Raw genomic sequence first — 57671 nt, 5'->3', positions numbered from 1 at the left:
AAATAATCAAATACTTAGATTTTGGAGTGCTTTTAAAAGCATTAGTGATTTTTTTAGTGTACAATAAATACAATGTTTCAAGTAATAAAAATGGAACACAAATATAAAAAGGTGTAGATAGGCTAAGGGCAGTAGCAATGATCATCAACTGTTCCTTAGAAAAACGTTCTTTTAATGAATGAATAAATTGCATAGTTGACCTCCAAGTACTGTTACTATATCATAATTAAAGGATCGATACAAATAAGAGGAGTTATATGAAAAAGTATTTATATGTTTTTAATTATCCTCCTGAGGATAAAGAGTTATGTGCTCTAGAGTTTAGAGCTTTATTTAAAGATAAATTCAAAAGTAAATATTATTTGAGTAATTTAAACTATAGTGTTGATAAAAGTGTCTTTGTGAAAGCTAAAATCGATATTTGGCAGATTAATAATGATTTTGATCAACTTATTAAACAAATAAAAAATTTACATAAGGAATATCAAAATTTTAAAGTGATTTATTTGAAAAATCAAATCACACATGTTGATTATCAAGAAAGTTTACAAAAATGTAAAGATATCTCATGGGCAATTGAAGGTAGTGTCAATATGTCCAAACCTGATCATACGATTGCAATTACAAAATTGGCAAGCAGCTGGATATGTGGTTATTATCATCATGGTGTTCCCTCATGGAAAAAACATGATGATAAGCCAAATACTTTTTCGAATTCACTAGATATTCGTTTAGCGAGAACGTTAGTTAATATTGCTGCTGGCAATCAAGATCAGGTGAGAATCGTTGATCCGTGTTGTGGTATGGGGACTGTAGTTCTAGAGGGATTAGCTTTAGGTTTAGATATTGAAGGTTTTGATATTTCTCGGGAAATATCTTGGCTGGCAAGAAAAAATTTAAAATATTTTGGATATGACGAATATTTAATAAACAAAGTAAGCATACATGATTTAAATAAACATTATGATGTAGCTATAATGGATATTCCTTATAACTTATATACTCCGATCACGTATGAAGAACAATGTAAACTGATTCAATCTGCCCGAAAAATCTGTGATAAGATGGTTATTGTAACTTATGAAGATATGAGTCAGGAAATTAATCAAGCTGGTTTTTTAATTATTGATGGCTGTATCAGAAAAAAGACTGAGTATGTAAAATTTGGACGCTATATTTATGTTTGTATTTAATATTAGATATATTATAATTTTTTTGTATTTATGAAGAGATGGGGTATAATAAATCAAGATTAGGGGGTTAGATAATGAAATTAATGAGATATGTAAAAGAATATCGACTTCCAGCTATTATTGGATTTGTTTTTAAGATTGCTGAAGCAGCACTGGAATTAATGGTGCCTTTAGTAATGGCAGATATTATTGATGTTGGAATTAAAAATAATGATAAAAATTATATTTTAATAAGAGGTCTAATCTTGGTAGGATTGGCTGTGGCTGGTTATTTATTTGCATTAGTATGTCAATATTATGCATCAGTCACATCTCAAAGTGTGGGCACTAAATTACGTGAAGATATGTATCATCAGGTAAATTGTTATGATCATCATAACCTTGATAAATTAAATGCGCCGACTTTAGTGACTCGTTTAGTCAATGATGTTGTCCAGATACAGTTAGCGATAGCAATGACAATAAGATTAACGTCACGTGCTCCATTTATTATGATTGGTTCATTAGTTTTAGCTTTTTTAATCAGCGGTCCATTAGCTTCTATTTTTATTGTGGGAGCAGTTATTTTGGCAATAGTAATGTTGATGATAACTATAATTTCAATGCCATATTTTAACCGTGTCCAACAAAAATTAGACCAAATAAGCTTAATAGTTAGAGAAAATCTAGAAGGAATAAGAGTTATTCGTGCGTTTACCTGCCAAAATAAAGAAATTCACAAATTTAATTTTGAAACTAAAAGTCAAAAAGACATTCAAGTAAAAGTAGGAAGGATTCAGGCTTTATTAAATCCTTTTACATATTTGATTGTTAATATTGCAATTGTATTAATAGTATATTTTGGTGGTGTTGAAGTAAATATTGGTGGTTTATCACAAGGTGAAATTATTGCACTGGTAAATTATATGAATTCAATATTATTAGCACTGATCGTTTTTGCAAACGTATTATCAATTTATAATAAAGCCGGAGCTAGCTATACTAGAATTTTTGAAGTTCTTGAAACTAAACCAGAAGTTAGTAGTGACGGTCAAGAAAAAAGCTGGATAAAGAATGATAATTGTATTGAGTTCAAAAATGTAAGTTTTGCTTATGATAAAAAGAATGTTTTAAATAGTTTGAACTTTACCATTAAAGCTGGAGAAACAATTGGAATTATTGGTGGAACAGGAGCTGGTAAAAGTTCATTGGTGAATTTAATGGCACGTTTTTATGATCCTTCTAAGGGAGAAATTTTACTTAATGGAAGATCGATAAAAGACTATGACCTTCAAGCATTACGTAGTTTTATTGGTTTTGTACCACAATATGCTGCTTTGATTTCTGGAACGATAAGAGATAATCTTCGTTTAGGAAATCATGAAGCAACAGATGATGAATTGGTTCGTGCTTTAACGATTGCTCAGGGTAAAGAGATGATTGAAGATAAAATTGATGGTTTAGATACAATGATTGAACAAGGAGGAAAAAATCTCTCGGGAGGACAAAAACAGCGATTGACTATCGCTCGAGCTTTGGTCAAAAATCCGCAAATTTTAATTTTAGATGATAGCTCAAGTGCTCTTGATTATGCTACTGATTTTAAATTGCGACAAGAGTTAAAAAAATTGGATATGACAAAAATAATTATTTCGCAACGAACCGCCTCAGTAGAACAGGCTGATAAAATAATTGTTTTATATCATGGAGAGTTGGTTGGTTTCGACAATCATGAAAAGCTATTGCAAAATTGTAAAATATATCAAGAAATTTATGATTCGCAACATAGTAGGGATGGTGGTAATCGTGGATAAAAAAACAATTAAAAGATTATTAACATATTGCCAGCCATATCGTTTGATTTTGCTAGGAATTCTTGTTTTATCATTTTTTAGTGTCTGTTTATCATTGATTACACCTGTATTATTAGGTTGGGCAATCGATTTATTAATAGGAATAAATCAGGTGGATTTTGATGCTTTATTAAAGCAATTAATGATTATTGTAATTGTAATCGTAGCTGGAGCTTTAGTGCAATGGGTTTTAGGGCAGTTGACAAATAAGATTACATATAGTATTACAAATGATCTTCGAGATCGTGTATTTGAAAAAATTCACTTATTGCCTTTAAAATATATTGACAGTCATCCCCATGGTGATATTATGGGGCGAGTAATCAATGATATCGATTTAATTGGAACTGGACTGTTACAAAGTTTTACTAGTTTATTTACTGGTATTGCGACGATTATTGGTACGATCATAATCATGTGTTTAATTAATATCTCGATTGCCTCTGTCGTAATCATTTTAACCCCACTGTCATTATTAGTAGCTTCATTAATTGTAAAAAGGACACACATATATTTTAAAGAACAATTAGAACTTCGGGGTGAAATGAATGGTTATATTGAAGAAATGATAGGGAATCAGCGAATTATCAAAGCTTTTAATTACGAGAAAACAAATGAAGAAAGATTTAAAGAAATAAATCAGCGGATGCATATTAGTGGTGTTAAGTCACAGTTTTATGGGGCATTGATCAACCCAACGACACGTTTCGTAAATAGTCTAGTATATGGAGCAGTTGGGGTGTTTGGAGCGATAAGTGTTTTAAATGGCCATTTTAGTGTTGGTTTATTATCAAGCTTTTTAACATATGCTAACCAATATACTAAACCATTTAATGAGATTTCTTCAGTTATGACAGAGATGCAAACAGCTTTGGCCGCTAGTCAAAGAGTATTTAGTTTGTTGGATGAGACAATAGAAACTCCTGTAACTGATCCTCAAGTAATAAATAGTGTTCAAGGTAATGTAACTTTAAAAAATGTCTTTTTTAGTTATGATCCAAATGTAACATTGATTGAAAATCTAAATTTAGAAGCTAAACCGGGACAGACGATTGCTATTGTAGGGAAGACAGGTTGTGGTAAGACAACATTGATAAATTTATTAATGCGTTTTTATGATTTAAATAGTGGTTCGATTAGTATTGATGGTATAAATACGATGGATATGGAAAGAGACTATTTTCGAAAATTATATGGGATGGTATTACAGGAATCATGGATTTTTAAGGGAAGTATAAAAGCAAACATAACTTATGGTAAAAATGATGCTACTGATGATGAAATTATTGTTGCAGCTAAAAAGGCTCGAGTGCATAAGTTTATTATGAATTTACCAGATGGTTATGACACAATAATTGATGAAAATGGGGGTAATCTTTCTCAAGGGCAAAAGCAATTAATTTGCATTGCTCGAATCATGTTGACAAAACCACCGATGTTAATACTTGATGAGGCTACGAGTTCGATTGATACTAGAACTGAATTACAGATTCAGGAAGCTTTTGATATCATGATGGAAGGAAGAACAACTTTTATTGTTGCGCATCGTTTATCAACGATAAAAAATGCAGATATTATTTTAGTTATGGATAAAGGAAGAATTTTAGAACAAGGAACACATCAAGAGTTATTGAGAAAAAAGGAATATTATTATAATTTATATAATAGTCAATTTAATTTAGGAAAGTGATAAGATGTCTATTTTATCACTTTTTAAGTTCGAAAATAATATATTTTAGTAATAAATTATTATGTTGACAAACAAAAATTATGAGCGTATTCTAATAAATGTTATAAAATAGTATGAAGGGGGAATATTGATGAATGGATTATTATTATTATTAATTTCTATGGTAGCGTTATTAGCAGCCTATTTTGGATATGGACGTTATCTTGAAAGAACTTGGGGTGTAGATTCAAAAGCAAAAACACCAGCTGTAAAAAATGATGATGGGGTAGACTTTGTTCCTAGTAGTAAGTGGGAAGTATTTGCTCATCAATTTTCATCGATTGCTGGAGCGGGACCTGTAACAGGACCAGTCATGGCATTAATGTTTGGTTGGGTACCAACTGTATTATGGATTCTTGTTGGGGGAATTTTCTTTGGTGCTGTTCAGGATTTTGGAGCATTATATGCATCTGTTAAGTCTAATGGAAAGTCAATGGGTGGAATAATTGAAGAATATATTGGAAAAACAGGTAAGAAATTATTCTTTTTGTTTTGCTGGTTATTTACATTATTAGTTATCGCTGCTTTTGCAGATATGGTAGCTGGAACGTTTAATGGTTTTTCGGCAGTTGATGGTTCAAAATTACAACCTAATGCTGCTGCAGCATCAATTTCAATGTTATATATCGTTGTGGCAATTGTTTTTGGATTCTTTTTGAAGAAATATCATGTAAGTGGTAAAGTACAAGCATTGATTGGAATTGGATTAATTATTTTAATGTTGATTGGTGGAATTGCATGTCCAATTTATTTAAGTAAAAATACATGGATCTATATTGTCTTTATTTATATTTTCTTTGCATCAGTTACACCAATGTGGTTATTAAAACAACCACGAGATTATTTAACTACATTTTTATTTGTAGGGATGATTGCTGCTGCAGTAATTGGCGTTATTTTTTATAATCCAACTATTTCACTTCCTGCATTTACAGGATTTAAGAGTGAATCAGGTAGTTATTTATTTCCAACATTATTTATTACAATAGCATGTGGAGCAGTTTCTGGTTTTCACTCATTAGTATCATCTGAAACAAGCAGTAAACAAATAAAGAATGAAAAAGATATGTTACAAGTAGGTTATGGTTCAATGTTATTAGAATCATTACTTGCTATTTTGGTAGTAGTGGTTGTTGGATCTTTGACTCAATTAGTAAGTGATGGAGTATTAACAGATCAATTAGCTTCATTGGTTACTGCTGAAGGAGCAACACCTTTTACTAAATTTTCAGTAGGAGTCACAGCTTTTGTTTCAAAACTTGGGTTACCTCAAGAATGGGGTATTTGCATTATGACAATGTTTGTATCAGCTTTAGCACTTACATCATTAGATGCGGTTGCAAGAATTGGACGTTTGTCATTTCAAGAATTATTTGAAGTTTCAAATTCACAAGAAGCTTCAAGTATAAATAAATTACTTACAAATAAGTATTTTGCTACGATTTTAACACTTTTCTGTGGCTATTTATTGTCACTTGGTGGTTACAATAATATTTGGCCATTATTTGGTTCTGCAAACCAATTATTAGCAGCAATGGTATTAATTTCGTTATCAGTATTTTTAAAGGTTACTGGTCGTAAAGGCTTTATGTTATATATTCCAATGTGTATAATGTTAGTTGTTACATTAAGTTCATTAGGTATTTCAGTATATAATATTATTAATACATGGATGACTACCGGAACGATTGATTTTTTAACATCAGGATTGCAATTGATTTTTGCAATTTTGTTAATTGCTTTAGGAGTTTTAGTAGCGTTCTTTGATTTTAAAAAATTATTTGAAACAAAGAAAGTAGTTTAATTATTTTTAAAAGTTTATAAATAACAAATAGTGTTAAACATTATTTGTTGTTTTTTTAAGAATTGACGTAAGCGCTTACAAATGATATCATGATTAAAGATGAAGTGTTTGTATAAAGGAGGGAAAACAACAGATAAAAAGGCAATAAATCAGGGAAAATACAATAAAGTTAATACGAATAAAAGGAGGATATTTATGGGAAGAAAGATTTGGAAAAAAATAGGAGTTTGTTTATTAGTAATGGTAATGACAGTTACAGGATTACAGACTTTTAAATTACCAGTTGCAGCAGTTGGAAAAACAAATCTTGAGCAATCTGATTATGTGGAGGGAACAATAAAACGAGCTCCAGCTACTGCTAATTTAGAAGAAAATGGAAATCTTGGCTGGATTCATTGTAATGTAAAAACACAATCTCAATGGGCAGGATCAGCTATAAATCAGATTAGAGATGTTAAATTAGAAGGTAATCTTGCTCAAATTATGAATGATACGGATACAAATTTTGTTTATTCCGGTTCGTCCAGTGATAATCATAAAGGACAGGTTATCAATGGTCTAGGAGGAATGACATCTTTTATTTTGCCAGCCAGTCTTGAAAAAAGATATGTATCGGTATTTACTGGATCATGGGCATCACAAGTCGAATTGACTGTTTATATCAATGATAAAATACAATATTCTAATATTCATGGTAAAACAGCGACAACGAGTGGCGCTGAAAGTTATTTAACGCAATTTTCTTATTATACAGACAGTGAATCAGATGAAGTAAAAGTAGTGATCAAGACAATAGAAGTATTTGATACTACGTATGGTAACCAAAGTATTCAGGGAATCGCTTTATCAGATAAAGAACAGGATTATGGATCTTCTTTAAGTGAAGGATTAGTACAAGGTGAATTGATAAAAGCACCAGAATATGTGAATTTATCAAAGCAGGGAGATATTGATTGGATTCATATGGATTCAGCACAATTTGGCAGTTTTAATCGCAAAAATGTCTTAGATGCAGGAATTACAGAAATGACTTTAATTGGTAATTGCGATTATGTTACCACTAATGTAGAGACAAATTTTGTTTATAGTGATGGAATGTCTGATTTAATGTCTCCTGAAACAAATAAAAAAGGACTGGTATTTACAGGAACAAATAATGGTTTTTCTTTTAAAGTTCCAGGAAGTGTTGAAAACAGATGTTTAGATGTTTATACAGGGGCATGGGCAGCGGATATTAAAGTCACTGTAGAAATCAATGGTGAAGAAGCTTATACAGAAATTTTTGGAAGTAATGATACTACACCAGGAAGTCCTGCTAAATATCAAACTTTGAAAATTGATTATCATACTGATAGTGTTGATGATACAGTAAAAGTTATTATAAAAGTAAATCATACATACGATAATAACTGGGGTAATATGAACATTGGCGGTATTACATTGGGAACTCGTCGCATAGAAGATGATGGTAGTATTATTGGTGGTATAATGAAAACTGCACCTTCAGCAGTAAATCTTAGCGAAGAAGGAAATATTGACTGGTTATATCTTAATGATTCTGTATTAAGTGAGTATAATCGTAAAGATGTAGAAACTCATTTGATAAGTGATGTTACTTTGATTGGGAAAGCTCAAGGAATACCAATTAGCGAAAAAACAAAAACAGCTTTTTCATATAATGACGGGATAAGTCCTGTAGAAGAAAATAATGGTCATAAAGCTTATGTGTTTCAAGGTGAAGGAAGTGGAATAGAATTTAAACTTCCTGGAAGTAAAGAAATGAAATATATAAATTTTTATGCTGGAGCATGGGCTGCTGATGTAAAATTAGAAGTTTTGGTAAATGATACTGTACAATATAGTAGTTCTTTTGGAAGCTCAAGTACTATACCTGATACAACCAATTATCAAGTAGCTAGAATTCAATATAAAACATCTCAATTAAATGATGAAGTAAAAATACGGGCTACTGTTACAAAAGGATACGATCCTACTTGGTCAAATATGAATGTTAGTGTGATTACAGTATCTGATGAAGCACCAGTAAATATAGATGAGACAATTAAAACAGATAATTGGATAATTAATCATAGTGGTGGTGAGATTTCTGAATTAAAAACTAAAATTGCTAATGAAATGTATAATATTCCAGTTCGTCAAGATCAGTATAGTGGTTTTGTTTGGACTCTTAATGGCGAAAAAGTTATTCTTTCGTCTGTTGATGAAGATGATCAAGGAAATATGATTTACACTGGGACTTATAAAAATAATGGGAAGAATCTAACATTTACAATAGGTTATAGTGTAAATGAACTTGATCAAATGGTAGTTAGTGCTGCGATAAAAAACAATTTAGATAAAGAATCTAAAATAGATCAGGCAAGTATTCAGCTAGGATTTAATACATATCTTGAAAAATATCCAGATTACAATGATCAATTATTCCCTACTTTGCTAAGATGTGAAAAAACACATGCCTGGGGATATTTATCAACACCATCAGGTAGATTAATGACAATTGCAACTGATAATCCTGTTGCTTCTTATACTTTAGATTATCAAAGTGGTGCTCATCGTATTTATTCAGCATCTTTAGATGTTCTTCAATCTGGTAAACTTCCTGAAAGACATCCTCAGGATTTAGATAAATTAGCACCTGGTGAAGAGAAAACATGGAATATTTATTTGAAGCCTGTAACAACGTTAAATGCAATTGAAGATGTAAAAGAAGTAATAGCCAAAAATACTGATTTACCAATGTTTGATGCTGATCGGTATACCTTAGCACAAGGAGAACAAAGTCAAATTACGATTTTATCAAAATCAGCAATCAAAAATAATAAACTGACGATAGAAGATCCAGAAGGTAATATTTCAAAATTAGATATTGAAAAGGAATCTGATGGTAATTATAAAACTGTTTTTGAAGCTACTGATAACTTAGAAGGTGTTTATAAAATAACAGCTGAAAATGCTGAGGGTTATATAGCAGAAATGAATTTGAGCATTCGTAAAGATTGGTCATGGTATATAAAAAAAGCAAGAGAAGCAGCTGTAGAAGCACCGCAAAAAGGTACTTCACATGGTGAATCTTATTATGGAATGTATTCGGCTTATATAGCTAAAAAATATTTTCCAGATGCAGTATGGGATAATCAGATTGATGAAAAATTTGAAGAAATATATCCTTTAATGTATGATGCTGATACTGGTTTACCAACTTCATGGCAAAATCGAATTCAAAATCATTCAACAACATTGGGAATATTTGTAGATCAATATCAAAGTTCTGGAAATATTGAATCATTGAAAAAAGCTGAGGGATTGGCAGATTATTTAATGACAAAACAAAAAGCAGATGGTGGTTATTATAATGGCAGCACTGATTATACCTCAGTTATTTATCCGGCTAAATCAATTATGGAATTAGTTCATGTTGAAAAAGACTTAATGGAAGATAATACTCTTAGTGAAAGTGATAGAGAATATTATAGAGAACGTTATGATTTACATATGGCTTCTCTTACAAAGGCAATGGATAAGTTAGTGCGGGTTGATGGAAATTTTGATACTGAAGGGCAAGCGACTTTTGAAGATGGCGCTAATTCATGCTCTATTACGCAATTGAGTGAATTTGCTCTTATGTTCCCAGCTGGTAGTAAAGAGAGACAAAAATATGCTGAAGCAGCAGAAAAATATATGGATCGTCATACATCACATCAACAAAGTATTATTCCAGACTCAAGAATGAATGGTGGAACATTAAGATTTTGGGAAGCACAATATGATGTAGAAATGGGATTAACATCTACAGCACCAAATATGATGAATTCACCTCATGGCTGGAGTGCATGGAATATATATGGTTTATTTAATCTTTATGAATTAACTGGAAATGTAGAATATTTAGAACGGGGTATGAATGCCATGGGGTCATGTGCACAGTTGATGGGCTATGATGGGATATTAAACTGGGCATTTATCGCTGATCCTCAAAGAGATACAAATTATTTTGTGAAAGATGAAGAAGCATCTATCGATGATAAGATCGTAGGAAAACATATTAGAAAAACAATTGGCGAAGAATATGTACCAATGATCAGTTATTGGTGGAAAGCACCAAAAAATACATGGGTACCAGGCTACACTGCTATGGGAGGAAGCGTTGTTCAAGGAGCTGCCTGCGATAACGATGTTCACGAAGTGTTTAAAGCGATGGGTGAAGTAGCTTTAACAAAAGCATATGTTGTAGAAAAAGCCGATGGAACTTTTGAAGCTTATAATGCAGCAGTTGATGTAACAGATGATTTAATTACTATTACTCCTTTTGAAGACGTAGTTTCAAACGTAAGTGTAAAACTTTTAAATGATAAAAAAGTAACTGTTAATTTTTATAATGGTATTATAGAAGAAAAGGTTTTAGCTGGTAATCCAGTCTGGATCGTAACTGAAGAAAATGCAGTTGATACAAGTACGCTTGATAAAGATAGCAGTTTGAAAGATTTAGAGGTAACTAGTGGCAAATTAGATAAAGAATTTGATAAGACAGTCTATGATTATTCTGTGGATATTGGAGCACAAGCTGGACAAATTGGCATTAAACCAGTATCATCTAGTTCAAAAGCTATAGTATATGTTGATGGCAATAAAGTAGAGAATGGGGATACTTATATAGTAAAATTAGATAGTGCATTGATGGAGAAAAACGTTAAAATTGTTGTGAAATCAGAAATGCAGGCTAATTCTACAACTTATACAGTTAAAGTAACAAGTATGAGTAATTGTAAGATACTTTCAACAGAAGGACAAAAAGCAATTGCTAAAAGTCAGCATTCGACAAGTGGAAGTGAAGGGCCGGCAGCGAATGTGTTAGATAATAATATAAGTAGTATTTGGCATACAAATTACAGTGGCGGGATAGTTGATATAAAAGATCGCTGGATTGAAATTCAACTAGCTAATGAAGAAACAGTATGTGGAGTACGTTATTTACCACGACGAAGTGGCGATAATGGAAAGTTTTTGAAATATGAAATCTACATTAGTAATGATAATGGAGAGACTTATGAAAAAGTTCACCAAGGAGAGTGGGATAAATCAAATGATTGGAAAGTAGCTGTTTTTGATAAAGTAAAAGCAACAAATGTAAGAATTGTTCCAATAGAAACTTCAGGAGAGTTTGGAAGTGCAGCCGAAATACGAATAGTTGGTATTAATGAGGAAATAAATAAAGCACTTTTAATTGAAACGATTGAAGCAGCAAAAACAATTGATTTGAATAACTATCAAGATGGTGTTGAAAAAGATAATTTCATAACAATTTTAGCTAATGCTAATATATTGTTGGAAGCAGCAAGTACACAATCAGAAATTGATGAAGCGGTAGCTGCACTAAATGATGCTATTAAGGTATTGATTCCTAAAACTGTTGATAAAACAGCATTAGAAATCGCTGTAGAAGTTGCAAATAATGTAAGTGAAGAACAATTAGAAAAAGTTGTACCAGTAGTAGCAACCAAATTTAATGCAGCTTTAGCCCAGGCTCAAGAAGTTTTAGCTAATAATAGTGCTAGTCAAGCACAAGTTGATAACGCATTTGCTCGTTTAGCTAATGCAATTCAAATGTTAGAATTTATTAAAGGTGATAAAGCAGAATTACAGGCATTTGTAAATGGTATAAGTGATTTAGATGTAAATATGTATACAGAAGTTACATGGAATGCATTTGCACCAGGATTAGAAAATGCAAACAATGTATTGGCAGATGAAAATGCAATGCAGGATGAAGTAAATGAAGCATATGATGCAATTGTAAGAGCATACTTAGATTTAAGATTAAAACCAAGCAAGGACTTACTAAACAGCTTAATAAGTAGAGCTCAAAGTTTAAATGAAGCTAACTACAGTATGGTATCATGGCAAGTGGTAGAAGAAGCATTGGCAAATGCACAAGCAACATTAGCAAATGAAAATGCAACCGAAGAAGAAGTGGCTACAGCCGTAGAAGAAATGGAAAGTGCCTTAGCTGGATTATTAGTAACAAATCCAGAAAATAATGCAGTAAAAGCCGGAGATACAATGGCAAGTATCAAGACTGGAGATAGTGCGAGCTTAGGATATTCATTAGCAGGATTAACAGTAGCTTTAATGATATTAGTTGCAAACAAGAAAAGAAGAGCGCATAAATAAAAAAGCATGAATTTAATTTCATGCTTTTTCAATCTTGAACTAATTTGATTTATTGTTTTATCTGTTCAAAGCAGTAACCATATCTTCTGTGATCGAATCAATCATTTGTAATGAAGTTACAATTAATTCAATATCGATTTTTTCACAAATATCTACCACTGCAGCCCAAACAATTGGATTTCGAACAAAAAGACGACTAGGCTTTCCGGTTTTTAAAATATAGTCTACTAAAAATGATAAGATTAAATTAATTTCATCATCTTCAGGTTCAAGCAAATGAGTTCCAAGAATCATTTGTGATTCTTCATCAAGAACAATAAATAATAACGAATTTATTGGACGTGGATAATTCTTATCAGAGATGGAAATATTCAAATATGTTAAATCCATAATAAGACCATGATTGTTGTCAGATGCCGAATGGATTTGTTGTAAAATATCTTCATCATCTATTTCAATTGGAGTAAATTTATCAAATGCTTCTGGTAAACATAAAGGTTCATAGAACCATTGTCCATTACTTTGATAAGCATTAATAATTTCTTCCTCATTAAATTTAACGTCAATTTCATGATTTATATAGACTGTTACAATTTCAATCAACTTTTTGATTACTTTAATGAAAGTCTGTGCTTGTTCATCACTGATGTGATATGGGAAATATCTTTTCTTATAAGATATAAAATATGGCCAATTACCACGTCCGCGAAATTTTAATCCTAATTCTTTAATAATCTTTTTTTGTTGAGTAGGAACTTCTTCGCGATCTCCCATATAAAAAGTTAAACACGTTTGATCGTACATTAGATATTTTGTTACCGATTTGTCGACAGCTTCAACAGTAATAGATGTTAAATCACTATAACCCTCATCACCTGTGTAGATTGAAATCCCAATACAGTCATTCATCTGTCCCATAATGGAGCAGTAAAAACTATCTTCATTTTCAAAACTTATTTTGATCCAGTCATTACTCCCAATATACGTCCATGGTTTTATTTTGTTCCACTCTTGGATAACTGTATATAATTCTTGCCAAACATTTAAATTATTTTTCATTTATATTACCTCGCTTTACCTCGCTATAGTTCTATTGTACCTCATATTATTATAAAATAGCTACAAAAATGGCAATTAAAATTGCACAAATTACATCGCTTATATAATGAACCCCACATAAGATTCTAGAAAAACTAACGATAAAGGCTAAAATAAGCATTATGATGCCTAAAGGCAGATATACATTTAAACAGGCTAAAGCAATAGCAAATGCACTAACAGTATGACGACTAGGAAAAGATTCACCAGCTTTATGTGTTAATAGGGGCTCGATATTCATAGCTTCATAAGGGCGTTTACGATTTATGATCTTTCTAAAAATAGTAACAATAACAAAAGAGGCTAAAGGTTTTATTATCGTTGTAAATAATAGTGTGTTTTTTGTTATAAATAAATAAATTAAAATACTAGGATAAATGATAAAAGTAATGATCGGTATATATTTAGTAAAGCTAATAATTGTATTTTCTAAAATTGGGTGATTACGAATTTGTTGTAGCATATTTTGATAAAATAGTTCCATGATAACTCCTTATCTTTTTAAAATTAAAATAGTTGCGCCGGCATTCATAGTTAGAATTTTACGAAGTATTTTTTTATGATTATATTGTTTTCTTACATAGTGTTGTAAAATCTTACTTGAATAGCCATGAATGACTGTAACTTCATCGATCAAAGGATTAAGACTGTTTAAATAATTATCTAATTTAATTTTGGCTTCATTAATTGTGCAGCCGTGAATATCAATTTGATCAAACATTATTTTCCTCTTTTCTTACTTGATATAACAGTGATCGTTATATCAAGTATATATTAAAAAATAGAAAATAAAAAGAAAATAATTACAATAAGTTATTTTTAGACATTGCAGGAAAGATGATGAAATTTTATAATAAAATAAACAAACTTGCTTTTTCACAATAGATTAAGTAGAATATAAGGGCATATGAATGGAGTGATATAGATGGCATTAACAGCAGGAATTGTTGGATTACCCAATGTTGGTAAATCTACATTATTTAATGCAATAACAAATGCACAAGTAGAAGCTGCAAATTATCCGTTTGCAACAATTGATCCTAATGTAGGAGTAGTTGAGGTACCAGATTATCGATTAGATAAATTAACAGAAATGATCAATCCTAAAAAAACGGTTCCCACAACATTTGGATTTACAGATATTGCTGGTCTTGTAAAAGGGGCTAGTAGAGGTGAAGGCTTAGGAAATAAGTTTTTAGGGAATATCAGAGAAACTGACGCTATCTGCGAGGTAGTAAGATGTTTTAGGGATAAAGATGTAACCCATGTAGATGGTGATGTGGATCCTATCAGAGATATTGAAACTATTAATTTAGAACTTATTTTTGCAGATTTGGAAACGGTTGAAAGAAGAATTGGCCGTTTAGGTAAAAAGGCACAGTCAGGAGATAAAGATGCAAAAATTGAAATTGCGATTTTAGAAAAATTAAAAGCAGCGCTTGAAGCAAATAAATCAGCTAGAACAATTGATTTTTCAAAAGAAGAAATGGCAATTGTAAAACAATATACTTTGCTTACGATGAAACCGATTATCTATGTAGCGAATCTAGGAGAAGAAGATTTAGAGGATCCAACAAGTAATCCTCACTACAATAAAGTAGTTGAATTTGCATCTAGTGAAGGTGCTGATGTTGTACCAATCTGTGCTAAGATTGAAAGTGAATTAGTAGGAATGGAGAAGGAAGATAAAGATCTGTTTTTACAAGATTTAGGAATAGAAGAAAGCGGCTTAGATAAACTAATTAAAGAAGCTTATAAGTTATTAGGTTTAAGAACATTTTTTACAGCAGGTGTACAAGAAGTAAGAGCATGGACTTTTAAAGAAGGAATGTGTGCTCCAGAGATGGCAGGAATCATTCATAGTGATTTTCAAAGAGGATTTATAAAAGCAGAAACTTATAGTTTTGAAGATTTGGTTGAATATGGCAGTGAACATGCATTAAAAGAAGCTGGTAAGATTCGACAGGAAGGAAAACAATATGTTGGTCAAGATGGTGATATCATGTTGTTTAAGTTTAATGTATAATGAGTAAAGAAAAAAAGAGTTTTATTGAGAGAATAAAGCCAACCGGAGTTAAGGATTTAATTAGAAAAATTGTTTTATTAATATGTGTTTGTGTTTTTTGTTATAGTGCTTATAATCTAGCATCAATTTTACTAGAATATAAACAGATGGATGATAGTAATAAAAAAATCGAAGAGACATATGTAACAGAAGAAACAACAGAACAAGGATCATATAAAAAAATTGATTTTGATGCTCTTTTAAAAAGAAATCCTGATGTTAAAGGGTGGATCGATATCCCAGATACAAAAGTTAGTTATCCAATTTTACAAGGAGAGACTAATGATACTTATATTCATAGTGATATTGATAAAAAAGAGTTTAGAGCTGGTTCCATTTTTATCGCAAGTGAAAATGAAAATCCATTTGTGGATTTAAACACAGTTATTTATGGTCATAATATGAAAAATGGTTCGATGTTTAATAATATTAAATCATATACTGATCAAGATTTTGCAAATGAACATCCATATATTTATATTTATTTACCAGATGGTACGGTAAGCAGATATAAGGTAGTGGCAGCACATATTATTCCTGAAAAAAGTGTTCTATATAATACTTCGGTAACTGATATTCAGTCCTTTTATCAGGAAATGTTAAAAACAAGCAGTATTAATGTTGATTTTGATCAATCTTTATCAAATCCAGTAATTACTTTATCAACTTGTACTTCACAAGGTAGTGAAAGTGGGGAAAGAAATGTTGTTCATGCTGTATTAGATAAAGCAGGAATTGATCCTACAGTTGAACAGATGGATGAGTAAGAGCATAGACGGATTACGTCTATGCTTTTTAGTTTGAAAACTTTATAAAAAATGAGATAGTAAAAACAATCTGTAATTAAAAATTTCAGCTAAATATGGAATATTTTGTTATTATTTGACGAATTTGGATATTTTAGGTATCATAGGGTAAACTAATAAGGAGTTGAGGTAGATAAATGAGAAATAATAAGTTTTTAAGATTTTTAACATCAAAGTATTTTATTTTAGGTATTCAGTTAATTATTTCAATAATCGTTGTTTATTTTATCTTTAAACTTAATTTAATTCCAATGAAATATTTAATTGGAATTATTGGTGGATTATTGATATTATTGTGCGCTTTTTTTGGAATTATTTACAGTGGAGAAAAAAAAGATTCTATAAGTAAAAGAAGCGTGATTACGAAAGTTATTAGTTTATTAATTAGTATCACTTTAGTAATTGGCTGTACGATGATTTCACGGGGTGATAGATTTATCAATAAAGTAAGTGATGCTGTAGGACAACAATATGTAATTTCTGTAATTGCTTTAAAAGATAGTGATATTACTAAAAAAACTTTAAGTGGAAAAAAGTTTGGTGTAACTTATGAAAAAGATTCAACAACTCTAACAACTGCTCTAGCCGATATGGAAGATGAAATAGGTGAACAAGAATATCAAAAGTATGATAATTATATAGAATTAGCGGATGCTTTATATAGTGGAGAAGTCGACTGTATCGTTGCTGGTGAGCAATATCGAAGTATGTTACAAGTTAATCATGAAGCTTTTAATGATGAAACTAAAGTTATCACTTCATATACCTATGATGCTAAATTAGAAGTAACTACAAAGAAAACTGATGTAACAGAAAAGCCGTTTTCAGTTTATGTTACTGGAATTGATGTTTATGGTAGCTTAAAAACTGTATCTCGTAGCGATGTTAATCTAATCGTTACTGTCAACCCTAAAACTAAGCAAATCTTAATGACAAGTATTCCTCGTGATTGTGAAATAGAGTTACATTCAAATGGAAAATTGGACAAACTGACACATACTGGTAATTATGGAACAAGCGAAACAATTAATACAATTCAAGATCTGTTAGATATGAATATTAATTATTTTGTCCGAACAAATTTTAGTGGAATGACTAATATAGTTGATGCTCTAGGGGGTATAACGGTGGAATCGGATGAAGATTTTATCACATTACATGGTAACTATCATATTACTGAAGGAATAAATGAAATGGATGGAGATAAAGCGCTATGTTTTGTAAGAGAGCGTAAACATTTGAAATTAGGTGATTTTGCAAGAGGACGAAACCAACAAAAAGTTTTAAAAGCTTTGATGGATAAGGCTTTATCACCAAAGATCATTACTAATTTTGATAATGTATTAAGTGCTCTTGAAGGTACTTTTGAAACTGATATGTCAAGTGATGAAATTCGCTCATTATTGAATATGCAGCTTAATGATATGGCTGACTGGAATATTATAAATGTTCAAATTGAAGGTGAATACTATGACTGTTATGAGACGTATTCAATGTATGGAACTAAATCTGATGTCATGAAGCCTTTTGAAAGTCATATCGAAAGAGTTCGTGAATTGATTAATAAAGTAGAAGAAGGTAAAGAAATCAAGGATAGTGAATTAAAAGGATTAACACATTAGGAGCTTAAATATTCGAGCTCCTTTTTATTTTATTTTTTTATAATAATGGTATAATAAGATTAATAAATTGGAGATAGAAGAAAATGGTTTTTAATCACAAATACTATAAATTATGTTTTATTATATATATGTTTATCAATACTTTAGCTTTAGGTTATTTTGGTATTGAAATTAATTATTTGTTTTTACCATTATTATTGTGGGCAATTATAATTATTATTCATGATATTTATAAAAAAGAATTTGGAATAAAAAATAATTACAGTATCTTGATGATGATTCAAGGAATTGTATTGTTGATTGCAACACTGAAAAATAGTTATAGCGATTTAAATTCATATGTAATTGCAATCATGCAGTTAGTTATATATTTTTTAGTTTTTAATAATCCTCGATCAATGACGAAAAATGATATTTTTGATGAGGTAAAAGCAATCATTCCTCTTGTCAATATTTTAGTTGGATCAGCATCGATAATTTCAATTGGCATGTATATAGTTCATTATTCGAGCTTAGCTAATGGCTGGACTCTAGGAATGGTTGGAAGTCGTTTGTTCGGTATTTATTTTAATTGTAATCCAGCAGCTTTTTTAGCGTGTATTACAATTGTATTGGCACTAATTGCTGTAAGAGAGAAATTTCGAGGTAAATTTTGGTATCTAATCAATATTGGCATACAAATTGTTTATATTCTTTTGACAAAATGTCGTGTAGCATTAATAATTTTAGTTGTTATAATTATCATGGTCGGCTATTATTTTTTAATTCGACGAAGACCGTATACTTTGTTTAAAAGATTAATGCTAGTATCTGGTTTAGTAGCAGTAATTGTATCAGCAAGTTTATTTGGACAACAGCTTGTAGAAATTGTCCCACAGATGCAAGGAATTGCTTCAAAAGAGACAAGTCGTTTTCAAACGGATAAAATCAAAGAAGCAGTGCATTTATTAATATCTGGTAATGTTGATGATTTTAATAAAGGGTTGACAATAATTGATGAGGTTTCTAACGGACGTATTTCATTGACTAAAACGGCATTAGAAATATGGCGTGATGAGCCTTTGATTGGTATTGGGGCTAATAATTTTAAAAAAATTGGAAGCCGGGAGACAGATGTTATTGAATATTGGGCAGTTCAGGTTGTTCATAGTCATAATGTTTTTCTTGAGGCGTTAGTAACGACAGGTTTAATAGGATTTATTTTGTTTGTAATATTTTTTATTAAATGTGTTTTAATGTGTTTTAATGTGTTGAAAAAAAGTCATGGTAAAGAAATATATTTCATTATTCAGATGTTTGTAATGATTGTTTTAAGTGAATTTATAGGGGGATTGTCTGATTATGGAGTGTTCTATATATATTCTTTATCGGCAACATTAGCCTGGTGCTTTTTAGGATATTTATTTACATATCAAAGTATAATAGAAAATAAAAATGAGTTATTAGAAAAGTTTAGTAATGATTAGGGAGAAAAGGATGCGAGTAGAAAACATTTTATTTCAATTAGATATTAGCTGGAAATCATTTTTAGATCATGTTAAAGATTTAATGGATGATGAAACTTTATGGTGTAAAGAACAAAATGGTCTATAGATTCGATTTTTAGATGGTAAATGGCAGGTGGACCATCCGCAAAATGATAAATATCATGAATCAGCTAGTGTAGCCTGGATGATATGGCATACTATTTATTGGTGGCGGAAGGTTCTGGATCATTCATTTGGTGAGGGTGAATTAAATATGGAAGACGTTCAGCGGTCAGGAAGCATAAAGTAGAGTATTGAAGAAATTGTTTATTTACATGATTAGTGGATAAAAAAATATCTGGTTTGACTCTTGAACAATTGCAATCAAAGCAATATACTAAATGGCCTTTTCAGATCGAAGTTTTTATGATTTAGCTCTATGGGTAAATACTGAGTTGATGAAAAGTGCAGTTGTGATAAGTCTATGTCGATATTTTTATAAAATTTCAAATAATGATTAAAATGAATTCAAATCAATTTAAAAGATTTGAATTTTTTGTAATTTAATATTATTTAAAACATTTGTAATTTTCTTCATATTATGAAAGCATAAAAGTTGACATCTTTCGACATTAGTATATAATGTTAGCAAACTAACAAAGTTGGAGAAAAATGATGGATGAAAAACATATTGGAATGGAAATAAGAATTTTAGCAAATATGATCAGTCGTTGTTTAAATGAGATCGGCTTTAGTAAAGAACATAACAATTTAACTGGTCCACAAGGATTAGTTCTAGGATATCTTTGTGAACATCAAAATAAAGATATTTTTCAAAAAGATATTGAACTTACATTTAATATTCGACGTTCAAGTGCAACAAGATTGTTACAATGTTTGGAAAGTAATGGATATATTGAAAGAGTCAACGTTGGTTATGATGCTAGATTAAAACAAATTGTATTAACTAATAAAGCTTATGAATTTAGCAATACTTTAGAAGCACATATTCAAAAGCTTGAGAAAATATTAGTTAAAGATTTAGATGAACAGGAAATCAATGATTTAATAAGATTAATGAGTAAGATAAAAAAGAATTTAGAGTAGGAGAACAAAATGGAAAAGAATTATTACATGGGAATTGACGTTGGGTCAACTACGATAAAAATTTATATTACAGATCAAAATGATAAATGTATTTATTCAAAATATGAGCGTCATTATTCAGATATACAGGCTACAATTAAAACATTAATAAATGAAGTATTAACAAAATTTGGTAATCTTAAAATAACTGCTGTAATGACCGGATCTGGAGGATTATCACTTTCTGAATATTTAGATATTAAATTTGTTCAAGAAGTAATAGCATGTACGAAAACAATCGAAACATATATACCTGAATGCGATGTAGCTATTGAGTTAGGTGGAGAAGATGCTAAGATTACTTATTTCCAAGGTTCTTTAGAGCAAAGAATGAATGGTACTTGTGCAGGCGGGACAGGAGCTTTTATTGATCAGATGGCATCATTATTACAAACTGATGCTAAGGGACTTAATGAATTAGCAAAAAATTATCAGATGATTTATCCAATCGCTTCACGTTGTGGAGTGTTTGCCAAAACAGATGTACAGCCTTTGATCAATGAAGGTGCCAACAAAGAAGATATCGCTATTTCTATTTTTCAAGCTGTAGTTAATCAAACGATTAGTGGTTTGGCTTGTGGGAAACCAATTAGGGGTAAAGTTGCGTTTTTAGGTGGACCATTATTTTTCTTGGATCAACTAAGACAGCGTTTTATAGAAACTTTAAATCTTAAAGATGAAGATATCATTTTTCCTGATAATTCACAATTATTTGTTGCGATGGGAGCAACGCTATTAGCCAAGGAAGAAACAAGTATAACGGATATTGAAACACTGATTAATAAATTAGAAAATATTGATGATAGTATGTTAGCTAATGAAAATACATTACCAGCATTATTTGTAGATGATGATGATAGGAATGAATTTAGACATCGTCATTATATTGATAAGGTTAGAAAAAATGATCTTAAAAGTTATATTGGTAATGTATATTTAGGACTTGATGTTGGATCAACAACAACTAAAGCAGTATTGATCGATGATAACGATTCATTATTATATTCATTTTATGATTCTAATGAAGGAAATCCATTAAATGTTGTTGTTAAGATTATAAAAGAAATATATGATCTTTTACCACCGCAGGTAAAATTAGTGTATAGTGGTGTAACAGGATATGGTGAGGCTTTGATTAAAGCAGCGATGAAAATTGATATGAGTGAAGTTGAAACTATGGCTCACTACAAAGCTGCTACATATTTTAAAAAAGATGTTAGCTTTATCTTAGATATTGGCGGTCAAGATATGAAAGCCATTAAAATCAAAGATGGAATCATTCAAGATATTTTATTAAATGAAGCATGTTCAAGTGGATGTGGATCTTTTATTGAAACATTTGCAAAATCATTAGGTTATGAAGTAAGTGAGTTTGCTTCTTTAGCATTGAATTCTAAAGCGCCAATCGATCTTGGAAGCCGTTGTACTGTTTTTATGAATTCTAAAGTAAAACAAGCTCAAAAAGAGGGGGCTAAAGTAGAAGATATTAGTGCTGGATTATCATATTCTGTAATAAAAAATGCTTTATATAAAGTTATTAAGCTTAGAAGTAAAGATGATTTAGGAGATAGTATTTTAGTTCAAGGAGGAACATTTTATAATGAAGCAGTTTTAAGAGCTTTTGAAAAAGAAGCTGGAGTTAATGCAATTCGTCCTGATATTGCTGGTTTAATGGGGGCGTTTGGAATTGCCCGGCTAGCTCGTGAAAGTTATCATGGGCAACCAACGACACTACTTACTAAGGAAGAATTAGAGCAATTTTGCTGTCATAGTGAAATAAGATATTGTCAAAAATGTACAAATCACTGTATGTTAACAGTATCTACATTTAATGATAATAGTGAATATATTAGTGGGAATCGTTGTGAACGAGGTGCTAATATACCAGTATCTACAAAGAAATTACCAAATCTGTTTGATTATAAATATCGTCGTGTCTTTAATTATCGTTCTTTAAATAAAGAACAGGCAATTAGAGGAAAAGTTGGTATTCCTCGTGTTTTAAATATGTATGAAAATTATCCTTTCTGGCATACTTTTTTCACTAAATTAGGATTTAGTGTGGTTTTATCACCACGTTCTAGTAAAGCAATATATGAAAAAGGAATTGAATCGATTCCTTCTGAAAGTGTTTGCTATCCAGCAAAATTAGCTCATGGTCATATTGAAGCATTAATTGAAAAAGGCGTAAAATATATTTTTTATCCTAGTTTAGCTTATGAACGAAAAGAGTTTGATAATGCTAATAATCATTATAACTGCCCTGTTGTAACATCATATCCAGAAGTTATTCGAAATAATGTTGATAACTTAGCTGATAGTTCAGTAATATTCCGTAATCCATTTATGGATTTGAGTAATCCAAAAACATTATTTAATAACTTAAAAAATGAATTAAAAGCATTTTGTATTGATGATAAAGAATTAAAGGCAGCAATTAATGCAGCATATGATGAATTAGCAAAATGTCGTAAAGATATCCAAGAACAAGGAGAGACAGTTTTAAAATATATCAAAGAAAATAATTTAACAGGAATTGTTTTATCAGGAAGACCATATCATGTTGATCCAGAAATTAATCATGGATTAGCTGATTTGATTACTGCTGAAGGAATGGCGGTATTAACAGAAGATAGTATTTGTCATTTAGATAAGGATCTAGATCAGTTGCGGGTAGTGGATCAATGGACTTATCATTCAAGACTATATCGGGCAGCATCATTTGTTGCAACTCAGCCTAATCTTGAGTTGATTCAGCTTACTTCATTTGGATGTGGTTTGGATGCTGTAACAAGCGATCAAGTAGCAGATATTTTAAAAGCTCGTCATAAAATATATACATTAATAAAAATAGATGAAGGTAGCAATTTAGGGGCAATTAGAATTAGAATTCGTTCACTTAAGGCAACAATTGAAAAACAAGCTAAAAATAAAAGACAAATTTATCCTAAATATCAACCATTAAAAGTTCCATTTACAAAAGAAATGAAAGAATCAGGGTATACAATTTTATGCCCACAAATGTCACCTATACACTTTCAATTTATTGAAACAGCAATGCAAGAATCTGGATATAATTTAGTAGTTTTGCCTTCGGTCGATAAAGGAGCAGTTGATGCAGGATTGAAGTATGTAAATAATGATGCCTGCTATCCAAGTATTTTAGTAACGGGACAAATTATGGAAGCATTATTGAGCGGTAAGTATGATTTGGATAAAACAGCTGTAATCATTTCACAAACAGGTGGGGGATGTCGAGCAACTAACTATATCGCCTTTATTAGAAAAGCTTTGCAGGATGCAGGAATGCCGCAAGTACCAGTGATTTCAGCTAATTTACAGGGACTTGAAAATAATCCAGGCTTCAAAATAACATTACCATTAGCCAAAAAGGTTATTATTGGAGCAATGTATGGTGATTTATTTATGAGAATTTTATATCGTGTTCGACCATATGAGGCAGTTGCTAATAGTGCTAATGAATTATATGAATCTTGGGTAACACGTTGTCAGGAAAATGTAAAAAATGGTAATATTTCTACTTTTAGAAAAAATGTTTATCAAATCGTTAAAGAATTTGATGAATTACCAATATTAGACATAAAAAAACCACGAGTTGGTTTAGTTGGTGAGATTTTAGTTAAATTCCACCCTACTGCAAATAATGAAATTGTTGAAATTATTGAACGTGAAGGTGGCGAAGCTGTAATGCCAGATCTAATTGATTTCTTCCAATATTGTTTTTATAGTACAGATTTTGAAAATAAACATTTTCATGCATCTAAAAATGCAGTTAGACTTTGCAATCTTGCAATGAAGTTTGTTGATCTATTACGTCATGATATGATTAAAGCATTAAAGAAATCTAAACGTTTTGATCCTCCAACTGCAATCAAACACTTAGCTGATAAAGCAAGTACGATCGTATCAATTGGGAATCAAACAGGTGAAGGCTGGTTTTTGACTGGTGAAATGATTGAATTAATAGAATCAGGAGCGCCAAATATTGTCTGTATGCAGCCGTTTGCTTGTTTACCAAATCATGTTACTGGTAAAGGTGCAATCAAAGCTTTACGTAAGGCTTATCCTGAAAGTAATATTGTTGCAATTGATTATGATCCAGGGGCAAGTGAAGTTAATCAGTTAAATCGAATTAAATTAATGTTGTCAACAGCATTTAAAAATATGAAAAATAATGAAAATCAATAAAATTATTTATTTAAGAGCATAGATTATCCTGTGCTCATTTATTTAAGAGCATAGATTATCCTGTGCTCTTATTATTTTTCTTGAATATTAAAAAAGTTTGGATTGATCATATATTTTTGTGTTATATTTTTAATAAGAAATATAAAAATAAAGTAGGAGATAATATGATACAGTATGAGAAAATAGAGCTTGATTATGATTTACCAATTAAACTAATCGATTTATATTTTGAAGATCATCTTACTAAGACTGCAAAACATTGGCATAATAGTATTGAAATTTTAATGCCGATATTAGGGGAGTTGAAACTGCATATAGATACAAGAGAAATTATTGTTAAAGAGGGGACCTTTTATATTGTTAATACGCAAGAAATTCATGGTATGGCGCATACAGAGGAGACAGAAATATATAAAGGATATGCATTACAAATTAATTATGATTTTATTAAACAAAATTTTAGTGAAATCGATAATTATTATTTTATGCAACCAGATTTTCAAACACAACATGAGGTTTTAAAAGATATTTATCATATAATTCTTGCTTATGAAAATGAAAATAAGTTTAAAGATATAGAGATAAAAAGTTATATTTTACATCTTCTCTATATTCTTTTTGCTCAAGCTTTATGTAAACGCAAAGACTATCCTTTTATGATTCAATCAGAGCATGACAAAAGAATTATTAGAATAACAAAATATATTGATGAGCATTATAATGAAGATTTATCAATTGGTCAAATTGCAGATCATTTTCATATATCTTCGGGATATTTATCAAAGTATTTTAAAATAAGTTTAAATATGACTGTTAAAGAATATATCAATTCAGTACGTTTAAAAAACGCTCGTAAAGATCTTTTGTTTTCTGAATATTCAATTATTGAAATTTCATATCTTCATGGCTTTCCTAATTTAAAATCATTTACTCAAATTTTCAAAAAAAAATATAATTGTACACCCGCTAAATATAGAGATAAGATGAGAAAATAACCTCAATTAGGTGAAGATTTAACATTTATTTAGGGTTCTTAAATGTTAAAATAGCACCGAAAAATAAGGAGGAAGAGAAATGATAAAGAAAATTTTAAGTTGTTTTATATGTGCTTTTATGTTCATTTCAACAATTTCTATCGTTAATGCTGATGAAGAGGTTGAAATCAAAGGTACATATAGTATTTATGTTGAGGGGTATGATTGGGGATGTGCCACTAAACAAATTATTGTTTCATTGGATCATGAAATAGATGAAGTTTCTACAAATACTTTCAAAGTTGTCGAAACAACTCAAGAAACAGCGATACCTCTAGCACAAAAAGATGAAGAACGTATTGTCGAAGAAGCATATTTAAGTGATGCTAGTGGAAATGAAGTAGATGAATCATCAAAATATGTAACATTAGATTTAGCAGTTAGTCCAACTGTTGCTTCACCTTTAGTATTTACAATTCCTGATTTGTATAATAATTATGCTAATCCATATTATTTTACAATTGAATTAGCTCAAGATAATGCGCTTACTTCAAATGGTAAAGTCGTAACATCATTTAATATTGATAAAGAATATACTAAAAAATCAACAGCTGCAGATATGTTTAAACAAGCTGCTTATCAGGCAAGTGATGGTGTTAGTTATAAATATGCATCATATTCACCTGCAGAAGCATCTGATACATTAGTAGTATGGTTACATGGAATTGGTGAGGGAGGAACTACAAATACCGATCCATATGTCACACTTTTAGCGAATAAAGTGACTGCTTTAGCCGGTGAAGAATTTCAAAATACTGTTGGAGGAGCACATGTGTTAGTCCCTCAGTGTCCAACATATTGGATGGATAAAGATGGTACAAAGAGTAATTTCAATAATGGAAATATTATAGCTGACGGGACATCATATTATCAAGAATCATTACATGAGCTAATTAATGCTTATAAAGAAGAAGTTGGGGCTAATAAAGTTGTTATTGCAGGATGTTCAAATGGTGGATATATGACATTTTTGATGGCTATGGCTTATCCAAATGAATATGATGCAATCGTGCCAATCTGTGAAGCGGTTCCAGATAAAGTTATTTCAGATGAACAATTAGAAGCTGTTAAAGATTTACCAATGTTCTTTATTTATTCATTAGATGATACTACAGTACCACCTGTAGATCATGAAATTCCAACTATTGAACGCTTGAGAGCAATGAATGCAAGTAATTTACATGTTTCTGTAACTGAACACGTTGTGGATACATCAGGTTTATATTTTGATGAGAATGAAAATCCTTATCAATATGATGGTCATTGGTCTTGGACATATTTTGATAATAATGCATCTAAATGTGATGAATGTGGAATTTCTGTATTTGATTGGATTGCAAAACAAATTTCTGTAAAAGAAACGGTTGATGTTGAACAAGTAGAAAATCCGGTGCAGCCTAGTGCACCACAAACTGGGGATACATCTTTAATAGGTGTTTATGGTACTGTTATGTTAATGGCAGCAGGTTATGTATTTATAAGTAGAAAAGAAAATTATTAAAAATCCTTCTATCAAGAAGGATTTTTGTTTATATAATATCAGCAACGACAAGTAAATTTTTTTCTGGCTAAAAAGAAAGAAAAAAGAATTTCAGAAAGCAGTTTTGGAAGTTTTAAAGAACTTATCAAAATCATTAGACATTATTTTCCTGATTTCAATAAGCAGTTATCACTGATTGATGATCCAAGACATCAAAGTTATATCACCTATAAGCAGGAAGAAATACTTTTTACGAGAATCATAAGCTACTGTTGTCAGTTGAAAAGCATGAAGGAAATCAATAGAGAACTTAACAATGATAATGTCATCAAATCATTCAAACTTCTTTTTTGGAAAAGAATTAGAAGAAATACCACATGGAGATACGATAAATAATTATCTCAAAGAAGTAGAGATCAATCAGTTAAGAAATATCCTGTATGAAATGGTCAGACATCTCATGAATAAAAAGTTTTTTGACGGATTCAAAATAAATAACGAATATTATCATGTCATCGTAGATGGAGTAGAACTGTTTTCAAGGAAGGCTCAAAAGATAGAGGGAAGCATAAAAAAGAACATCATAACAGGACAAGACATTATACAATGATGTTTTTAGCTGTTATAGAAAGAGATAACATAGTCATACCATTGGATTTTGAACCAATAGAAAATGAAATTGTATATGATAAGACTCAGGACAAAAGGGAAGACATATTGGTACGCAACGAATTTTAAAATCAATGAAAACAGTATAGAAAAAATGATCAAAACAGGAAGAAAGAGATGGAAGATAGAAAACAGGGGATTCAATGATTTAAAAAACAAAGGGTATAATTTGGGACATGTCTACAGTTATGATGAAAATGCAGTAAAGGGACATTTTATACTGTTGTTGATGACCCATATGATCATACAGTTAATGGAGCACTATGAAAGGAACAGGGGGATATTTGAAACGATACATAAAATAGCGCTAAGAATAAAAGAAGCACTTAGGACACAAGCCCTAAGTGTAAGTGATGTAAGGGAAATAGCGCAACCATTACATCTAAGTAGAATATCTCTATAGATATTGTACCATGAGGACCTTAAAAAGTAAAAAATTAACAGGGTCTTTTTGCCCAAAAAAGCAGAAAAAATATAACAGTCATAAACATTTAAGATATTAATCATAAAATTGCTTAAACTAAAAAATTTACTCTTCAAAGCTGATATAATATATACTATTATTCATTTTGAATTCAAAAAAGTATGATATTATCTAATACATATTCAATATTTGTATGAAAGGAGGAATTTTATGAACAAAGATGAATATTTAGAGCATTTAAATAAATATAATGAGATGGTTTTGGAAACTGATAATATTGATTTTCAGTTATTTATAGATCACGGAGTAAAAAGAGGTTTGAGGGATCAAAATGGAAATGGGGTTTTGACGGGATTAACTAACATTTCTAAAATTGAATCTTTTAAAATGGTTGATGGTCAAAAAGTGCCTGTTGATGGACGATTATGGTATCGTGGATATGATGTGATTGATTTAGTTAAAGATTTTTCTTTTCGAAGATTTGGTTTTGAAGAAGTTGCATATTTATTGCTGTTTGGATTATTACCGAATCAAAAGGAGTTAAATGATTTTAAAGAAATACTAGCATTATCTAATGAGTTGCCAACTAATTTTACAAGAGATGTTATTATGAAGGCGCCAAGTCAAGATATTATGAATTCTATAACAAAAAGTGTATTAACATTAGCTGCTTATGATGAACATATTTCTGATCAGTCTTTAAGTAATGTTTTGAGACAATGTATTAATATAATTGCAGTTTTACCATGTTTAGCAGTTTATGGATATCATGCATATAACCATTATGAGTTAGGTGATAGTATGTATATTCATCATCCTAATGAAAATTTATCAACAGCAGAAAATATTTTGATGATGTTACGGCCTGATAAAAAGTATACACAATTAGAAGCCCAAGTTTTAGATGTTGCTCTAGTTCTTCATATGGAACATGGCGGTGGAAATAATTCAACATTTACGACAAGAGTCGTAACTTCGGCAGGTAGCGATACTTATTCTGTTTTTGCGGCTGCTCTATCATCTCTAAAAGGACCTAAACATGGTGGAGCTAATATTAAGGTCATGGAAATGATAAAAAATATTAAAGAGAATGTCCATGATTTAAAGGATGAAAATGAAGTTAAAGAATATTTAGGAAAAATATTAGATAAAGAAGTGTTTGATCATCAAGGATTGATCTACGGTATGGGACATGCTGTTTATTCATTATCTGATCCACGAGCTCAGGTTTTTAAAAGTTTTGTAAATCAATTAGCAAAAGAAAAGCATCATGAAGATGATTATGCATTATATACGATGATTGAAAAATTAGCTCCTGAAGTAATTGCTAAAAAAAGGCATATTTATAAAGGGGTAAGTGCTAACGTAGATTTTTATAGTGGTTTTGTTTATAGTATGTTAGGTATTCCAGTGGAACTTTATACACCAATTTTTGCGATTGCAAGAATCGTAGGCTGGTCAGCACATCGAATTGAAGAGTTGATCAATGTTGATAAGATTATTCGTCCCGCATATAAAAGTATTATGGAAGAAAAAGAATTTATACCAATGGATGAAAGATAATACTATTTAAGTATTATAATAATGTATGATACTCTTTATAATAAATCCTCCTTCTTAGGGAGGATTTATATTTATCAGTTATTTGATTATAAATTCAGGAAGTGACATATATCCTGGTGCTATTTCATATTGATTGAAGACAACAACGATCTGATTATTCTTGTTGATATAGAAAGCTTGGTCAGATGTAATTTTTAAATTGTTTATAGCTTCATCGAAATATGCTAGATTAGGATATTTTTCTTTGTTTGCAGCAACTTGCTGTTTAACAGCGTTTAAAATAATATTTTGATAATTTTTACCTAAAAAATGTTCTATTTGATATATTTCACCAGTTATAAGATCGATAGTAAAAAATTTTTTTTGTAAGTAACTATCAGCCATACTTTGTGTAAAATCAATAGAAAAAGATATTATTTTATCATCACTGTAGTAATTTTGATAAGTGATATCAACTATTACTTTATATTTCGAATCAGAATTTTCATCATTCTTTTTTGATTCGTTTAAAAAATTATCAATGGTTTGATTAATTAAAGTATTAATATCATTTTTAACTTTTTCATCTTTTACATTGATAATATGAGGTATTTTAGCAGTGATAATAGTTCCTGCAGTTTCAAGATTTTCTTCCTTTAGTAATACTAAAGTGGCATCATTAGTATTTGCATGAACATTGTTAAGAAACATGGTACTAATAATAAATATAAAAAGTAATAAGTATTTTTTCATCATATCTCTCATTTCAAACTGATAAATATTAATAGCAAAGCTATCAATATAGTTTTTGCTAAAATTTTGTATTCATACAAAATTTTAAAACATATATAATAATTAAATAATCTTTTTTTGAGTTTAATACTTTTAAAACTTAGGAAAACTATTAAAATATAATTGATAAATATGAGTTATAATATAAAAATAATAGTTATTGGTTTTGATAAAATGTATAATAAATCTAATTATAGATAATATAAATAAAGGGGGAATTTGATGTATCGATATATGGGTCTAATTGCTATTATTCCAGGAGTTATTTATTTTACATTTTTTATTAATCGTTTTATGCGTTCGGTTTTAAATATTCATACTAACCGATTTTATATCATTATATTAGCCATAATCATTACAATAGTTTCTATCCCGGCAATGAATACGCTTGAATTATATGGCGTGATTTATTATCATTTATTAGTTATTACACTAATATTAGAATTTTTGAATATTTGGCTGCAAAGATTTAATATTTATCGATTTACTTTTATAACGGGAATTTTGGGAGTATTAGTAACAGTTTTATGTCTAGGATATGGATATTATAATATTAAGCATGTTGTAGCTACTACTTATGATCTATCAAGTGATAAGATTGATGATCTAAAAATTATTGAGATTGCTGATTTACATATGTCAACTTCTCTAGATGTTTTACAATTACAAAAATATTGTGATGAAATGAGTGAATTAAATGCTGATTTAGTGGTTTTAACTGGGGATATATTTGATGAAAACACGCCATTAGATGATATGGTTGATGCTAGTAAAGCTTTATCAACAATAAAAAATAAGTTAGGTATATATTATGTGTATGGAAATCACGATAATGGTTCTCGTAATTTTGATGACGTGGCATTTGGACCAGAAGAAATTAAAGAAAACCTAGAAAAAAATGGGATTACGGTATTAGAAGACGAAGTAATAACTCTAGATAAAATAAATATTATTGGGCGTAAAGATGCAAGCTTTTGGGGAAATAACCCGCGATTAGCAACCTCAGAGTTATTAGCGATGATTCCTGAAGATAAGCGTAATAATTATACGATTATTTTAGATCATCAGCCCCTTGATTTAGATGAAAATGCTGCTTTAGGTATTGATTTACAATTATCAGGACATACTCATGGTGGTCAGTTATTTCCGATGGGGATAGTTCAATCTCTTACTAGTGATACTTTGATTCGAGGACAAAGAACTATTCATGATTTTACAGCGATTACTTCTTCAGGAATGGCAGGATGGCGCTATCCAATTAAAACTGGGGCACCAAGTGAGTATGTAATTATTAATGTTAAATAAAAACATCCAAGAGGATGTTTTTATTTGGATAAAATTTCTACACCTGTTTCAGTTACTAAAAGAGTATGTTCCCATTGTGCAGAAAGACTGCCATCTTCAGTATATACAGTCCATTCATCATCAGCGTCGACAAAAACATCGCGATTACCGAGATTCAACATTGGTTCAATCGTAAAAACCATACCTGGTACAATCGTCACGGTTGATTCATTTGGTTCAAAATGAAACACATAGGGATCTTCATGAATGGCTAATCCTACTCCATGACCACAAAACTCTCTGACAACACTATATCCATTAGCATTAGCGAAGGTTTCAATAGCTTTACCAATATCACCGATACAGCTTTGATAAGGGATAATGGATTGAATTCCTAGTTCTAAAGCTTTTTTAGTATCTTTGACTAATTTTTCAGCTTCTTTAGATGTTTTACCAATTATAAACATTCTCGAAGCATCAGCATAATAGCCATCTACCATAGTTGTAGCATCAACGTTTACAATATCACCCTCTTGTAAAATTTCTTCCTTACAAGGGATACCATGACAAACTACATCATTGATGGATACGCATATATGTTTGGGATAACCGCAATAATGATAATCAGCACATACAGCATTGTGTTTTTCAGTGTATTCTTTTGCCATGATGTCTATTTCTTCTGTAGCCATGCCTGCTTTGATGTTTTCTTCAATGTAATCTAATAACCCTGAATTGACAACAGCAGCTTTTTTTATTCCTTTGATTTGTTCTTCGTTTTTTATCATTTTATGAGTTGGGATTTTTTTGCCTTGATGTTTTAATTGTTCTAGTTTTTCATCTAATTGAAGATGACATTTCTTGTATTTTTTTTGACTGCCGCACCAGCAGAGATCATTTCTGTTTAATTTCATACTTAACCTTCTTTCTACATTTAGTATAGCATTTTATTTATCGATTTGAAACTATTTATTAGCCTTTGCTAACTTAATTAGATCCTCCTTTTGTTTTCTCGTTAATTGTTTGATTGCATGTTCACGCTTTAAAGCAAGGCTCTTATTTTCTAGTTCTTCAAAATATACTAGATTTACAGGACGGCGTGATTTGGTATATTTGGCTCCTTTACCACTGTTATGAACAATAATTCTTTTTTCTATATTAGTTGTCCAGCCGGTATAATATGTATTATCAGCACATTTAATGATATAAACATAATTTTTCATATCTCCATTATAACAATATTTGCATTTTTTAGATGACATATTTTTTATTTTGGTTTATGATTAGGGCCAAAGAGGTGGTATTGTGGTTGATTTTAATAATTTGATAGATTTACAAATAGAAATCTTTTTTTTGATGATCGTAGGATATGTTTTAAGAAAATTAAATATTATATCTAGTGCAAACCGAAAAAGTTTGACAGATTTAGTTATATACGTTATTTTACCTGCTAATATTATATATTCTTTTATGATTAAAATGGATGGAGAAATTATTAGAAGTGGTTTAATGGTTTTAATTGTTTCAATTGTAATTCAATTAGTATGTTCTTTTTTGGGAAAATATTTTTTTGTTAAAGCATTACCTAGCCAGCAAAGTGTTTTGCAGTATGGAACGATTTGTTCTAATGCGGGATTTATGGGCTCACCTTTAATTCAAGGTCTATATGGGTCAAATGGTTTGTTATTTGCTTCAATTTATCTTATTCCCCAAAGAATTGTGATGTGGTCTGGTGGTGTTGCTTGTTTTACTAGTGCTAAAGGTAAAGATGTAATAAAAAAAGTTATTACGCATCCTTGTATTATTGCTGTATTTATTGGCTTGATCATAATGATAAGTCAAGTGCAGCTGCCAAATTATTTAGATATTACAATTAAAGCGTTGAGCAACTGTAATATGGCGTTGTCGATGATTGTAATAGGAGGAATTTTAGCGGAAATCAGCATCAAAGAAGTCATCAACAAATTAACTTTCTATTATAGTTTTATTCGTTTGATTTTTATTCCGTTATTAGTTCTTTTAGGATGTGTTTTGGTTGATATACCACCATTAGTTACCGCTGTATCTACTGTGCTGGCAGGGATGCCGGCTGGTACGACAACTGCAATATTAGCAGAAAAATATGCGGGTGATGCCAAACTAGCAGTTGAAATAGTTTTTTTATCAACAGCTTTATCATTAATTACAATTCCGTTATTATGTATTATCATTAATTTAGTTGTTTAAAAAGTACTAATTATTTAGTGCTTTTTATGTTGGACATTTGAAAGCTGGATGATACAATTATTTTAGGGGAAGTGATTTTATGAAATGTGACAACTGTGGTAATGAAATAAAAAATATGCTGGTTTGCCCGCTGTGTGGATATCATCAGGGAAAGATAAATCGCTGCAGTGTTTGTACAACAATAATTCATTATGGTCAAAGTAATTGTCCTAATTGTGGGAATCCAACTAAATATTTAAAAAAAGATGACATTAATAAAAAATATTATCTTAAAGATGATCTAGATTATTCAAAACATACAGCAACGACTCATGTTTATCAAAGTCAGGAGATGTATGATTATCAAGAAAGTGATAATGATATAAAGAAACGCTTTGAAGAAGCGAGAGATAAATTAACTAGAAATCACAAAAAAACAGTTAAACGGGATCGAGAAAAAAAGAATTTAATTGCAATAGTCTTAGGAATAATATTTTTATGGGGAGCACTTTTTAATTTGTTTGTTAGTGATGAAGCTAATGTTGAAATGGTTGATATAAAAGAAATGAGTATTAATGGTAATAATAATGATTTGATGATGGCAGGTAATTTTCAGCAGGGAAGTGTAGTGTTTTTAGATAATGATGAACTTTATTTAGGTTGTGATTATGATCTAAAGAAGGCGGACCGATCTTTTGAAAAAATAGAAAATATTGATTTTATCTCAGATAGTTTGAGTGGAAATATTTATATTGAAGATAATTACATTTACTATGATAATTTTGGTATATATAAACGTTACGATATAAATAGTGGGAATATTGAGGAATTATTTTATGATGAAAATATTTTACCAATAAAAAATCATCGTTTTTTGTATACCAATGAAATGAAGTTATATTTATATGAAAATGGTGAAAGCCGGTTAATAGACAGCCATGATATTTATTATTTAGCATTTGATTTTAAAACAGAACTTATTTATTTTGAAGTAGATGGAGCTATTAGGGCAATCGATTTAGAGGGACGATTCAAAAATGAATATGATCTTTATGCAATAGGTAATTTTTATGTTGATGATGGAGTTATCTATTATAGTAATATTAATGGTATCGAAGCCTATGATACGAAAATAGATGATTCTATAAGTTATCTTGATGAAAGTGATATTTATAATTTTATTGTTACAAATAATGGAATTGTATATACTGATATGGAAAATGATTTATACTATCATAATTTTGATGATGAGGAAATATATTTAATTGATAGTGATATTTATGAATTTAATGTAGCTGGTGACAAGATAATTTACAGAAGTAATGATGATGAATATAACTGGTATATAAGTGATGGTTATAATATGAGTAAGCTTTTTGAATAGACTTAATCTAAACAATTAAGTCTACTTTTTTTTGATCTAGTAATATGATAAAATAAAAACATTAAAAAGCAGGTGATGAAATGGAAGAAAATAAAAGATGTAAGAAATGTGGAGCTCCTTTATTGGTGGATGAGGATCGTTGTCCAATATGTGACACAGTCCAAAATAATGATCATGACCAAATTAATGAAGAGAAAAATTATTGGAAAAATCCGATTATCTGGACAGTTTTTGTTGTGTTGTTGATTATTAGTGTTGCAATCAATGGGTATTTGAATGCCAATCCAATCGAATTAGCGGATCAGCAGGGTGTTGATGAACAGGCATATGAAGATGCTGTTTTAACGATTGATGAAGAAACAAGTCAATATGCTCAAGCTACTAATAATAATGGATTGGCAGTAAGTTATGTTAATAAAGATAAGGTTTATATTGTAATGAATCAAGAATTGATTGTTTATGATAAGCAGTTGAATAATCGCGAACATGTATATGATTTTGCTTTAACAGATTTTAAAGATGACGGTAAATATTATTATTATCTTGATGAAAATAATGATTATCATCGAGTTGATAAGGAAAGTAAAAATGATGATGTTTTATTAACTAATGTTTATTATGTTCAAAATTTAGGTGAAAAAATATATTATCAAAAAGATAGTGATAATGAATCTGTTTATTGCTTTGATTTATCAACTAATGAAGATAAAAAAATAAATGATGAAGTTTCATATAGTTTGATCATTGATGAAAAAAGAGAACGAATTTTTTATATAAATGAAAATTCAGAATTAATCTCAATTACATTTGATGGTAGTGATCGTAGAGCTCTAGCAAGTAATACTAACACATATACTTATGATGGTGAGTATTTATATTATATAAATGATAAAGGTTTAATTAAATGTGATCTAGATGGAAATCATAGTGATGTTTATGAAAATAATAATTTGCAGCTAGTTAATATCGTTGATGACCATTTAGTTGTTCATGATGGTAATGTGATTTATACGATGACGCTTGAAGGTAAGAAGGTAAAAAAACTTTATACGATCGAAAGCATTGGAAAATTGACATTTGAGGTAGTAGGCGATAAACTTCTAGTTTTAACATCAATTTACCAAGAGGGAAATATTGGTTATGAAGTAGTTGGATTAGATGGAAAGAGACAGATATTAGAAAGTGATATACCAGAAATAGCTGGTGAAGAGATTTAGGGTGAAAAAATGAATGTAAGGGAAATAATTAATGCCACAAATGGAATTTTATTAAGTGGTGATGAAAATTTAGAAATTATAGGATTTAGTCAAGACAGTCGCAAAATTAAAGCTGGGATGATGTATATCCCATTAATTGGCGAGCGCTTTGATGGGCATGATTTTATTGAAAGTGCGTTTGCAAATGGCGCTAGCGCAATAATCAGTGATCGTGATATTAAGTCTGATGATAAAGTAGTCATCAAGGTCGAAGATACATTAAAGGCTTTGCAGGATATGGCACGATATTTAAGAAAGAATCGTAATGTCAAGGTCGTTGGTGTTACTGGCAGTGTTGGTAAAACAAGTACTCGGGATATGGTTTATAGCGTTGTCAAAAAGGAATATAAAACTTTAAAAACTGAGGGGAATTACAATAATAATATTGGATTGCCATTGACGATTTTAAGACATAAAGATGAAGAAGTACTAGTTTTGGAAATGGGCATGAATCATTTAAAAGAAATGGAAGAATTGTCATTGATTGCTTTACCGGATATTAGTGCGATTACTAATATTGGAACGGCACATATTGGAGAACTTGGCAGTCGTGAAAATATTTTAAAAGCTAAATTAGAAATAACTGTGGGAATGAAAGATGGTAGTTCTCTAATTATTAATAATGATAATGATCTGCTTTCAACAGTCGAATTAGATAATTTGGAACTTGTTAAAGTGGGGATTGATAGTGACAGTGATTTTAGGGCGCAAAATGTTGTTTTAAAAGATGATCATAGTACTTTTGAATTAAATTATTTAAATGAAATATATAAAGTAAATGTTCCGGTACCAGGTAATCATTTTGTTTTAAATGCTTTAATAGCTATTGCAATCGGAATTAAATTAGATATAAGTATGGAAAAGTGCATTCAGGGAATCAATGAATTTCAATTAACAAAGAAAAGAATGGATATTATTGAGTTAAAAAATAACATTACTTTGATTGATGGAACATATAATGCTAGTGAAGATTCAATGAAATCAAGTTTAGATGTTTTAGCAACTTATTCAAGAAGAAAGATTGCTGTTTTAGCGGATATGCTGGAACTTGGAGAGTTTAGTGAACAGCTTCATCGTAGTGTTGGTAAACATGTGGCTATTAAAAATATCGATCTGCTTGTAGTAGTAGGTAAAGAGGCACGGTTTATTGCAGCTGGAGCAAAAGATGCAGGAATGATGAATATTTATTGTTGTAAAGATAATGAAGAAGTGATAAATTATTTAAGAAATAATTTATGTAGTAATGATGTAGTTTTATTAAAGGGATCAAATGGAATGAAACTTAAAGATGTCGTTACGCAAATAGAGGAGAAATTATCGTGAAAAAGAAATTGTTGGTTTTATGTGGTGGACAATCTAGTGAACATATAGTATCTAGAATGTCATGTACATCAGTTTTAAATAATCTTGATAAAGAAAAATATGATCTTACATTAGTAGGTATCGATTTAGATGGAAGCTGGTATTATTTAAAAGCTGATCAGCAGGATTTAGCGAAAGATAACTGGTTAGAGAATAGTCAGCCGGTTGATGATATCTATGGTTTATTACGAAAACAAGATGTAGCTTTTCCTGTATTGCATGGATTATATGGGGAAGATGGAACGATTCAGGGATTATTTGAACTAGCAAAAGTAGCATATGTTGGCTGCCGAGTATTTAGTTCTAGTGTTGCAATGGATAAAATATATACTAAAAAAATTCTGGATACAGTAGGGATTCCTCAAGTTAAATCAATTTATATAAAAAAACGTTATGACAATAAATTAGTAGCAGTAGATAATAATTTTGATGAAATTGATGATGTTGAAAATTATATCGTTAAAAAACTAGGAATGCCTTGTTTTATTAAAGCTAGCCGTTCTGGTTCAAGTGTTGGCTGCTATCGTTGCGATAGTCAAGAGGAATTAATGGATCGATTGAATGAAGCAGCAAAATATGATCGTCATATTGTGGTAGAAGAGTGTGTTGATTGTATCGAGTTAGAAACAGCAGTTTTAGGAAACGATGATGTGATCGTTTCTCGAGTGGGTCAAATTATGCCCCATGGTGAGTTTTATACTTTTGAATCAAAATATGAGGATGAAGAAAGCAAGACTTGTATTCCAGCTCTAGTTGATCAAAGTATTCAAGAACAAATTCGAGCATATGCAATCAAAGCTTTTAAAGCAATTGATGGTCATGGATTAAGTCGCGTTGATTTCTTTTTGGATAAGAAAACAAATAAAATTTATTTAAATGAAATTAATACTATGCCTGGTTTTACCAAAATATCGATGTATCCTCAATTAATGGATGATTTTGGTATTAGTTATAGTGAATTGTTGGATCGTTTAATTGAATTAGCAGTTCAAAAATAAAAATATAGACCTAAATTTGGTCTATATTTTTATTTGATATAATTAATATTAAATTGTTGATCAATTACATTGTTAAAACTATTAATAATAAAATCTTTGTTCAATCCTTTTGAATAACGATCATGACTTGTTTCTAGTTCTTCATCATAGAGATTTAAAGGAACAAGTTTAAAATTTTCAAAGTTTTGATCATAGTAATTAATGATTGGGGTATAAGTAACTTTTTTTATTGAAGTTTTATGCTCTTTTTTTTCAAACTCTGTTTGCAAGATCATAGAAATGTTATATGCATTGGCAAATTCATTTGTAGCTCGAGTAACTTGATTATCTGCTGAGACAAAAGAGCCTAATGAGTATGCAACAAGGGTTTTATGATCGTTGTTTTCCAACCATTCGATTGGCTGGATACAATGCGAGTGATGACCAATAATTATATCAACGCCCAACTCATTTAAATAATTAGCTAGTTCTTTTTGTTCATCGTTGACAGTGTAAGTAAATTCATTGCCCCAATGCATACTAACGATTACTACATCACTAATTTGTTTAGCTTGTTTAACTTCATTTTTAATAATATCTTTATGCTCATCATCTAGTTTCATCGTATCAAGATTACGATAATAACCAATTAAATTTTGATTTTGATAATCTAGTTTATTAGTTTTATAAGTGTAACCAAGAAAACTGAATGTAATATTGTTAATTTTTTTTGTTTTGATTTTTTGTCGATCTTCAACAGATGAATATACCCCAGTAGTTAAAATATTATGTTTATTAAAAAAATTGATTGTATTATTGCGTCCTTCAATTCCGGCATCATTAGCATGATTGTTAGCAAGATTAAGGGCATCAACACCCATATCAATAACTTCTTGACCAATTTGTATAGGTGCATTAAAACTATAACCTTTGCCAGAAATACCTAATTCACTTCCTCCGATTGGCACCTCCATATTAGCGAGAGTTAGATCATCATTTAAAAAGTAAGGTTTTACTAAATCATAATAACCCTTATTTTCATAATTGGAACCAAGCCAGTCATAATAAGGCTGTTCATATAATAAGTCTCCAATAAAGGATGCTGTAACTGTAGTTGTTGATTTGGCTGGAATTTTATCAGATGTTTTTTTGTTTGTAGAATAATAATTCCAGCTAGTATTAATAATTGTAAATAAAATAATAAATAGAATTATTTTAAAGGGCCATTTCAATCTACGCATTTTTATCACCACTATATATTTTAACATATAAGGATAAAACGTATACTTAATTATTTTTATAAAAACTAAATGATTTCTTAAGATAAATTAGCTATTTTAGTATTTTTAATTTAGTAAAATGTTATCGAGGAGTTGAAATTATGAATGATGAAGTTGAATTAGAAATTACGTGTATTCACTGTTTGGAAAAAGGAACGAAGAAACTGTTCCCGATTATTAAAAGCGATAATTTGAGAGCAAAGGAATTAATATTTAATGATGAACTATTTTTATATCGTTGCAGTTATTGTGGTCATTATCAAAAAATAGTATATGAGTGTGTATATTATGATGATAAGTTGAAATATGCAGTTATTTTATCTCATGATGGATCAAAAAAAATATCAAAAATGGATGTAAATAAATATCAAATAAGATTTGTCAAAGAACTAAATGAACTTAAAGAAAAAATTATTATAAAAGAACATAATTTAGATGATCGAATTGTCGAAATTATGAAAAATAAGATAAGAAGTACAATAACGAGTAAGGCAACGTATCGTTTGTTTTTGGTTAATAATCATAATGAATTAGTTTTTATGCTGGTTTATCCAAATAATGAAATTATTAAAACCTATACATTTGATTATACAATGTATTTTGATTTAAAAAATAAATATGAAAAAGGTTTATTAGATGATTATATTGTTGATGCAAAGTATGCGTCTAAAGTTATTTTGAATTCTGATGATATAATTAGAGATAAACAAATAAACGCTGATATTTCCAAGGTTTTTTAGGTTGATGGTTTTGTGAAATAATTAATTATCACAGTGATAATTAATTGTCTTTAAAATTTATGAAAAAAGGTTGACTTCGACAAAATATCGGGCTATCATATTCAGTAACATAACTTAAATACTTTGATAGGAACTAGTAGATAAATTTTTCAAGCGTAGAGAAGTTCTGGCTGGTGGAAAGAGCTGTTGAAGGTTTATTGAACTCATCCTTGAGTGGAGCGCTGAATCAAGTAGGTGGCTACGGAATGCAACCGTTATCTAGCAAGAGTATGAACTAACTATATAATAGCGTACTTAGTGAGATTAATATCGTGAGGTATTAATGAATTGAGGTGGAACCACGGGGTTACTATACCTTCGTCCTCAAAGTGACAGGAGTCATTTTGAGTGCGAAGGTTTTTTTATAAGTATTTAAAATAAATGAGGAGGAAAAATAAAATGATGAATTATCAAAAGTATAAGAGATTTGAACCAATCAGCTTTAAAGAACGTACTTGGCCTGATAAACAAATTGAAAAAGCGCCAACATGGGTTTCTGTTGATTTACGTGATGGTAATCAAGCCTTGATCACACCGATGAAAATAGAAGAAAAAGTGGAAATGTTTCAACTCTTAGTTGATATGGGATTTAAAGAAATAGAAGTTGGTTTTCCTTCTTCTAGTCAAATAGAATATGATTTTTTAAGAATTTTAATTGATGAAAATTTAATTCCTGATGATGTCACAGTACAAGTCTTGACTCAGGCAAGGGAACATTTGATCAGAAAGACATTTGAATCGTTAAAAGGATTAAAAAGAGCAATCGTACATGTTTATAATTCTACTTCAGTATTACAAAGAGATGTGGTATTTAATAAGGGGAAAGAAGAAATTAAACAAATTGCAATTGATGGTGTTAAATTAGTTAAAGATTTAAGTAAAGAATTTGATGGAGAAGTGATTCTTGAATATTCACCAGAAAGCTTTACAGGAACAGAATTAGACTATGCTTTAGAAGTGTGTGAAGCTGTAATGGATGAATGGGGAGCATCAAAAGATAAGAAAGTGATTATTAATTTGCCATCGACAGTAGAAATGTCAACGCCAAATGTTTATGCTGACCAAATTGAATGGATGTCAACACATTTTAAAGATCGTGAACGAGTAATTCTTTCATTACACACGCATAATGATCGTGGATGTGGTGTTGCAGCAACAGAACTTGGTATTATGGCTGGTGCTGATCGTGTTGAAGGAACTATTTTTGGAAATGGTGAAAGAACTGGAAATGTTGATATTGTCAATGTTGCTTTAAATATGTTTACTCAAGGAGTTGACCCAAAACTTGAGGTAAGTAATATTAATAATATAAAACATGTATATGAAAAAGTTACTAAGATGGAAGTTCCACCACGTCATCCGTATGTCGGAAAGTTAGTTTTTACGGCTTTTTCTGGTAGTCATCAAGATGCAATCAATAAAGGAATGCATGCGATGCAGGAAAGAAATGATGGTATTTGGGAAGTGCCTTATTTACCTATTGATCCAAGTGATGTTGGGCGCCAATATGAACCAATTGTGCGAATTAATTCACAATCAGGTAAAGGTGGCGTTGCTTATGTGATGGAAAGTATGTACGGATTCCATTTACCAAAAGGATTACAAGTGGATTTTGCAAAAATAATTCAAGATATAAGTGAAGAAGAAGGAGAAGTTTCTCCAGAAAGAGTTTATGATACATTTATTGAAGAGTATGTAGATAACGAAGAACCTTATCGCTTTATTAAACAAAAGCTGGTTGATATAAGTGAAGATGAAACTGAATATGAAAGACGGGCAGAAATTACGATTGAAGCACATGGTGAAGTTGTAACTTTAACGGGTTATGGAAATGGACCAATTGATGCTGTGAAAAACGCCTTGAATTCACTTCCAGAATTACATTCGCATTTATTAGATTATAGTGAGCATGCTTTAACTTCAGGATCAAGTTCAAAAGCGGCAGCTTATGTTTATTTAAGGGCTAAGGGAAGTGCTTGTCAAGAATATGGTGTAGGGATTCATCCAAATATTACAACGGCAACAATAAAAGCAATTGTATCAGGAATGAATCGCTTAACTAAGGCAATGAAATAAGAAGAAGGGAGCCAATGACATGAATCGTTTAGTATTATCGTTATTAGTGGAAAATAATCCTGGTGTTTTGAGCCGTGTTGCCAGCTTATTTAGTCGTCGTGGTTATGGAATTGACAGCCTGAGTGTTGGAAAGACTAATATTCCAAATGTTTCAAGGATGACTATCGTAGCAGTTGGTGATGAATTGATTTTAAATCAGATTGAAAAACAGTTAGGGAAATTGGTTGAAGTTATTGAAATTTTTCCATTAGAACCTGATAAATCAGTTTATCGAGAACTGGTTTTGATTAAAGTTGAGGCTGATGAAAAGCAACGTTCTTCAATTGTTTCGATTGCGGATATTTTTAGAGCACGAATTATTGATGTTGCACCATCATCACTAGTTATCGAAGCAACAGGAGATCAATCAAAAATTGATGCGTTGCTTGCGATGTTGGAAGGGTTCAATGTCGTCGAGCTCGTTAGAACCGGATTATCGGGAATTAAACGCGGGCTTGGTGAAATTGATATAAAAAGTCATAGTAATAAATAAATAGGGGGTTAAGAAAAATGGCTAAAATTTTTTATGAATCAGATTGTGACTTATCTTTATTAGACGGTAAAACAGTTGCCGTAATCGGGTATGGTTCTCAAGGTCATGCTCATGCATTAAATTTAAAAGAATCAGGAGTACATGTAATCGTTGGGTTATATGAAGGTTCTAAATCATGGAAAAAAGCTGAAGAACAAGGATTAGAAGTGTATACTTCTGCCGAAGCAGCAAAAAAAGCAGATATCATCATGATTTTAATTAATGATGAACTTCAAGCTAAATTATATAAAGAATCAATTGAACCAAATCTTGAAGAAGGAAACATGTTGATGTTTGCTCATGGTTTCAATATTCACTTTAATCAAATCGTACCACCAAAAAATGTTGATGTTACAATGATTGCACCAAAAGCACCAGGACATACAGTACGTAGTGAGTACTTAGCTGGAAAAGGAACACCATGTTTAGTTGCAGTTGAACAAGATGCTTCAGGACGTGCTCAAGATATTGCTTTAGCTTATGGTCTAGCAATCGGTGGAGCAAGAGCTGGTTTATTGGAAACTACATTTAGAACAGAAACAGAAACTGATTTATTTGGTGAACAAGCTGTATTGTGCGGTGGGGTTTGTGCATTGATGCAAGCTGGTTTTGAAACATTAGTAGAAGCAGGATATGATCCAAGAAATGCATATTTTGAATGTATCCATGAAATGAAACTAATCGTAGATTTAATTTATCAATCAGGATTTGAAGGAATGAGATATTCTATTTCAAATACAGCTGAGTATGGTGATTATATTACAGGACCAAAAATTATCACTGCAGATACTAAAAAAGCAATGAAACAAATCTTAGCAGATATTCAAGATGGTACATTTGCTAAAGATTTCTTATTAGATATGTCCGAAGCTGGTGGACAAGCTCACTTTAAAGCAATGAGAAAATTAGCAGCTGAACATGAATCTGAAAAAGTTGGTAAAGAGATTCGTAAATTATACAGCTGGTCTGATGAAGACAAATTAATTAATAATTAATCAACACACACTTTTGTGTGTTGTAACTAGGGAGTAAACTACTCCCTAATTACAACCTACAAAGGTCAAGATAAGGGGGATTATAATCATGGCAATGACTATGACACAAAAAATTTTAGCAAAACATGCTGGTTTAGATGAAGTTGCAGCTGGACAATTGATCGAGGCAAAACTTGATGTTGTCATGGCTAATGACATTACCGGACCAATGGCGTTACCAATTTTTTATCAAATGGCAGACAAGGTTTTTGATAAAGATAAAGTTGTATTAGTGCCAGATCATTTTACGCCAAATAAAGATATTAAATCAGCAGAAAATTCTAAAGCAATTTTAGATTTTTCTAATAAGCAATGTTTAACTCATCATATGGAACAAGGTAAATGTGGTGTTGAACATGCGATTTTACCAGAAAAAGGGATCGTTGTAGCTGGAGAATGTATCATTGGAGCGGATTCTCATACATGTACTTATGGTGCTTTAGGAGCTTTTTCTACTGGAGTCGGTACTACTGATATCGCAACCGGAATGGCAACTGGAGAACTTTGGTTCAAAGTTCCTAGTGCAATTAAATTTGTTTTAACTGGAAAACCTTCGCAATATATAAGTGGAAAAGATATTATTTTACATATCATTACGAAAATTGGAGTTGACGGGGCTCGTTATAAAAGTATGGAATTTGTAGGCGAAGGAATTCAATATTTAACTATGGATGATCGTTTTACGATTTGTAATATGGCAATTGAAGCTGGAGCTAAAAATGGAATTTTTCCAGTTGATGCTTTAACAATTGATTATATGAAAAATCATTCTACTAAAGAATATACAATTTATGAAGCTGATGAAGATGCTGATTATGATGAAGTGATCGAAATAAATTTAAGTGAAGTAAGACCAACTGTGGCATTCCCGCATCTTCCAGGAAATGGTCATACGATCGATGAAATTGAAGCAATGGATAAAATTATGATCGATCAAGTAGTGATTGGTTCTTGTACTAATGGTCGTTTATCTGATTTACGTAAAGCAGCAGCAATTCTTAAAGGAAAAAAAGTTGCTAAAAACGTTCGAGTAATGGTCGTTCCAGCAACACAAAAAATCTTTATTCAATGCATCCAGGAAGGTTTAGCAGAGATTTTTGTTGAAGCTGGATGTGCTTTTAATACACCAAGCTGTGGTCCTTGTATGGGTGGTCATATGGGTGTAATGGCCAAAGGTGAAAAATGTGTTTCAACGACTAATCGTAATTTTGTTGGGCGTATGGGTGATACTGAAGCATTGATTTATTTAGCTTCTCCAGAAGTAGCAGCAGCTAGTGCTATTGCTGGATATATCGCAAATCCTGAAAAAGTAGGTGAAGAGTAATGAAAATATATAAATATGGTGATAACGTAGATACAGATGTAATTATTCCTGCTCGTTATTTAAATTCGTTTGATGCTAAAGAGTTAGCTAGTCATGCAATGGTGGATATAGATCCTGACTTTGCTAAAACAGTTGAAGATGGTGATATTATTGTTGCGGGAAAGAACTTTGGATGTGGTTCTTCTCGAGAACATGCACCATTATGTTTGAAGACAGCAGGAACTAAATGTGTAATTGCGGAAAGTTTTGCACGTATCTTTTATCGTAATTCAATCAATATTGGCTTTCCAATCATGGAATGTCCTGAAGCAGTAGCGGGTATTGATCAAGGTGATGAAGTAACTGTTGATTTTTCATCGGGTTTAATCACTAATGTTACAAAAGGGCAAACTTATCAAAGTCAGCCGTTTCCAGAATTCTTACAAAAAATGATTGAAGTTGATGGCTTAGTCAATTATGTAAATAGTAAAAAGGGGTAAGAATCATGGAAAAAAATATTGCAGTAATTAAAGGTGATGGAATTGGACCAGAAATCGTTGGTGAAGCGATGAAGGTTTTAGATGCTGTTGCTAATAAATATAATCATAAATTTAACTATACGCAAATTTTAATGGGTGGGGCATCAATTGATGTACATGGTGTCCCCTTAACTGATGAGGCATTAGAAGTTGCCAAAAATAGTGATAGTGTTTTATTAGGATCAATTGGTGGTGATACAACTACTTCACCCTGGTATAAATTAGAACCTAGTCTTCGCCCTGAAGCTGGGTTATTAAAAATTCGTAAAGAGCTAGGGTTATTTGCAAATTTAAGACCAGCTGTTTTATATGATGAATTAAAAGGAGCATGCCCATTAAAAGAAGAATTAACTGAAGGTGGGTTTGACATGATGATCATGCGCGAACTTACAGGGGGATTATATTTTGGAAAGCGTTCAACTAAAGAAGAAAATGGTGAATTAGTTGCTCGTGATGCGATGAGTTATAGTGAAACAGAAATTAAAAGAATTGCTAAGCGAGCATTTGATATTGCGATGAAACGTAATAAAAAAGTTACTAGTGTTGATAAAGCAAATGTTATTGATACTTCAAGATTATGGCGCAAAGTTGTAAGTGAAGTAGCTAATGACTATCCTGAAGTAACTTTAGAACATATGTTAGTAGATAACTGTGCAATGCAGTTAGTTAAAGATCCTAAACAATTTGATGTTATTTTGACAGAAAATATGTTTGGCGATATTTTAAGTGATGAAGCAAGTATGGTGACAGGATCGATCGGGATGTTATCAAGTGCTTCTTTAAGAGAAGATAAATTTGGGATGTATGAACCAAGTCATGGTAGTGCTCCAGATATTGCTGGTAAAAATATTGCTAATCCGATTGCGACGATTTTATCGGCGGCAATGATGCTTCGCTATTCATTTGATTTAGATCAAGAAGCTAAAGATATAGAAGAAGCAATTGAAAAAGTCTTAAAACAAGGATATCGGACTGCCGATATCATGTCAGAAAATAAAACAAAAGTAGGAACTAAAGAAATGGGTGACTTAATAGTTGCTAATTTAAAAAAATAAAGGGGGAAATAAGATGCGTAGTGATAATGTAAAAAGCGGAACTGAAAGAGCGCCACATCGATCATTATTTAATGCCTTAGGATATACTGATGAAGAATTAGAACGACCATTGATAGGGGTTGTAAATTCATATAATGAAATTGTTCCAGGGCATATGAATCTTGATAAAATTGCAGATGCTGTAAAAAAAGGAATTTATTTAGCTGGTGGGGTGCCAGTTGAGGTACCAGCTATTGCCGTATGTGATGGAATTGCAATGAATCACACAGGAATGAAATATTCATTAGTTACTCGAGAATTAATTGCTGATAGTACAGAAGCACTAGCAACAGCACATCAATTTGATGGTTTAGTTATGATTCCTAATTGTGATAAAAACGTACCTGGTTTATTAATGGCAGCAGCTCGTTTAAATATTCCAACTGTTTTTGTATCAGGAGGACCAATGTTAGCAGGGCGTAAAGTAGATGGGAATAAAACATGCCTATCTTCATTATTTGAAGCTGTTGGTCAGTTTAATGCTGGTATGATAACTGAAGAAAAACTTCATGAAATTGAGCAAAAAGCTTGTCCAACTTGTGGATCATGTTCAGGAATGTATACCGCTAATTCAATGAACTGCTTAACTGAAGTTTTAGGAATGGGTCTTAAGGGAAATGGTACGATTCCCGCTGTATATAGTGAAAGGATTAGGTTGGCTAAGCATGCCGGAATGCAGATCATGGAGTGTATTAAAAAGAATATTAGACCACGTGATATTATGAATGAAAAAGCTTTTCATAATGCATTAACTATTGATATGGCGTTAGGATGTTCAACTAACTCAATGCTTCATTTACCAGCTATAGCTCATGAAGCTGGAGTTGAATTAAATTTAGAAATTGCCAATGAGATTAGTAAAAAAACACCGAACTTATGTCATTTAGCTCCAGCTGGAGACACATTTATGGAAGATTTAAATGATGCTGGTGGTGTCTATGCGGTAATGAATGAAATTAATAAACTTGGTTTATTATATACTGATATTATGACGGTAACTGGTAAAACAGTTGGTGAAAATATTAAAGGATGTGTAAACTTGAATCCTGAAATTATTCGTCCAGTTGAGAAACCATATGCGCCATTTGGAGGAATTGCGGTCTTAAAAGGTAATTTAGCGCCTAATGGAGCTGTAGTAAAGCAATCAGCAGTAGCTCAGGAAATGATGGTTCATAGTGGACCAGCCCGTGTTTTTGATAGTGAAGACGATGCTATCGCGGCAATTAGAGCTGGTAAGATCGTTAAGGGTGATGTTGTTGTAATTCGTTATGAAGGTCCAAAAGGAGGACCAGGAATGCGTGAGATGTTATCACCTACAAGTGAAATTGCAGGAATGGGATTAGATAAAGATGTTGCTTTGATTACTGATGGTCGTTTTTCTGGAGCTACTAGAGGAGCTTCGATTGGACATGTTTCTCCAGAAGCAGCTTCAGGTGGACCGATTGCATTAGTTGAAGAAGGCGATATTATCAATATTAATATTTTAGAACATTCAATGAATGTTGAAGTAAGTGATGAAGAATTGGCTAAACGTAAAGCTAAATGGCAGCCAAGAAAACCAAGAATTACAACAGGATATCTAGTAAGATATGCGTCAATGGTAACTTCTGCTGATCGTGGAGCAATTCTTGAAGCTAAAGAAGAAAAATAAATGATAAGGAGGGAATTGCTATGAAGTTAACAGGTTCGGAAATTGTTGCAGAATGTTTGATCGAACAGGGTGTAGATACTGTATTTGGTTATCCAGGGGGGACGATTTTAAATATTTATGATGCATTATACAGATATCAAGATAAAATTCATCATATTTTAACATCTCATGAACAAGGGGCTGCACATGCGGCTGATGGATATGCTAGAGCAACAGGAAAAGTTGGAGTATGTATGGCAACTTCAGGACCCGGGGCGACTAATTTAGTTACAGGGATTGCTACAGCATATATGGATTCAACTCCTCTTGTGGCAATTACTGCTAACGTAGCTGTATCACTGTTAGGGCGCGATAGTTTCCAGGAAATCGATATTGCTGGGGTGACAATGCCAATTACTAAACATAATTTTATTGTTAAAGATATTAATGAATTAGCTCCAACAATTCGTAAAGCTTTTCAAATTGCTAAAGAAGGACGTCCAGGGCCAGTATTAGTTGATATTACTAAAGATGTTACAGCAGCTACAATTGATTTTGAGCCATGTGTACCGGATGTAATTGAACCACGTCGATATACATATGGATCACAAGAGATAGATCAGGCAATAAAAATGATAGAAGCTAGTGAAAAGCCTTTTATCTTTGTTGGTGGTGGGGCCATTGCTAGTGATGCATCTAATGAATTAAAAGAATTTGCGGAAAAAATTGATGCTCCAGTTACTGATTCATTAATGGGTAAAGGTGCTTATGATAATACTCGTCCTCGTTATACAGGAATGATTGGGATGCATGGTACTAAAGCTTCTAATTTTGGAGTTAGTAGATGTGATTTGTTGATTGCTATTGGTGCTCGCTTTTCTGATCGCGTTACTGGCGATACTAAACGCTTTGCTAAAGATGCTAAAATTATTCATATTGATGTTGATGCGGCTGAAATTAATAAAAATGTAATTGTTGATTTAGGAATTGTTGGGGATGCTAAGAGTGTATTAACAGAATTAAATACAAAACTTACAAGACAAAATCATCCTCAGTGGTTAAAAGAAGTTCGTGATTTAAAAGAACAATATCCTTTAAACTATGATAGTGAAGGGTTAACAGGACCATATATTATTGAACAAATAGATTATTTGACAAATGGTGAAGCTATCATTTGTACTGATGTAGGACAACATCAAATGTGGGCTGCTCAATATTATCGCTATAAACGCCCTCGTCAATTCGTTTCATCAGGTGGAGCGGGAACGATGGGATTTGGTTTAGGGGCTGCTATGGGCGCTAAACTTGGTAATCCTCATCAAACAGTTTTCAATATTGCTGGTGATGGCTGCTTTAGAATGAATATGAATGAATTAGCAACATTAAGTCGTTATAATATTCCAGTAATTCAAGTAGTTATTAATAATCGAGTGTTAGGAATGGTTCGTCAATGGCAAACATTATTCTATGGTCAACGTTATTCAAATACGATTTTAGCTGATAAAGTTGATTTTTGTAAAGTTGCTGAAGGTTTAGGATGCAAAGCAATTAAAGTTACAACGAAAGAAGAATTAGTTCCTGCTATTAAAGAAGCAATGGAATATGATGGACCAATTGTAATTGAATGTATAATTGATAAAGATGATAAGGTATTCCCAATGGTTGCACCAGGGGGACCAATTGCTGAGGCATTTGATGCTACTGATTTAAAAAATAAATAATGTTTTAAAAGCTATAGACCATGGTTTATAGCTTTTTTTGACCGATGAATCCTTAAATTTAACCGTTGGATTAAAAAGCATCATAATGAGAAACAATTGATGTATAATAAAGATAAGTAGAATACCATTATAATTTTCCAATAATAGTTAAGTAAAATATGTAAAGAAGGTGAAAAAATGCGGAAGGTAATTATATATGTAATATTATTTGATATTGCAGTTTTTCTTTCGTATTTATATCTTTATATTGCTAATTTTTTCTATTATATGGTATCTGAGGTAATGTTTCTTTGTTTGTTTGTATTTATATATATAGTTTTAATTTTTCCAATTATTCTTTTGGTTTTAAAAAAAATTAAAGAAATTTTGATTGAAAAAACATAGTTAATAAATTCGCTTCGTTGAGTATAAATATAATATTTTTAAATGATTTACGAGTTTTGATAAGCAGTGTTTGAAGTAATTATATGACTTGTTAATTTAAGATAAAAGATAAACAGAATAAAACTAGGTAAAGAAAGTTATTTAAATGAACATGATCTTATTAAAATAAATAACAGTTTTTGGGACTTTAGCTGACTTTTGAAAATTTATTACATTTATGAGATGTAGGTTTATTAGAGTTATGACCTTAATGATAGAACCAGTATACTTGGATAAATTAGATTTATAGTTATTGTGAGCTTCGAAAAAATATAAAATTAAAGTTGCAGAAATAGTGTTATTCATAATTATGATTAGCTTGTAATTACAAGTAGAAAGGAATGTGAGGTTAATATGAAAAGGAAATTATTATGATTTATAACATGTATTTGTTTATCATTGAGTTTATGTACTGTTACTATAACAAATGTTGAAGCAGGAGCGGGTTTATCGTTTGCAAAAACTGCATTATGGTATATTTTAAAAAAAGCATCAACTGCTTTTTATTCTAGAAGCCCAAGTATTGAAATTGGAGATAATTATGTTTGTTCAAATACTGGTTCTATTTATTTTAATCAAGGAAATACAGGAGCAGCAGCTAAAGTTTCAGTAGATCTTCCTTGGTCTAGAATGGCTGTTGATGCATATGCTAAAACGGACATGTTAAACTGGTCTGATAAAATATCTGTTATTCTTACAACACCTGATGGAAAAAGAGATGTTATTAATAAATCAATTACTCAAGGACAGTTAGCAAGTTATGACTCTGCAAATCCATATGGTACATATCAATTAAGATTTGTTGAAAATGATGCAAGTAAATGGATATGTTATTATACATTATATGATTTCAACTACGTTTTAAGATTTGGGGTAAGAAAAGCAGTAACTACTGAAGGGAAAATGGTTGAATATATTATCACAGAGGATAATACAAAAGTTTATACTATTAGATCTAATTATCAAATAAATAGTCCTAAATCTTTTAATGGTAAGGGTACTTAGTATTGTAGACTTGTCAAATCAATTTTATGATTAAGCTACTCAAACGTATGTAAATGACTTGAAAGATTATAATATAGGAGACATAATATATTTCCAAGATATGAGAGTGATAGTAGTACTAGTTTTATTTTTGATAATAAAGACTATTCTACTGAATGGAAATTTAATGGTAATTTAACTAATCAATATCAGGCTAATGATATAATTAGATTAAAATTTAAAGTAGTTGAAGAATATTTATCAAATGACCATATTTTTAAAAATATAGATTATATATATAATGGAATTAATTTAGAGAATGGTTATCCTAACATAAGTGATTATTTGTGGTAAAGTGATAGTGTAATATATAATATGAGAACTGAAAATCAATAGTATCTTTACAAAATAAACTTGTTTGAAAGATTAAATGATAAGGTGAATTTTAAAATGAAGGAGAGGGGTATATTTTGAAAAAAATTGTTGAGAATATTAATAAAAAAACAACTTCAAAAATATTAGTCAATATTTTGTATGCAGCTATATCTATGTTAATTGGATTTATTTTTGTTTTAATATCTATAACTATTAATGCTTGTGGTATTCGTTTTGCTGGTGAGAATTTTTCTACATTTTTAATACAAGGATTTATAGTGTTTTCTATAATATTCTTTATAAAGTTTAAATCAATAGAAAAAGACCAAAAGATGAAATAAAGGAAACTATTACTTTAAATATTTATACTTCAGTACAATATCATTAAGTTAGATTAATAATCTATAATAATTTAAATATATAAATTATAAGATAAAGGTTGCTATAGAATAAACAATATTTTAAAAGAAGGATGATTATTAAGTTTATAAAAATTAGTCTTAAAAATCTAGTGAGTATATATCTTCTCGAATCAGTTAAAATTTGCAAAAATAACTTAAGATTTTAATTAAAAGAGACTTCTAATAATGTGAGATATTGTTAATACCATGTTATTAAAGAGGTCTCTTTTTTAATCTAATATTTTGTTATTTAATTTTAAAAATTAGTTTATTTAACTAAAAAAGTGTTAGAAATATTGTTTTTTCCTAGTCATAGTTTCATTGCATTTTGAACACTGACAGCTGTATCCTTGATTCTCTTTACCTAAAAACGCTTCCAGTATTCATTCGATTCCTTCTTTTTCAATAACCACATCTCTTGTATTCCATCGGTCAGATTGATTGTTTACTTTCTTTTTATGCTCATAACTGTATTTTACTTTGAGAATATCTCTTAAAATCATTATAATACCAAAAAGGATGATAGGCATTTAAAAGGCACTATCACCCAGGTGGACAAAATTTATTTTGTCCTTTTATGAAACTGTAAAATAATTATTTATTCAGTACAGCTCTTTTTTAACCGATGGATCTTTTAATTAAGCCGTTGAGTCAAAAAAAATAAAAAACTGAATTAAATCATCTATAATAGAATTATCAAATATCAGTTAACTGGGAAAATAGTGAGAGAGGTGATAAAAATATTACTAATGCTATTTTATCTATTATGAATTATTTTTTTGTATTTCTTTGAATTGTAGATTGAGGATATTTATTAGAAAAATATATATTTTTCTTATTATTATTAAAACATTATAGTTTTATTGCTTTGTTAATATTAAATTAATGCATCAGCATATAATTTATAATATTGTTTGCATGTTTTGATAAATCATTATTTAGTAAATATAAAAAATATACAGGGAAAGGAAGTAAAATTAAAATGCTAAAAAAAGTATTATTTGTTGTTTTGATATTAATAGCAGTCTGTGTAGTTGATATTGATGGTATAAAAGCAGATAACAATATATATACTAATGATAGAATTCCAGAAATTATGGAACCATATACAGAGATTGAGTTTATCAGTGACAATAAGTATAAAATTATTAAAGGGAGTATAGAGGAGTCTATAGAAATAGAACCTGTCAATAGTACACCAAGACCTCAAAAAGGAATGAAAATAACTTATGCAAGTGATGGATTAATTCAAACGATTTTATTAGAGAACAAAACAGAACCAGATTATTTTGGACTAAATGATGCATTTAATGAAAATATGGAAATTATGCCATTTGTGGATTTTACTCCTGATTTACCATTAGGAAGACCATTTGCAAAATGGGGTTCTGCCAATAATGCTTTATATCAATTAGGAGAATGGGTTTATGGACATGGAAGAGCAACAACATTTAATGATGAATATGGACAATCAAATATAAAAAACTATAAGGGTTCTGTTGCTACGAAACTTGCTTATGATAATTGTCCAGTAAATACAGTTATTAGTGTGACCGGAAATACAGCCGATGGATCTGAAAAGATTGTTAGTATGGTAAAAACAGATGCTGGTGGAATGCCCAATGCTGTACTTGATATTTGGAAAACAGGAGTTGAATTTTGGGGATATAAATGGAGTTCCTCTTTTAGTATGCCTCAAAAAGTAATCTATAGACATCGCTAATATGAAAAAGAACAAAGTAATATTTATATTTATACTAAATCTAGTTTTTTTTACTAGTTGTAAATCTAATGAACCGGTAGATATTAGCGAGCCCGAATTAATAAATAATGATTATATTACTTTTACATTAACTATTGATGTAAATAATGAATTACTGAGTGAAATTTATCAATTTAATTTGAGTGATGAAAAAGTTATTAAGATAGCAGAAATACCTTATACATCTCAATATCCATTAACAGTTTATAATAAAAAGAATGATATTGTTTATTATACAGCAAAAGATAATAGTGGTAATTTTGATCAAATATTTTCTTATAATGTAAAGACAAAAAAAATCACGCAATTAACTGATAGTTTTTATGCAATAAATTATATTATACCATTTGATTCGCAAATTTTTATTGCCGGAGCCTCAAAAAATAAAGATAATATTGTGGTTACACCATATATTTATGACTTAGAAAATAACGAATTAAAAGATATTGGCTGGGATAATGATTTTAATATTTCACTCGTTAATTTTAATCCAGGTTCAAATGAATTTATTGTATCTGGGTATTCGTTATCAAAAAATTTGGAAAATATTACAAATCAACAAAACAATATTCCTTATATAGAACCAACAAATTATATATTTAGTATCGATGAAGGAGAACATTCATTGGTATATGAAACACAAGAATTTATAAAATCAGTAGCTATAAATAATAAAAATTATTTTTTTGCTGATAATAAACAAAATTTATTTAAGTTAAATTTAAATAGAAATATTCAAAAAATTTTATTAAATGATATTAAATTTGAAACAATAATATATATTACAGAAGATAATAATACGATTTATTATTTATATGATAAAGAAATACATAAATTTAACATCATTAAAAATATTGATACAGTAATTTATAAAGATAAAAGAGAAAAATGTAAAATTAATAATGCGATGATTTTATCATTTAGAGATTAAAATTAAGCTAAAAGATATTTTATATTTAATAATTGATAATTAAAGATAAGAGATTAAAAATACTGTACTTTAACAGTAATATAAAAATCTCTTTTTTATGCTTTAATAAGGTATAAAAATATGAATCTATGCTAGTTATTTATATGATTATTTTAAAAATTCATTAATAAAATGCCATGAATTATAAAATTAATTGAAATAGATAAGATTTATTGATAGAATAAAACGGGGAGGGGATAAGGGTGAAAATAGCTATTTTAGATAGTGATAAACATTTTTGTAATAAGATAAAAAAATTAATAATAGAAAATAGTCAAGTTAGTGGGTTTGATATTGATATATATGAAAATCCACATCTTTTTTTAGAAAAGAAAAATAATTATGATTTATTGTTTTTAGAAATGGATTTACCAGGAATAGATGGAATTAATGTTGCTAGAAAATTGAAAAGCAATCAAATAATAATTGTTTTTCTTGCTAAATCATATAATCGAATTATAGAAGCAATCGGGATAAATATTGCAGGTTATATAATAAAAAATCACTTAGAAGTAGAACTTAAAAATATTTTAAAAGAAGTTTTTGGTTATATGAATAATAATCAAATAATTATTCCGACAAAAAGAAATGATGTTTATTTTTATGATTCTGCTGAAATATTATTTTTTGAATATATGAATAAACATTTATATGTTTATAAAAAAAATGGAAATGATGATTTAGGATATATACCAATCAAAGAGATTATTAAAACATTACCAACACAATTTGTACAGGTAAATAAAAATCAAATTATAAATATTGATAAGATAGCTTTTATGAGAGGGATGAAGATAAAATTAAGACATAGTAATGTAATAATAGAGGTTAGCAGGAGAAAAAGATAATATGAAGTGACCTCCTAAGTTGTCAAAACGTGGATTACGATTCATAATAAGATTTGTAAAAAAAACAAAATTATGAAAGTCGATACCATAACGACAATAGGAGGTCACTATGAAAAGTATAATCTATATTGGGATGGATGTCCATAAAAATACGTACAGTTTATGCGGAATCAATTCATCAACAGGAGAAGTTATTGCACAGACAAAATGTGCTGCTGAAGTAAAGAATATTCTTAAATTTATTAAGTCAGCTAAAGAAAGAATGAGTGAAGAAAATGAGGTGGATATTTTAACAGGATATGAAGCCGGATGT

The 57671-nt window shown here is 30.3% G+C and carries 44 protein-coding genes, 1 pseudogene and 1 other annotated feature (1 of these 46 running past the window's edge); of the genes and pseudogenes, 37 read left to right on the top strand and 8 right to left on the bottom strand.

Annotated features, from left to right (window positions below; all coding sequences use genetic code 11):
- Positions 1 to 193 carry the 5' portion of an O-antigen ligase family protein gene (locus BR82_RS0104620; RefSeq protein WP_027089227.1) on the bottom strand. It extends 974 nt beyond the left edge of the window, so 193 of the gene's 1167 nt are visible here — the first part of the coding sequence; its start codon is at positions 191 to 193; the stop codon falls past the left edge of the window.
- Between the two features lie 64 nt (positions 194 to 257).
- Between BR82_RS0104620 and BR82_RS0104615 the strand changes: the two genes are divergently transcribed.
- The 5 genes from BR82_RS0104615 to BR82_RS0104595 all read left to right on the top strand — a co-directional run bounded on the left by BR82_RS0104615 (position 258) and on the right by BR82_RS0104595 (position 12747).
- Positions 258 to 1193, top strand: coding sequence for a TRM11 family SAM-dependent methyltransferase (locus tag BR82_RS0104615; protein WP_027089226.1), 936 nt, complete (start codon positions 258 to 260; stop codon positions 1191 to 1193).
- A 74-nt stretch (positions 1194 to 1267) separates the two neighbouring features.
- Positions 1268 to 2986: an ABC transporter ATP-binding protein gene (locus BR82_RS0104610; RefSeq protein WP_027089225.1), complete on the top strand. Its 1719-nt coding sequence runs from the start codon at positions 1268 to 1270 to the stop codon at positions 2984 to 2986.
- A complete protein-coding gene (locus BR82_RS0104605) occupies positions 2979 to 4715 on the top strand; it encodes an ABC transporter ATP-binding protein (protein ID WP_027089224.1) in 1737 nt (578 codons plus the stop codon). Before BR82_RS0104610 ends, BR82_RS0104605 begins: the two co-directional genes overlap by 8 nt.
- 130 nt (positions 4716 to 4845) lie before the next feature.
- Positions 4846 to 6558, top strand: a complete 1713-nt coding sequence (locus BR82_RS0104600; protein ID WP_027089223.1) for a carbon starvation CstA family protein — start codon at positions 4846 to 4848, stop codon at positions 6556 to 6558.
- 195 nt (positions 6559 to 6753) lie between these two features.
- Entirely contained in the window at positions 6754 to 12747 is a 5994-nt protein-coding gene (locus BR82_RS0104595) for a discoidin domain-containing protein (protein WP_027089222.1), read from the top strand.
- 57 nt (positions 12748 to 12804) lie between these two features.
- Here BR82_RS0104595 and BR82_RS0104590 read toward each other — a convergent pair whose 3' ends face one another.
- The 3 genes from BR82_RS0104590 to BR82_RS0104580 are packed head-to-tail and all read right to left on the bottom strand — an operon-like array spanning position 12805 to position 14566.
- Positions 12805 to 13806, bottom strand: a complete 1002-nt coding sequence (locus tag BR82_RS0104590; protein ID WP_027089221.1) for a DUF7309 domain-containing protein — start codon at positions 13804 to 13806, stop codon at positions 12805 to 12807.
- Positions 13807 to 13855: 49 nt separating this feature from the next.
- The gene (locus BR82_RS0104585; RefSeq protein ID WP_027089220.1) at positions 13856 to 14329 is read right to left on the bottom strand and encodes a phosphatase PAP2 family protein; all 474 of its coding nucleotides are present in this window, start codon (positions 14327 to 14329) and stop codon (positions 13856 to 13858) included.
- Positions 14330 to 14338: 9 nt separating this feature from the next.
- Positions 14339 to 14566 carry a Smr/MutS family protein gene (locus tag BR82_RS0104580; RefSeq protein WP_027089219.1) on the bottom strand — a complete coding sequence of 76 codons (228 nt, stop codon included), beginning with the start codon at positions 14564 to 14566 and terminating at the stop codon, positions 14339 to 14341.
- A gap of 204 nt (positions 14567 to 14770) precedes the next feature.
- Here BR82_RS0104580 and ychF point away from each other — a divergent pair, with 204 nt between their 5' ends.
- From ychF to BR82_RS0104515, 11 genes are all read left to right on the top strand, one after another.
- Entirely contained in the window at positions 14771 to 15871 is a 1101-nt protein-coding gene (gene ychF / locus BR82_RS0104575) for a redox-regulated ATPase YchF (protein WP_027089218.1), read from the top strand.
- Complete coding sequence (srtB, locus tag BR82_RS0104570; RefSeq protein WP_027089217.1) at positions 15871 to 16677, top strand: class B sortase; 807 nt, start codon at positions 15871 to 15873, stop codon at positions 16675 to 16677. The genes ychF and srtB overlap by 1 nt, the downstream gene beginning before the upstream one ends.
- A 176-nt stretch (positions 16678 to 16853) precedes the next feature.
- Positions 16854 to 18338 carry an LCP family protein gene (locus BR82_RS0104565; protein ID WP_027089216.1) on the top strand — a complete coding sequence of 495 codons (1485 nt, stop codon included), beginning with the start codon at positions 16854 to 16856 and terminating at the stop codon, positions 18336 to 18338.
- Between the two features lie 83 nt (positions 18339 to 18421).
- Positions 18422 to 19804, top strand: a complete 1383-nt coding sequence (locus BR82_RS0104560) for an O-antigen ligase family protein (RefSeq protein WP_027089215.1) — start codon at positions 18422 to 18424, stop codon at positions 19802 to 19804.
- A 675-nt stretch (positions 19805 to 20479) separates the two neighbouring features.
- The gene (locus tag BR82_RS0104545; protein WP_051592740.1) at positions 20480 to 20911 is read left to right on the top strand and encodes a MarR family winged helix-turn-helix transcriptional regulator; all 432 of its coding nucleotides are present in this window, start codon (positions 20480 to 20482) and stop codon (positions 20909 to 20911) included.
- Between the two features lie 9 nt (positions 20912 to 20920).
- On the top strand, positions 20921 to 25159 hold the full coding sequence (locus BR82_RS0104540) for a 2-hydroxyacyl-CoA dehydratase (protein ID WP_027089213.1): 4239 nt from the start codon (positions 20921 to 20923) through the stop codon (positions 25157 to 25159).
- A 164-nt stretch (positions 25160 to 25323) separates the two neighbouring features.
- Positions 25324 to 26154, top strand: coding sequence for a helix-turn-helix transcriptional regulator (locus BR82_RS0104535; RefSeq protein WP_027089212.1), 831 nt, complete (start codon positions 25324 to 25326; stop codon positions 26152 to 26154).
- Between the two features lie 79 nt (positions 26155 to 26233).
- Positions 26234 to 27694 (top strand): hypothetical protein, encoded by a 1461-nt coding sequence (locus BR82_RS15125; RefSeq protein WP_240474510.1) that lies wholly within the window; start codon positions 26234 to 26236, stop codon positions 27692 to 27694.
- Between the two features lie 295 nt (positions 27695 to 27989).
- Positions 27990 to 28283: a hypothetical protein gene (locus tag BR82_RS0104525; RefSeq protein WP_027089211.1), complete on the top strand. Its 294-nt coding sequence runs from the start codon at positions 27990 to 27992 to the stop codon at positions 28281 to 28283.
- Between the two features lie 75 nt (positions 28284 to 28358).
- Complete coding sequence (locus BR82_RS0104520) at positions 28359 to 28745, top strand: transposase (protein ID WP_027089210.1); 387 nt, start codon at positions 28359 to 28361, stop codon at positions 28743 to 28745.
- Between the two features lie 231 nt (positions 28746 to 28976).
- Positions 28977 to 30329: a citrate/2-methylcitrate synthase gene (locus BR82_RS0104515; protein ID WP_027089209.1), complete on the top strand. Its 1353-nt coding sequence runs from the start codon at positions 28977 to 28979 to the stop codon at positions 30327 to 30329.
- A 78-nt stretch (positions 30330 to 30407) separates the two neighbouring features.
- Here the strand turns inward: BR82_RS0104515 and BR82_RS0104510 are convergent, their stop codons facing one another.
- Positions 30408 to 31061: a DUF3298 and DUF4163 domain-containing protein gene (locus tag BR82_RS0104510; protein ID WP_027089208.1), complete on the bottom strand. Its 654-nt coding sequence runs from the start codon at positions 31059 to 31061 to the stop codon at positions 30408 to 30410.
- Between the two features lie 261 nt (positions 31062 to 31322).
- Between BR82_RS0104510 and BR82_RS0104505 the strand changes: the two genes are divergently transcribed.
- Positions 31323 to 32405: a metallophosphoesterase gene (locus BR82_RS0104505; RefSeq protein ID WP_027089207.1), complete on the top strand. Its 1083-nt coding sequence runs from the start codon at positions 31323 to 31325 to the stop codon at positions 32403 to 32405.
- Between the two features lie 20 nt (positions 32406 to 32425).
- Here BR82_RS0104505 and BR82_RS0104500 read toward each other — a convergent pair whose 3' ends face one another.
- A complete protein-coding gene (locus BR82_RS0104500) occupies positions 32426 to 33298 on the bottom strand; it encodes a methionyl aminopeptidase (protein WP_027089206.1) in 873 nt (290 codons plus the stop codon).
- A 51-nt stretch (positions 33299 to 33349) separates the two neighbouring features.
- Positions 33350 to 33607 carry a GIY-YIG nuclease family protein gene (locus tag BR82_RS0104495; RefSeq protein ID WP_027089205.1) on the bottom strand — a complete coding sequence of 86 codons (258 nt, stop codon included), beginning with the start codon at positions 33605 to 33607 and terminating at the stop codon, positions 33350 to 33352.
- Positions 33608 to 33689: 82 nt separating this feature from the next.
- Between BR82_RS0104495 and BR82_RS0104490 the strand changes: the two genes are divergently transcribed.
- From BR82_RS0104490 to BR82_RS0104470, 5 genes are all read left to right on the top strand, one after another.
- A complete protein-coding gene (locus BR82_RS0104490) occupies positions 33690 to 34610 on the top strand; it encodes an AEC family transporter (protein ID WP_027089204.1) in 921 nt (306 codons plus the stop codon).
- A gap of 79 nt (positions 34611 to 34689) precedes the next feature.
- Positions 34690 to 35973 (top strand): hypothetical protein, encoded by a 1284-nt coding sequence (locus BR82_RS0104485; protein ID WP_027089203.1) that lies wholly within the window; start codon positions 34690 to 34692, stop codon positions 35971 to 35973.
- An 80-nt stretch (positions 35974 to 36053) separates the two neighbouring features.
- A complete protein-coding gene (locus tag BR82_RS0104480; RefSeq protein WP_027089202.1) occupies positions 36054 to 37190 on the top strand; it encodes a DUF5050 domain-containing protein in 1137 nt (378 codons plus the stop codon).
- Between the two features lie 9 nt (positions 37191 to 37199).
- Positions 37200 to 38552: a UDP-N-acetylmuramoyl-tripeptide--D-alanyl-D-alanine ligase gene (locus BR82_RS0104475; RefSeq protein ID WP_027089201.1), complete on the top strand. Its 1353-nt coding sequence runs from the start codon at positions 37200 to 37202 to the stop codon at positions 38550 to 38552.
- Complete coding sequence (locus tag BR82_RS0104470) at positions 38549 to 39589, top strand: D-alanine--D-alanine ligase family protein (RefSeq protein WP_027089200.1); 1041 nt, start codon at positions 38549 to 38551, stop codon at positions 39587 to 39589. Before BR82_RS0104475 ends, BR82_RS0104470 begins: the two co-directional genes overlap by 4 nt.
- Positions 39590 to 39618: 29 nt before the next feature.
- Here the strand turns inward: BR82_RS0104470 and BR82_RS0104465 are convergent, their stop codons facing one another.
- Complete coding sequence (locus BR82_RS0104465; protein ID WP_034864152.1) at positions 39619 to 40809, bottom strand: CapA family protein; 1191 nt, start codon at positions 40807 to 40809, stop codon at positions 39619 to 39621.
- A 140-nt stretch (positions 40810 to 40949) separates the two neighbouring features.
- Here BR82_RS0104465 and BR82_RS0104460 point away from each other — a divergent pair, with 140 nt between their 5' ends.
- The 15 genes and pseudogenes from BR82_RS0104460 to BR82_RS0104380 form a co-directional block, all read left to right on the top strand.
- Entirely contained in the window at positions 40950 to 41588 is a 639-nt protein-coding gene (locus BR82_RS0104460) for a CpXC domain-containing protein (protein WP_027089198.1), read from the top strand.
- Positions 41589 to 41702: 114 nt separating this feature from the next.
- Positions 41703 to 41956, top strand: a binding site (T-box leader).
- A gap of 70 nt (positions 41957 to 42026) precedes the next feature.
- Positions 42027 to 43703: a 2-isopropylmalate synthase gene (gene leuA, locus BR82_RS0104455; RefSeq protein WP_027089197.1), complete on the top strand. Its 1677-nt coding sequence runs from the start codon at positions 42027 to 42029 to the stop codon at positions 43701 to 43703.
- A 19-nt stretch (positions 43704 to 43722) separates the two neighbouring features.
- Positions 43723 to 44235, top strand: a complete 513-nt coding sequence (gene ilvN, locus BR82_RS0104450; protein WP_027089196.1) for an acetolactate synthase small subunit — start codon at positions 43723 to 43725, stop codon at positions 44233 to 44235.
- A 17-nt stretch (positions 44236 to 44252) separates the two neighbouring features.
- Positions 44253 to 45269 carry a ketol-acid reductoisomerase gene (gene ilvC / locus BR82_RS0104445; protein ID WP_027089195.1) on the top strand — a complete coding sequence of 339 codons (1017 nt, stop codon included), beginning with the start codon at positions 44253 to 44255 and terminating at the stop codon, positions 45267 to 45269.
- Positions 45270 to 45357: 88 nt separating this feature from the next.
- Positions 45358 to 46632 carry a 3-isopropylmalate dehydratase large subunit gene (gene leuC, locus BR82_RS0104440; RefSeq protein ID WP_027089194.1) on the top strand — a complete coding sequence of 425 codons (1275 nt, stop codon included), beginning with the start codon at positions 45358 to 45360 and terminating at the stop codon, positions 46630 to 46632.
- On the top strand, positions 46632 to 47111 hold the full coding sequence (gene leuD / locus BR82_RS0104435) for a 3-isopropylmalate dehydratase small subunit (protein ID WP_027089193.1): 480 nt from the start codon (positions 46632 to 46634) through the stop codon (positions 47109 to 47111). The genes leuC and leuD overlap by 1 nt, the downstream gene beginning before the upstream one ends.
- Positions 47112 to 47116: 5 nt before the next feature.
- The gene (gene leuB / locus BR82_RS0104430) at positions 47117 to 48205 is read left to right on the top strand and encodes a 3-isopropylmalate dehydrogenase (protein ID WP_027089192.1); all 1089 of its coding nucleotides are present in this window, start codon (positions 47117 to 47119) and stop codon (positions 48203 to 48205) included.
- A gap of 13 nt (positions 48206 to 48218) precedes the next feature.
- A complete protein-coding gene (ilvD, locus tag BR82_RS0104425) occupies positions 48219 to 49895 on the top strand; it encodes a dihydroxy-acid dehydratase (protein WP_027089191.1) in 1677 nt (558 codons plus the stop codon).
- 20 nt (positions 49896 to 49915) lie between these two features.
- On the top strand, positions 49916 to 51595 hold the full coding sequence (ilvB, locus tag BR82_RS0104420) for a biosynthetic-type acetolactate synthase large subunit (RefSeq protein WP_027089190.1): 1680 nt from the start codon (positions 49916 to 49918) through the stop codon (positions 51593 to 51595).
- Between the two features lie 822 nt (positions 51596 to 52417).
- Positions 52418 to 53023, top strand: coding sequence for a hypothetical protein (locus tag BR82_RS16265; protein WP_027089188.1), 606 nt, complete (start codon positions 52418 to 52420; stop codon positions 53021 to 53023).
- A gap of 449 nt (positions 53024 to 53472) precedes the next feature.
- A complete protein-coding gene (locus BR82_RS0104405; protein ID WP_027089187.1) occupies positions 53473 to 53718 on the top strand; it encodes a hypothetical protein in 246 nt (81 codons plus the stop codon).
- A gap of 1042 nt (positions 53719 to 54760) precedes the next feature.
- Positions 54761 to 55501, top strand: coding sequence for a hypothetical protein (locus BR82_RS0104395; protein WP_027089186.1), 741 nt, complete (start codon positions 54761 to 54763; stop codon positions 55499 to 55501).
- A 1-nt stretch (position 55502) separates the two neighbouring features.
- Positions 55503 to 56471 (top strand): hypothetical protein, encoded by a 969-nt coding sequence (locus BR82_RS0104390; RefSeq protein ID WP_027089185.1) that lies wholly within the window; start codon positions 55503 to 55505, stop codon positions 56469 to 56471.
- A 242-nt stretch (positions 56472 to 56713) separates the two neighbouring features.
- Positions 56714 to 57358 (top strand): LytR/AlgR family response regulator transcription factor, encoded by a 645-nt coding sequence (locus BR82_RS0104385; protein ID WP_027089184.1) that lies wholly within the window; start codon positions 56714 to 56716, stop codon positions 57356 to 57358.
- 109 nt (positions 57359 to 57467) lie between these two features.
- Positions 57468 to 57671, top strand: a pseudogene (locus BR82_RS0104380) (hypothetical protein); the annotation flags it as partial.

The sequence above is a fragment of the Thomasclavelia saccharogumia DSM 17460 genome (genome assembly GCF_000686665.1).
Taxonomy (GTDB): domain Bacteria; phylum Bacillota_I; class Bacilli_A; order Erysipelotrichales; family Coprobacillaceae; genus Thomasclavelia; species Thomasclavelia saccharogumia.
Note: the sequence above shows the minus strand (reverse complement) of the source record. Positions and strands in the feature narration are given on the sequence as shown.

Bases quoted from the DNA above. Each gene is read 5' to 3' on its own strand.
- BR82_RS0104615 (WP_027089226.1), top strand. From the start codon at position 258: ATGAAAAAGTATTTATATGTTTTTAATTATCCTCCTGAGGATAAAGAG.
- BR82_RS0104610 (WP_027089225.1), top strand. From the start codon at position 1,268: ATGAAATTAATGAGATATGTAAAAGAATATCGACTTCCAGCTATTATT.
- BR82_RS0104600 (WP_027089223.1), top strand. From the start codon at position 4,846: ATGAATGGATTATTATTATTATTAATTTCTATGGTAGCGTTATTAGCA.
- BR82_RS0104595 (WP_027089222.1), top strand. From the start codon at position 6,754: ATGGGAAGAAAGATTTGGAAAAAAATAGGAGTTTGTTTATTAGTAATG.
- BR82_RS0104590 (WP_027089221.1), bottom strand. From the start codon at position 13,806: ATGAAAAATAATTTAAATGTTTGGCAAGAATTATATACAGTTATCCAA.
- BR82_RS0104585 (WP_027089220.1), bottom strand. From the start codon at position 14,329: ATGGAACTATTTTATCAAAATATGCTACAACAAATTCGTAATCACCCA.
- BR82_RS0104580 (WP_027089219.1), bottom strand. From the start codon at position 14,566: ATGTTTGATCAAATTGATATTCACGGCTGCACAATTAATGAAGCCAAA.
- ychF (WP_027089218.1), top strand. From the start codon at position 14,771: ATGGCATTAACAGCAGGAATTGTTGGATTACCCAATGTTGGTAAATCT.
- srtB (WP_027089217.1), top strand. From the start codon at position 15,871: ATGAGTAAAGAAAAAAAGAGTTTTATTGAGAGAATAAAGCCAACCGGA.
- BR82_RS0104565 (WP_027089216.1), top strand. From the start codon at position 16,854: ATGAGAAATAATAAGTTTTTAAGATTTTTAACATCAAAGTATTTTATT.
- BR82_RS0104560 (WP_027089215.1), top strand. From the start codon at position 18,422: ATGGTTTTTAATCACAAATACTATAAATTATGTTTTATTATATATATG.
- BR82_RS0104545 (WP_051592740.1), top strand. From the start codon at position 20,480: ATGGATGAAAAACATATTGGAATGGAAATAAGAATTTTAGCAAATATG.
- BR82_RS0104540 (WP_027089213.1), top strand. From the start codon at position 20,921: ATGGAAAAGAATTATTACATGGGAATTGACGTTGGGTCAACTACGATA.
- BR82_RS0104535 (WP_027089212.1), top strand. From the start codon at position 25,324: ATGATACAGTATGAGAAAATAGAGCTTGATTATGATTTACCAATTAAA.
- BR82_RS15125 (WP_240474510.1), top strand. From the start codon at position 26,234: ATGATAAAGAAAATTTTAAGTTGTTTTATATGTGCTTTTATGTTCATT.
- BR82_RS0104525 (WP_027089211.1), top strand. From the start codon at position 27,990: ATGATAATGTCATCAAATCATTCAAACTTCTTTTTTGGAAAAGAATTA.
- BR82_RS0104520 (WP_027089210.1), top strand. From the start codon at position 28,359: ATGATAAGACTCAGGACAAAAGGGAAGACATATTGGTACGCAACGAAT.
- BR82_RS0104515 (WP_027089209.1), top strand. From the start codon at position 28,977: ATGAACAAAGATGAATATTTAGAGCATTTAAATAAATATAATGAGATG.
- BR82_RS0104510 (WP_027089208.1), bottom strand. From the start codon at position 31,061: ATGAAAAAATACTTATTACTTTTTATATTTATTATTAGTACCATGTTT.
- BR82_RS0104505 (WP_027089207.1), top strand. From the start codon at position 31,323: ATGTATCGATATATGGGTCTAATTGCTATTATTCCAGGAGTTATTTAT.
- BR82_RS0104500 (WP_027089206.1), bottom strand. From the start codon at position 33,298: ATGAAATTAAACAGAAATGATCTCTGCTGGTGCGGCAGTCAAAAAAAA.
- BR82_RS0104495 (WP_027089205.1), bottom strand. From the start codon at position 33,607: ATGAAAAATTATGTTTATATCATTAAATGTGCTGATAATACATATTAT.
- BR82_RS0104485 (WP_027089203.1), top strand. From the start codon at position 34,690: ATGAAATGTGACAACTGTGGTAATGAAATAAAAAATATGCTGGTTTGC.
- BR82_RS0104480 (WP_027089202.1), top strand. From the start codon at position 36,054: ATGGAAGAAAATAAAAGATGTAAGAAATGTGGAGCTCCTTTATTGGTG.
- BR82_RS0104475 (WP_027089201.1), top strand. From the start codon at position 37,200: ATGAATGTAAGGGAAATAATTAATGCCACAAATGGAATTTTATTAAGT.
- BR82_RS0104465 (WP_034864152.1), bottom strand. From the start codon at position 40,809: ATGCGTAGATTGAAATGGCCCTTTAAAATAATTCTATTTATTATTTTA.
- BR82_RS0104460 (WP_027089198.1), top strand. From the start codon at position 40,950: ATGAATGATGAAGTTGAATTAGAAATTACGTGTATTCACTGTTTGGAA.
- leuA (WP_027089197.1), top strand. From the start codon at position 42,027: ATGATGAATTATCAAAAGTATAAGAGATTTGAACCAATCAGCTTTAAA.
- ilvN (WP_027089196.1), top strand. From the start codon at position 43,723: ATGAATCGTTTAGTATTATCGTTATTAGTGGAAAATAATCCTGGTGTT.
- ilvC (WP_027089195.1), top strand. From the start codon at position 44,253: ATGGCTAAAATTTTTTATGAATCAGATTGTGACTTATCTTTATTAGAC.
- leuC (WP_027089194.1), top strand. From the start codon at position 45,358: ATGGCAATGACTATGACACAAAAAATTTTAGCAAAACATGCTGGTTTA.
- leuD (WP_027089193.1), top strand. From the start codon at position 46,632: ATGAAAATATATAAATATGGTGATAACGTAGATACAGATGTAATTATT.
- leuB (WP_027089192.1), top strand. From the start codon at position 47,117: ATGGAAAAAAATATTGCAGTAATTAAAGGTGATGGAATTGGACCAGAA.
- ilvD (WP_027089191.1), top strand. From the start codon at position 48,219: ATGCGTAGTGATAATGTAAAAAGCGGAACTGAAAGAGCGCCACATCGA.
- ilvB (WP_027089190.1), top strand. From the start codon at position 49,916: ATGAAGTTAACAGGTTCGGAAATTGTTGCAGAATGTTTGATCGAACAG.
- BR82_RS0104395 (WP_027089186.1), top strand. From the start codon at position 54,761: ATGCTAAAAAAAGTATTATTTGTTGTTTTGATATTAATAGCAGTCTGT.
- BR82_RS0104390 (WP_027089185.1), top strand. From the start codon at position 55,503: ATGAAAAAGAACAAAGTAATATTTATATTTATACTAAATCTAGTTTTT.